The 57,671-nt window shown below is 41.9% G+C and carries 55 protein-coding genes and 1 tRNA gene (1 of these 56 running past the window's edge); 35 read left to right on the top strand and 21 right to left on the bottom strand.

The genetic code is table 11. From position 1 onward, the window contains the following. Positions 1-100 precede the first annotated feature (100 nt). The 6 genes from acpP (at position 101) to V7K62_RS31160 (ending at position 8,522) form a co-directional block, all read left to right on the top strand. Positions 101-355: an acyl carrier protein gene (acpP, locus tag V7K62_RS31185; protein ID WP_334871051.1), complete on the top strand. Its 255-nt coding sequence runs from the start codon at positions 101-103 to the stop codon at positions 353-355. Between the two features lie 333 nt (positions 356-688). Continuing rightward, positions 689-1,939, top strand: coding sequence for a beta-ketoacyl-ACP synthase II (gene fabF / locus V7K62_RS31180; RefSeq protein ID WP_334871049.1), 1,251 nt, complete (start codon positions 689-691; stop codon positions 1,937-1,939). A gap of 364 nt (positions 1,940-2,303) precedes the next feature. After that, complete coding sequence (gene tkt, locus V7K62_RS31175; protein ID WP_334871047.1) at positions 2,304-4,331, top strand: transketolase; 2,028 nt, start codon at positions 2,304-2,306, stop codon at positions 4,329-4,331. Between the two features lie 112 nt (positions 4,332-4,443). Then, positions 4,444-4,719 carry a hypothetical protein gene (locus V7K62_RS31170; protein ID WP_334871045.1) on the top strand — a complete coding sequence of 92 codons (276 nt, stop codon included), beginning with the start codon at positions 4,444-4,446 and terminating at the stop codon, positions 4,717-4,719. A gap of 157 nt (positions 4,720-4,876) precedes the next feature. After that, on the top strand, positions 4,877-5,878 hold the full coding sequence (locus V7K62_RS31165; RefSeq protein ID WP_334871043.1) for an ATP-binding protein: 1,002 nt from the start codon (positions 4,877-4,879) through the stop codon (positions 5,876-5,878). A gap of 28 nt (positions 5,879-5,906) precedes the next feature. After that, complete coding sequence (locus V7K62_RS31160; RefSeq protein WP_334871041.1) at positions 5,907-8,522, top strand: S8 family peptidase; 2,616 nt, start codon at positions 5,907-5,909, stop codon at positions 8,520-8,522. A gap of 440 nt (positions 8,523-8,962) precedes the next feature. Here the strand turns inward: V7K62_RS31160 and V7K62_RS31155 are convergent, their stop codons facing one another. Further along, positions 8,963-10,042 carry a hypothetical protein gene (locus V7K62_RS31155; protein WP_334871039.1) on the bottom strand — a complete coding sequence of 360 codons (1,080 nt, stop codon included), beginning with the start codon at positions 10,040-10,042 and terminating at the stop codon, positions 8,963-8,965. Positions 10,043-10,099: 57 nt separating this feature from the next. Further along, positions 10,100-11,083, bottom strand: coding sequence for a hypothetical protein (locus V7K62_RS31150; protein ID WP_334871037.1), 984 nt, complete (start codon positions 11,081-11,083; stop codon positions 10,100-10,102). 514 nt (positions 11,084-11,597) lie between these two features. Between V7K62_RS31150 and V7K62_RS31145 the strand changes: the two genes are divergently transcribed. The 5 genes from V7K62_RS31145 to V7K62_RS31125 all read left to right on the top strand — a co-directional run bounded on the left by V7K62_RS31145 (position 11,598) and on the right by V7K62_RS31125 (position 17,130). Next, on the top strand, positions 11,598-12,350 hold the full coding sequence (locus V7K62_RS31145) for a response regulator transcription factor (protein ID WP_334871035.1): 753 nt from the start codon (positions 11,598-11,600) through the stop codon (positions 12,348-12,350). A gap of 53 nt (positions 12,351-12,403) precedes the next feature. Beyond that, positions 12,404-13,723, top strand: coding sequence for a sensor histidine kinase (locus tag V7K62_RS31140; RefSeq protein ID WP_334871033.1), 1,320 nt, complete (start codon positions 12,404-12,406; stop codon positions 13,721-13,723). 28 nt (positions 13,724-13,751) lie between these two features. After that, entirely contained in the window at positions 13,752-14,420 is a 669-nt protein-coding gene (gene phoU / locus V7K62_RS31135) for a phosphate signaling complex protein PhoU (protein WP_334871031.1), read from the top strand. 336 nt (positions 14,421-14,756) lie between these two features. Beyond that, entirely contained in the window at positions 14,757-15,347 is a 591-nt protein-coding gene (locus V7K62_RS31130) for a Crp/Fnr family transcriptional regulator (protein ID WP_442937357.1), read from the top strand. 133 nt (positions 15,348-15,480) lie between these two features. Then, on the top strand, positions 15,481-17,130 hold the full coding sequence (locus V7K62_RS31125; protein ID WP_334871027.1) for an iron uptake porin: 1,650 nt from the start codon (positions 15,481-15,483) through the stop codon (positions 17,128-17,130). Positions 17,131-17,211: 81 nt separating this feature from the next. On the opposite strand, the gene V7K62_RS31120 is transcribed toward V7K62_RS31125, so the two are convergent. After that, entirely contained in the window at positions 17,212-17,472 is a 261-nt protein-coding gene (locus tag V7K62_RS31120; protein WP_334871025.1) for a hypothetical protein, read from the bottom strand. A gap of 232 nt (positions 17,473-17,704) precedes the next feature. Here V7K62_RS31120 and V7K62_RS31115 point away from each other — a divergent pair, with 232 nt between their 5' ends. From V7K62_RS31115 to V7K62_RS31105, 3 genes are all read left to right on the top strand, one after another. Further along, entirely contained in the window at positions 17,705-18,307 is a 603-nt protein-coding gene (locus tag V7K62_RS31115; protein ID WP_334871024.1) for a DUF3318 domain-containing protein, read from the top strand. 108 nt (positions 18,308-18,415) lie between these two features. Next, positions 18,416-19,978: a hypothetical protein gene (locus V7K62_RS31110; RefSeq protein ID WP_334871022.1), complete on the top strand. Its 1,563-nt coding sequence runs from the start codon at positions 18,416-18,418 to the stop codon at positions 19,976-19,978. A gap of 472 nt (positions 19,979-20,450) precedes the next feature. Further along, positions 20,451-20,642 carry a hypothetical protein gene (locus V7K62_RS31105; RefSeq protein WP_334871020.1) on the top strand — a complete coding sequence of 64 codons (192 nt, stop codon included), beginning with the start codon at positions 20,451-20,453 and terminating at the stop codon, positions 20,640-20,642. Between the two features lie 191 nt (positions 20,643-20,833). Here V7K62_RS31105 and V7K62_RS31100 read toward each other — a convergent pair whose 3' ends face one another. Beyond that, positions 20,834-21,238, bottom strand: a complete 405-nt coding sequence (locus V7K62_RS31100) for a hypothetical protein (RefSeq protein WP_334871018.1) — start codon at positions 21,236-21,238, stop codon at positions 20,834-20,836. Between the two features lie 782 nt (positions 21,239-22,020). Between V7K62_RS31100 and V7K62_RS31095 the strand changes: the two genes are divergently transcribed. Further along, positions 22,021-22,239 (top strand): HNH endonuclease, encoded by a 219-nt coding sequence (locus V7K62_RS31095; protein ID WP_334871016.1) that lies wholly within the window; start codon positions 22,021-22,023, stop codon positions 22,237-22,239. Between the two features lie 313 nt (positions 22,240-22,552). On the opposite strand, the gene hisA is transcribed toward V7K62_RS31095, so the two are convergent. The 3 genes from hisA to V7K62_RS31080 are packed head-to-tail and all read right to left on the bottom strand — an operon-like array spanning position 22,553 to position 23,986. Continuing rightward, complete coding sequence (gene hisA, locus V7K62_RS31090) at positions 22,553-23,326, bottom strand: 1-(5-phosphoribosyl)-5-[(5-phosphoribosylamino)methylideneamino]imidazole-4-carboxamide isomerase (protein WP_334871014.1); 774 nt, start codon at positions 23,324-23,326, stop codon at positions 22,553-22,555. Between the two features lie 34 nt (positions 23,327-23,360). Continuing rightward, positions 23,361-23,654 carry a DUF3593 domain-containing protein gene (locus V7K62_RS31085; RefSeq protein WP_334871012.1) on the bottom strand — a complete coding sequence of 98 codons (294 nt, stop codon included), beginning with the start codon at positions 23,652-23,654 and terminating at the stop codon, positions 23,361-23,363. After that, positions 23,651-23,986: a DUF2499 domain-containing protein gene (locus V7K62_RS31080; protein ID WP_334871010.1), complete on the bottom strand. Its 336-nt coding sequence runs from the start codon at positions 23,984-23,986 to the stop codon at positions 23,651-23,653. The genes V7K62_RS31085 and V7K62_RS31080 overlap by 4 nt, the downstream gene beginning before the upstream one ends. A gap of 146 nt (positions 23,987-24,132) precedes the next feature. Between V7K62_RS31080 and csaB the strand changes: the two genes are divergently transcribed. Further along, complete coding sequence (csaB, locus tag V7K62_RS31075) at positions 24,133-25,179, top strand: polysaccharide pyruvyl transferase CsaB (protein ID WP_334871008.1); 1,047 nt, start codon at positions 24,133-24,135, stop codon at positions 25,177-25,179. Between the two features lie 154 nt (positions 25,180-25,333). After that, the gene (locus V7K62_RS31070; RefSeq protein WP_334871006.1) at positions 25,334-25,666 is read left to right on the top strand and encodes a hypothetical protein; all 333 of its coding nucleotides are present in this window, start codon (positions 25,334-25,336) and stop codon (positions 25,664-25,666) included. A 132-nt stretch (positions 25,667-25,798) separates the two neighbouring features. Here the strand turns inward: V7K62_RS31070 and pgeF are convergent, their stop codons facing one another. Further along, complete coding sequence (pgeF, locus tag V7K62_RS31065) at positions 25,799-26,584, bottom strand: peptidoglycan editing factor PgeF (protein ID WP_334871004.1); 786 nt, start codon at positions 26,582-26,584, stop codon at positions 25,799-25,801. A gap of 77 nt (positions 26,585-26,661) precedes the next feature. Between pgeF and V7K62_RS31060 the strand changes: the two genes are divergently transcribed. Next, the gene (locus V7K62_RS31060; protein WP_334871002.1) at positions 26,662-27,480 is read left to right on the top strand and encodes a biotin--[acetyl-CoA-carboxylase] ligase; all 819 of its coding nucleotides are present in this window, start codon (positions 26,662-26,664) and stop codon (positions 27,478-27,480) included. A 90-nt stretch (positions 27,481-27,570) separates the two neighbouring features. Further along, on the top strand, positions 27,571-29,142 hold the full coding sequence (locus tag V7K62_RS31055; RefSeq protein WP_334871000.1) for a M23 family metallopeptidase: 1,572 nt from the start codon (positions 27,571-27,573) through the stop codon (positions 29,140-29,142). Positions 29,143-29,204: 62 nt separating this feature from the next. On the opposite strand, the gene V7K62_RS31050 is transcribed toward V7K62_RS31055, so the two are convergent. Next, positions 29,205-29,885: a riboflavin synthase gene (locus tag V7K62_RS31050; protein ID WP_334870998.1), complete on the bottom strand. Its 681-nt coding sequence runs from the start codon at positions 29,883-29,885 to the stop codon at positions 29,205-29,207. A gap of 340 nt (positions 29,886-30,225) precedes the next feature. On the opposite strand from V7K62_RS31050, the gene V7K62_RS31045 reads away from it, so the two are divergent. Then, on the top strand, positions 30,226-30,723 hold the full coding sequence (locus V7K62_RS31045) for a bifunctional nuclease family protein (RefSeq protein WP_094349146.1): 498 nt from the start codon (positions 30,226-30,228) through the stop codon (positions 30,721-30,723). Between the two features lie 105 nt (positions 30,724-30,828). After that, positions 30,829-31,959, top strand: a complete 1,131-nt coding sequence (locus V7K62_RS31040) for an aldo/keto reductase (protein WP_334870996.1) — start codon at positions 30,829-30,831, stop codon at positions 31,957-31,959. 145 nt (positions 31,960-32,104) lie between these two features. Here V7K62_RS31040 and V7K62_RS31035 read toward each other — a convergent pair whose 3' ends face one another. After that, entirely contained in the window at positions 32,105-33,001 is an 897-nt protein-coding gene (locus tag V7K62_RS31035; RefSeq protein WP_334870994.1) for a hypothetical protein, read from the bottom strand. A gap of 479 nt (positions 33,002-33,480) precedes the next feature. On the opposite strand from V7K62_RS31035, the gene V7K62_RS31030 reads away from it, so the two are divergent. From V7K62_RS31030 to V7K62_RS31010, 5 genes are all read left to right on the top strand, one after another. Continuing rightward, complete coding sequence (locus V7K62_RS31030) at positions 33,481-35,289, top strand: ABC transporter ATP-binding protein (RefSeq protein WP_334871153.1); 1,809 nt, start codon at positions 33,481-33,483, stop codon at positions 35,287-35,289. Positions 35,290-35,564: 275 nt separating this feature from the next. After that, positions 35,565-36,476, top strand: coding sequence for an AAA family ATPase (locus V7K62_RS31025; RefSeq protein WP_334870992.1), 912 nt, complete (start codon positions 35,565-35,567; stop codon positions 36,474-36,476). Beyond that, positions 36,463-36,624 (top strand): hypothetical protein, encoded by a 162-nt coding sequence (locus V7K62_RS31020; RefSeq protein ID WP_334870990.1) that lies wholly within the window; start codon positions 36,463-36,465, stop codon positions 36,622-36,624. The genes V7K62_RS31025 and V7K62_RS31020 overlap by 14 nt, the downstream gene beginning before the upstream one ends. Before the next feature lie 121 nt (positions 36,625-36,745). Further along, complete coding sequence (locus V7K62_RS31015) at positions 36,746-37,807, top strand: ParA family protein (RefSeq protein ID WP_334870988.1); 1,062 nt, start codon at positions 36,746-36,748, stop codon at positions 37,805-37,807. Further along, complete coding sequence (locus tag V7K62_RS31010; protein WP_334870985.1) at positions 37,791-38,522, top strand: HEPN domain-containing protein; 732 nt, start codon at positions 37,791-37,793, stop codon at positions 38,520-38,522. Before V7K62_RS31015 ends, V7K62_RS31010 begins: the two co-directional genes overlap by 17 nt. A gap of 186 nt (positions 38,523-38,708) precedes the next feature. Here V7K62_RS31010 and V7K62_RS31705 read toward each other — a convergent pair whose 3' ends face one another. Then, positions 38,709-38,798, bottom strand: a complete 90-nt coding sequence (locus tag V7K62_RS31705) for an element excision factor XisH family protein (RefSeq protein WP_442937356.1) — start codon at positions 38,796-38,798, stop codon at positions 38,709-38,711. 286 nt (positions 38,799-39,084) lie between these two features. On the opposite strand from V7K62_RS31705, the gene V7K62_RS31005 reads away from it, so the two are divergent. Then, positions 39,085-39,642: a hypothetical protein gene (locus V7K62_RS31005; RefSeq protein ID WP_334870983.1), complete on the top strand. Its 558-nt coding sequence runs from the start codon at positions 39,085-39,087 to the stop codon at positions 39,640-39,642. Positions 39,643-39,719: 77 nt separating this feature from the next. Then, on the top strand, positions 39,720-40,364 hold the full coding sequence (locus V7K62_RS31000; protein ID WP_292718449.1) for a DUF3318 domain-containing protein: 645 nt from the start codon (positions 39,720-39,722) through the stop codon (positions 40,362-40,364). A 279-nt stretch (positions 40,365-40,643) separates the two neighbouring features. Here V7K62_RS31000 and V7K62_RS30995 read toward each other — a convergent pair whose 3' ends face one another. Continuing rightward, positions 40,644-41,441 (bottom strand): 7-carboxy-7-deazaguanine synthase QueE, encoded by a 798-nt coding sequence (locus tag V7K62_RS30995; protein WP_334870982.1) that lies wholly within the window; start codon positions 41,439-41,441, stop codon positions 40,644-40,646. A gap of 198 nt (positions 41,442-41,639) precedes the next feature. Between V7K62_RS30995 and V7K62_RS30990 the strand changes: the two genes are divergently transcribed. Continuing rightward, the gene (locus V7K62_RS30990) at positions 41,640-42,689 is read left to right on the top strand and encodes an anti-sigma factor antagonist (RefSeq protein ID WP_334870980.1); all 1,050 of its coding nucleotides are present in this window, start codon (positions 41,640-41,642) and stop codon (positions 42,687-42,689) included. A 313-nt stretch (positions 42,690-43,002) separates the two neighbouring features. Here the strand turns inward: V7K62_RS30990 and V7K62_RS30985 are convergent, their stop codons facing one another. The 6 genes from V7K62_RS30985 to V7K62_RS30960 form a co-directional block, all read right to left on the bottom strand. Continuing rightward, positions 43,003-44,460, bottom strand: a complete 1,458-nt coding sequence (locus tag V7K62_RS30985) for a YcjF family protein (RefSeq protein WP_334870979.1) — start codon at positions 44,458-44,460, stop codon at positions 43,003-43,005. Positions 44,461-44,564: 104 nt separating this feature from the next. Next, positions 44,565-44,641: transfer RNA gene (locus V7K62_RS30980), tRNA-Met, on the bottom strand. A gap of 46 nt (positions 44,642-44,687) precedes the next feature. Then, positions 44,688-45,641, bottom strand: coding sequence for an asparaginase (locus V7K62_RS30975; protein ID WP_334870978.1), 954 nt, complete (start codon positions 45,639-45,641; stop codon positions 44,688-44,690). A gap of 87 nt (positions 45,642-45,728) precedes the next feature. Further along, the gene (locus tag V7K62_RS30970; RefSeq protein WP_334870976.1) at positions 45,729-46,229 is read right to left on the bottom strand and encodes a CGLD27 family protein; all 501 of its coding nucleotides are present in this window, start codon (positions 46,227-46,229) and stop codon (positions 45,729-45,731) included. Then, positions 46,226-46,684, bottom strand: coding sequence for a ribosome silencing factor (gene rsfS / locus V7K62_RS30965; RefSeq protein ID WP_292818512.1), 459 nt, complete (start codon positions 46,682-46,684; stop codon positions 46,226-46,228). Before rsfS ends, V7K62_RS30970 begins: the two co-directional genes overlap by 4 nt. A gap of 635 nt (positions 46,685-47,319) precedes the next feature. Beyond that, positions 47,320-48,594 carry a glycosyltransferase family 4 protein gene (locus tag V7K62_RS30960; RefSeq protein WP_334870973.1) on the bottom strand — a complete coding sequence of 425 codons (1,275 nt, stop codon included), beginning with the start codon at positions 48,592-48,594 and terminating at the stop codon, positions 47,320-47,322. A gap of 376 nt (positions 48,595-48,970) precedes the next feature. Between V7K62_RS30960 and V7K62_RS30955 the strand changes: the two genes are divergently transcribed. The 6 genes from V7K62_RS30955 to V7K62_RS30930 all read left to right on the top strand — a co-directional run bounded on the left by V7K62_RS30955 (position 48,971) and on the right by V7K62_RS30930 (position 55,714). Then, entirely contained in the window at positions 48,971-50,173 is a 1,203-nt protein-coding gene (locus V7K62_RS30955) for a DNA cytosine methyltransferase (protein ID WP_334870971.1), read from the top strand. Positions 50,174-50,319: 146 nt separating this feature from the next. Then, positions 50,320-51,000: a deoxyribose-phosphate aldolase gene (deoC, locus tag V7K62_RS30950; protein ID WP_334870969.1), complete on the top strand. Its 681-nt coding sequence runs from the start codon at positions 50,320-50,322 to the stop codon at positions 50,998-51,000. A 108-nt stretch (positions 51,001-51,108) separates the two neighbouring features. After that, the gene (gene recO / locus V7K62_RS30945; protein ID WP_334870967.1) at positions 51,109-52,002 is read left to right on the top strand and encodes a DNA repair protein RecO; all 894 of its coding nucleotides are present in this window, start codon (positions 51,109-51,111) and stop codon (positions 52,000-52,002) included. Then, positions 51,989-53,641, top strand: a complete 1,653-nt coding sequence (locus V7K62_RS30940; protein WP_334871151.1) for an MFS transporter — start codon at positions 51,989-51,991, stop codon at positions 53,639-53,641. The genes recO and V7K62_RS30940 overlap by 14 nt, the downstream gene beginning before the upstream one ends. Before the next feature lie 357 nt (positions 53,642-53,998). Continuing rightward, positions 53,999-55,147 carry a glycosyltransferase family 4 protein gene (locus V7K62_RS30935; protein ID WP_334870964.1) on the top strand — a complete coding sequence of 383 codons (1,149 nt, stop codon included), beginning with the start codon at positions 53,999-54,001 and terminating at the stop codon, positions 55,145-55,147. Positions 55,148-55,318: 171 nt separating this feature from the next. Then, the gene (locus tag V7K62_RS30930) at positions 55,319-55,714 is read left to right on the top strand and encodes a hypothetical protein (RefSeq protein WP_334870962.1); all 396 of its coding nucleotides are present in this window, start codon (positions 55,319-55,321) and stop codon (positions 55,712-55,714) included. A 587-nt stretch (positions 55,715-56,301) separates the two neighbouring features. Here V7K62_RS30930 and V7K62_RS30925 read toward each other — a convergent pair. From V7K62_RS30925 to gpmI, 3 genes are all read right to left on the bottom strand, one after another. Next, complete coding sequence (locus V7K62_RS30925; protein ID WP_334870960.1) at positions 56,302-57,111, bottom strand: peptidase; 810 nt, start codon at positions 57,109-57,111, stop codon at positions 56,302-56,304. Positions 57,112-57,121: 10 nt separating this feature from the next. After that, the gene (secG, locus tag V7K62_RS30920; RefSeq protein ID WP_334870958.1) at positions 57,122-57,355 is read right to left on the bottom strand and encodes a preprotein translocase subunit SecG; all 234 of its coding nucleotides are present in this window, start codon (positions 57,353-57,355) and stop codon (positions 57,122-57,124) included. 98 nt (positions 57,356-57,453) lie between these two features. Beyond that, positions 57,454-57,671, bottom strand: the 3' end of a protein-coding gene (gene gpmI / locus V7K62_RS30915) for a 2,3-bisphosphoglycerate-independent phosphoglycerate mutase (RefSeq protein ID WP_334870956.1). 1,381 nt of this gene lie beyond the right edge of the window; 218 of the gene's 1,599 nt are visible here — the last part of the coding sequence; the start codon falls outside the window, past its right edge — the gene reads right to left on this strand; it ends in the stop codon at positions 57,454-57,456.

The raw sequence follows: 57,671 nt of genomic DNA, 5'->3' as shown, positions 1-57,671 counted from the left end.
GAAGTATGCGGGCGATCGCGCTTGACGATAAGATGTATATGCTCAAAACAATGTCTCCTCTAAAGAGCAGATCGTAGCAAGTGGTTAAGGACTTTTATTTATGAGCCAAGTGGAACTTTTTGAAAAGGTCAAGAAAATCGTCATCGAACAACTGAGTATTGAATCCCCTGATAAAGTCACACCACAAGCCAAGTTTATGGAAGACCTGGGAGCAGATTCCCTGGATACCGTTGAGTTGGTGATGGCCTTGGAAGAAGAATTTGATATCGAAATTCCCGACGAAGCTGCCGAGCAGATTACATCGGTTCAAGACGCAGTAGATTACATCAATAACAAAGTTACCGCCTCAGCTTAACTGGGGATTGGGATTGGGGATTGGGATTGGGGAGATTTTTCTCTAATATCTGGCCACCCTTCGCGTGACGCTCCTAACGTCGCTAACGCTGACGTTAACGCCAGTCGCTTGAAGTCAGGAAATCCGATGCCAGTCGTTCGTAAAGGAAACCTTTAAGACCGCGCTGGCTCACCAGTACCTAGTCGCTAGCCTCAAATTTTTTGCCTGCTTCGTCTTGAAAAGTTCAGATCGCCGGAAGCCGGCGCTCTCTTGGAAAATTGCCCCTCTTGGGGAGACCCCAAGACCGCATTTTCCGCTCCAACTTTTCACTTTTTCGCCATTTTTAACTGAATCATGACAGATCATACACGTAAACGCGTTGTTGTAACTGGTGTTGGCGCGATTACACCTATAGGTAACACAGCAACAGAATATTGGAATGGATTATTGAGTGGACGCAATGGCATTGACTACATCACATTATTTGATGCGTCTCGCCATGATTGCCGGATTGCTGGTGAAGTGAAAAACTTCGATCCGCATGATTACTTGGAGCGCAAAGAGGCCAAGCGCATGGATCGATTTTCCCAATTTGGGGTTGCGGCAGCAAAACAGGCTCTATCTAACGCGGAGTTAGTGATCAATGACCTGAATGCAGAACAGGTAGGTGTGATGATCGGTTCTGGCGTTGGTGGCATTAAGGTATTAGAAGACCAGCAAACTATCTACCTCAACCGTGGCCCCGATCGCTGTAGTCCATTCATGATCCCGATGATGATCGCCAATATGGCCGCAGGATTAACGGCAATTCACACGGGTGCTAAAGGGCCAAACTCCTGTCCTGTAACTGCCTGCGCTGCTGGTTCCAACGCCATTGGAGATGCTTTTCGTCTCATTCAAGGGGGATATGCCCAGGCAATGATTTGCGGGGGAACGGAGTCAGCTGTCACACCATTGTCGATAGCTGGGTTCGCCGCCTGCAAGGCACTCTCTTTTAACAATGATGACCCGGCTCATGCTTGCCGTCCTTTTGACCGCGATCGCAACGGATTTGTCTTGGGTGAAGGTTCAGGAATTTTAATTCTAGAAGAACTACAACACGCCCTAAGTCGCGGCGCTCACATTTATGCCGAAATGATCGGCTATGGTATGACCTGTGACGCCTACCATATCACCTCCCCTGTACCCGGTGGACTCGGAGCCGCTAGAGCGATCGAACTAGCCCTCAAGGATGCCGGAATAACTCCCGAAGAGATTAGCTATATTAATGCCCACGGCACTAGCACCCCAGCTAATGATTCAACTGAAACCTCAGCAATCAAAAAAGCCTTGGGAGAACACGCCTATAAGGTGGCAATTAGCTCTACCAAATCGATGACAGGTCATTTATTGGGCGGTTCTGGAGGTATTGAAGCAGTGGCAACAGTACTGGCGATCGCTAATGACCAAATTCCACCGACAATCAATCTGGAAAATCCCGATCCAGAGTGTGACTTAGATTACGTGCCTCACTCTAGCCGCGCTCAAAAAGTCGAGGTGGCAATATCCAATTCTTTTGGATTTGGCGGTCATAATGTCACACTGGCCTTTAAAAAATACGTCTAAAAGAAGTCAGGAGGCAGGAGGCAGGAGGCAGGAGGCAGGAGGCAGGAGGCAGAATTCAGTAGTTTGATCCGACTCTGCTCGTTTGCCCCATGACGCCAGTCGCTCATGGGGCAAACCCCCAAGACCGCGCTGGCTCCCCAATGCCCCATGTCCCATACCCAAAGTATCAGAAATATCATTCCGATATAAAGTAAGCGTTCAGCATGACCCAATTATCAGCTTGATTTATCACCAGAAACTCAGGAGATCCCGCTTGTCCATCGACAAGCGGGAGTGGGATGATAAGGATACTGTGGGGAATCTAAAATAACCCCAGCAAGAGAAGCTACGAAGAGTGCTAACCCGTCGTTAAAAACAAGAGATTATGACTGTTGCAACCCAATCCGCCAAAGAATTGTCCGTCGAAGAACTGGCTATTAACTCGATCCGCTTCTTGGCTGTTGATGCCGTAGAAAAGGCCAAATCGGGACACCCAGGACTACCAATGGGTGCGGCTCCGATGGCTTTTGTACTCTGGGATCGCTTTTTGAAGTTTAATCCCAAGAATCCCAAATGGTTTAACCGCGATCGCTTTGTCTTATCTGCCGGTCATGGCTCGATGTTGCAGTACGCCCTACTGTACCTGACAGGCTACGATAGCGTCAGCATTGAAGATATCAAGCAATTCCGTCAATGGGAATCTAAAACCCCCGGACACCCGGAAAACTTCATGACCCCAGGCGTGGAAGTCACCACTGGCCCCTTGGGTCAAGGAATTGCCAATGGAGTTGGTTTAGCGATCGCCGAAGCGCACCTGGCCGCTAAATTTAACAAACCCGATACCAAGATTGTTGACCATTACACCTACGTGATTGTAGGTGACGGTTGCAACATGGAAGGAATTTCTGGTGAAGCTTGTTCTTTTGCAGGACACTTGGGATTAGGCAAACTCATCGCTCTGTACGACGACAACCACATTTCTATCGACGGTTCCACAGATGTGGCATTCACCGAAGATGTTTCCAAGCGCTTTGAAGCTTACGGTTGGCACGTCCAACACGTCGAGGACGGCAACACTGACCTAGAAGCGATCGCCAAAGCAATTGAAGCAGCGAAAGCTGTTACCGATAAGCCTTCTTTCATTAAGGTAACAACCATTATTGGTTACGGTTCCCCCAATAAAGCAAACACCGCTGGTGTTCACGGTGCTGCCCTTGGCGGAGACGAAATCGCATTGACTCGGAAAAATTTGGGTTGGGAATATGAGCCTTTCGTAGTCCCAGAAGAGGCCCTCAACCACACCCGCAAAGCAGTAGAACGTGGCGCAGGTTACGAAGACGAATGGAACAAGACTTTTGCAGACTACAAAGCTAAGTATGCCCAAGAAGCGGCTGACTTTGAGCGCTACATAAGCAGCAAACTACCTGACGGTTGGGATAAAGTACTACCCACCTACACCCCAGAAGACAAAGGACTGCCTACCCGCAAACACTCAGAAAATTGCCTCAACAAACTGGCAGGGGTTTTACCTGAATTGATTGGTGGTTCGGCTGATTTAACCCACTCCAACCTTACCGAAGTCAAGGGCAAAGGCGACTTTCAAAAAGGGCACTACGAAAACCCCAACATCCACTTTGGTGTGCGGGAACATGCTATGGGCGCAATCTGTAATGGTATAGCGCTGCACGCTTCGGGATTAATTCCCTACGGTGCTACCTTCTTAATCTTCACAGATTATATGCGTGCTGCCATCCGCTTATCCGCCCTTTCCCAAGCTGGCACGATTTGGGTGATGACTCACGATTCCATTGGACAAGGTGAAGATGGCCCCACGCACCAACCGATTGAAACTCTGGCTTCCTTGCGAGCCATTCCTAATTTAACGGTGTTTCGCCCCGCAGACGGTAACGAAACCTCTGGCGCTTATAAAATAGCGATCGAAAAGGCGAAGCAAAACGCTCCGTCTCTTTTGGCGTTCACCCGTCAAAATGTCCCGAACTTAGCAGGTACATCGATTGAGGGCGTGGCGAAGGGTGGATACACCGTGGTGGATAGCCAAGGTACACCTGATATCATCCTGATTGGAACTGGTTCAGAACTGAGCCTCGCTGTCGGCGCAGCCGAAAAACTCACGGCTGAAGGCAAGAAAGTCCGTGTTGTCTCCCTACCTTCATGGAATCTGTTTGAAGCACAGGATGCGGCTTATAAAGAATCCATTCTGCCGAAAGCTGTCACCAAGCGTTTGTCTGTAGAAGCTGCTAGCAGTTTCGGTTGGCACAAATATGTGGGTACTGAAGGCGATTGCGTTAGTATCGATCGCTTTGGTGCTTCGGCTCCAGGCAATGTTTGTCTAGAGAAGTTTGGCTTTAGCGTTGATAATGTATTAGCTAAGGCTAAACAATTGTTGGGTTAATAGCAACAGAATATTCTCAAAATAGTATGGGGTGGGCTGAAAGGCCCGCCTTTTTTATGTAAATAAATATTAGTTATAATTGAAGTAATAAGTTACTAATTGGGAGGAAGTTATGCAGGAAGTTCCTGAGGAAAGAGACGTACTTCTAGCCCGGATAACAAAAATTGTAGAACATTTAATGCAAAAGGATAGTAGCTATCAGTATTATCTAGATAAAGATAAAGCAATTAAAATGATATTTAAATACTATTCTGAGAAAGCTTTTATAGAGGAACTAAAAGCTATGTCTGATTTCAGATTAACAGGGTTTGTTGAGGGAGATATGATGACTTTGTTATTGATTGAAGGGGAAGATGATATAGACCTTAAAGCAATGTCTTATGTTTAGATATAGTAAATTCCTAAGCAGAAGAATAATTTTTTGTTATATAAATTAATATAATGATTAGAAACAAGCTGATCGCGTTATGATTTATAACGCACTATACTTATGTAGTACAATAGTACTAATTATTCCAAAATTACTATTTATACTGAGAGGCAGTATGAAAGCAGAGCTTCTCAAGAGATTTTTTAGAGCGATCGCTAGTTCAGATCAAGAGGCGATTGACAAGCTGACATATTTAGTGATTGAGGAAGAACGGACTAAGGGGCATACTCTCTTAGCTGACCAGTTAGAGAATATCACTAAAAAAAGCCAGAAAGAGAAGCCTACTAACATAAGCAAACCTACTTCTTCAATACCAGAAAATTTACAGGCTTTAACTGAATTACCAACCAGTAAACGATTTAATCTTCCTCTGGTAACTATCATACCAAGGGATAAATTGCGACATCACATGGTGTTGCCGGAAAATGTTGAGAAACGTTTCTGCCGAATTGAGCGTGAGTATGCAGCAAGAGATAGGCTTGCTCATCATGGACTGCGTTACAGACAAAAAATACTTTTGTATGGCCCTCCTGGCTGTGGAAAGACGCTAGGAGCAGAGCGTTTAGCTTGGAATACTGGTTTACCACTTTTGAAAGTTCGGTTTGATGCAATGGTGTCGTCTTTTTTAGGCGAAACTGCCAGCAATTTAAGACTTGTATTTGAGGATGCCTCAAAAAGTCCATGCTTATTGTTTCTTGATGAATGTGACTCAATTGCTAAGACACGGGAAGACTCTCAAGAAGTAGGAGAAATTAAGCGAGTAGTAAATACATTTTTGCAAATATTGGATGAATATCAACCGTCTTCTGGGCTTTTGGTAGCAGCAACGAATTTGAATAAATCTCTGGATACTGCTCTTTGGAGAAGATTTGATGATTTGATCGCAGTATCCAAACCCGGAGAACAAGAGCTAGAATTTATACTAAAGGAAACATTATCTGCAATTGAAGTGGGATCTATCAACTGGCCAAGGATCATTGAGCAGATGAGAGATTTTTCTGCCGCTCAAGCTGTGAGGGTTGCACAAGATGCAGCTAAAAGAGCAATCCTTGAGCGAGAGGAGCTAGTGATTCAAGAACACTTAGAAGAAGCGATCGCAGAAATCAAAATTTCCTAGTATTAAATTTTGGTGTCTGGATAAATAAATGGTTGAAAGTTCTCAGGGTTTTCCGCATATCACGCTTAGGTTGACAAGACAAGGAAGCGCTGTACCACCAACAGGAGGAGGAAAAAAGAATCCCATCACAGTTGTTAATCTGGGAAATCGCCAGGGACATGGAAGTAAACTTAAAGGTTCAGTTGAATCCTTAATCTTTGATTGGCAAGATACTCAAGAAAAACGTGAGCAAGAAGGAAAGCCGCTACTTCCTGAAAAATCTAAACCTATCATTTTAAAGATAGATCCTATTGCTTTTGATGTAGAGGATCTGAGAAAGTATGGTATTGAGGTCATTGCTGAATTAGAAGATGGATATATTATTGGGGCTTCTGCCAATGATCCAGAACTTAGTAAACTACAAACAAAGATAGAACAATTTATTAAAGCAGAACGAGGTGGTAATAAAATTGCGGAAATATGGGAAATTTTGAATGGAACTAGAAGACCAGAATACATTTTATCACCAGAATTGCTTAATGAATGGGAACAAATCACTGACGATAACATTTTTATAGTAGATGTGGGAATTTCCTGTATAGGCACTAAGTCTCAATTTTCTGATTATCCAGCAGAACAAAAGCCTAACGAAACTGATGAAAGATATACTAGACGAGTTAGTGAATGGATAAATAAACGTGATTCAACATACCAACAATGGGATGATATCAAGTTAGAAAGAGAAGATGATTTTACAGATTTTGTTCAAGGATATCAAGGAGAAATTTTCAATATTATTGATGGACATATTCCTAATTCTGCTCAACTACCAGATAGCTTTTCTTGCAGAATTGAAATTTCTGGTAAGGGATTAAAAGATTTAGTTTTAAATTTCCCGTATGTTTTTGATGTCAGTTTACCTGATGATATAACTGAATTTGTTAAGTCTGAAACTTTATCAGATGTTGGTAATATCGATTTTCAACTAGAGCCACCAGAATCAAATGCTCCTAATGTATGTGTTATTGATAGTGGTATTCAAGAAAGTCATTTTCTTTTAAAAGCAGCGATTGATTCACAAAGTTCAAGGTCTTGGGTTCCAGGAGAAACTCATACAGCTGCTGACTATTATGGCAACGGTGGACATGGAACTAGAGTAGCTGGTGCGGTTCTTTACCCCAGGACTATACCTCGTAGTGGCAAGGAAAAATCTATTTGCTGGATTCAAAATGCAAGAGTTCTAGATGCTAACTGCGAACTACCTAAACAGCTATTTCCCCCAAATTTTCTATCTGAAATTGTAAAAATTTACTACGAGCAAACAAAAACAAGAATTTTTAATCATTGTATTGCTGGATCTGTTCCCTGCCGAACCCAGTATATGAGTTCTTGGGCAGCAACAATTGATAATTTGACATGGACAAAGGATATCCTCTTTATTGTTGCAGCTGGTAATTTACCTTCAGAAGGCAGAAAAATAGGCTTTACAAGATTATCTGTGAAAGAACATCTAGCAGCCAATCGACCATATCCAGATTATCTGTTGGAGGATTCATGTAGAATTGCTAATCCTGCACAAAGCTTTCAAGCTTTAACAGTTGGTTCAATTGCTCTAAGTTATTACCATCAATTTCCCTATTCTTCTATCTCACAGAAGGATAAGCCTTCAGCCTTTTCATGCTCTGGATTAGGAATTTGGAAGACGATTAAGCCAGAAGTAGTTGAATATGGCGGGGATTTTGTTATAGACGAAGGTACACCACCTAACATTACATATCCTCAAAATGTTTGTCCTGAATTAGTGCGTTCAACATTGAATGGTGGGCCTGCACTTGCTGCTGACAATGTAGGAACATCATTTGCAGCGCCAAAAGTAAGCCATATTGCTGCGCGTCTTGCTGCTGAGTTACCTAATGAAAGTTGCCTTCTTTACCGTGCATTAATAGTGCAATCAGCAAGATGGCCAGAATGGACAAGTGCGGATGATGTTAATAAACTGCATGTTATCCGTCAAATTGGTTATGGTCTTCCTAATGTTGATCGTGCGTTGGGTAATGCTCCCAATCGCATCACTCTGATGACAACAGGAGAACGCCGTATTGTCGCTAAACAAGCTCATGTTTACCAAGTAAAACTTCCAGAACAACTACGTTCTCAAGGCGAATTGCTGGAGATTCTGCTAGAAGTTACTTTGTCATACAAAGCACAACCACGTCGAACCCGTAGAAATCGCCGAAAATATCTTTCAACTTGGCTAGATTGGGAATGTAGTAAGAAAGGTGAAGATCCAGAGAGGTTTCTAGAAAGAATTTTAAAAGAGTATGATGCTCCAGAAGATGCTGAAAGGGGAGATAAAGGTTTCAAATGGACTGTTGGGAAAAGATCAAAAAACCACGGAAAGATTGAGGGTGTTTCTAGAAGTGCAGGAACCCTTCAGAAGGATTGGACAGTTGTAAATTCATTTGAACTTACAGAGGCATTTTCTATTGCGGTAGTTGGACATGAAGGTTGGAATAACGATCCAGAAGCTAGCGTTCCATACTCTTTAGTTGTGAGCTTTGAAGCTATACAAGCTGATATTCCAATTTATACATCTATTGTTGAGGCTCAAGTTGCAACAGAGATTCAACCACTGATAGAAGTTCAATCTATTGTAGGTAGCTGAGGCGATCGCACCCCCGCTGTTAAACATCTCCATAAATTAAATATAGATTATCCAGAACTCTTGTAGAGACTTAGCACTGCTACGTCTCTTTTTCACCAGATACCTATTAAGATTTTTATTTATCCCGTTAAAAGCGAAGATTCCTACAGAGGTAATATTATTTACTAACTAGTTTTAGTTAAACTTAAATTCTCTGTGATATACTTATGTAATCAAGAATACCAGTAATATAGATATTAAAACTTAGTATTATGTCTAGTCAAGAACAAAATTCCAACAAAGCATTGAAGCAAACGCAGGCTAGCCCAACAAAAAAGAAGAAAATACAACCTCCCCCAGACCTCAAAAAACCAAAGAAAACCGAATAAAAAGCATTAGAGTTACTTGTAGAGACTTAAATTCAATTAAGTCTCTGCAATTTTCATCAAAAATAAATTAGCTTATTTATTTTTTGCTTGAGTCTTTGCCTGTTCTAAAGCTATTTCTTTAATTGCCTGATATGAATTAACATTTGAATTACCTTCAATAGCTTTAACTGCCAAATCCTGAACTTGTTTGAGAGCGGATTCAAGTTGTTTAGAAAGATTTTGAATCCGCGTCTCTTGATTAGTAATAGTTTGTTCTAGAGATTGCAGTCTTTGTTCATAGAAACGCTTTTGCCCTTCCACTTCCTTAGAATATAAATCTGATTTTACTTTAGCTTGGTAGTAGGCGATGCCTTTGCCTTCTTCTGTAGCTTTTTTGATAGCTGCTTCTTTATCTTTCGGAAAAGCCTCTACCTTGGCTTTTAACTCTTCAAATTGTTTCTCTCTCTCAGAAATTGCTTTCTCGCGTTCAGCCCACTGCTTTTCTGTTTCTTGTAGTAATTCTTCCAATTGCTTATGTAGCGCTTTCTGCTCTTGCTCGTATTCGTCATTTTGCAGTTGTCGCTGGAGTTCTAAATTATACTTGTACTCTGCTGCATCACGTTGCCGAGTTTTATTCAAGTTTTCATTCCGTTCTTTTATCGCCCGTTGCTGTTCCTCCTGTTCTTTTCCCCAAGTATTCCTTTGCTCTAGTATTTCTTGGAATAACACTTCAGAACGTCGGCTATATTCTTCCTGATAAGCTTTAGTATTATCTTCATAGGCTTGGATGAGAGTATCCAGGATATCATCAGAAACTTCTAAATTGTGCAACTGTGTTAATTGTTGGATTTCTTCTTCTAAAGTTTGCTTTATGTTTTCCAACTTAGAGGCTTTTGTGGTTAGCTGTTCCGATAATTCATTAGCAGCACTGCCAAAACCTAACTGAATCTTTGCCAAGCTTTCAATTGTATTGTTCATCTTTTGTTGGACACTAGAAAGCTGATTAATAGCTGTTTTTTGTTCTAATTTAGGCTGTTCTTTAGTTCCAGACTGGTTTTCTTTGGCCACTTGGTCTAGTTCTGATTTCAGTGCTGCTCTTTCTTTTGCTAACTCCTCATACGCCTGAATAATTTCAAATTTAGTATTCTTATCAGTCGGTTTTTTTACCACCACAACAAACCTCCTCTTCAGGAATTCAAAATGATTAAGATGCTACCTACTAACTCACAACTATTTAGGATTAGAACTACCAAAAGCCCTCATAGCTAAGTCTTGTGCTTGTTTTAATGCAGTTTGCAATTGAGCAGAAATGCCTTCTATTTGCTCGGACTGTTTCTTAATTATTTCTTCCAGAGATTGAATTTTTTGTTCATAACTCTGTTTGTTAGATTCCCATTCTCTTTCAAATAAATCAGCCTCTACTTTAGCTTTTTGGCTTGTTTCTTTAATTGCTTCTTCTCTAGCTTTCTTAACGGCTTCTTCCAGTTCGTTAGGAAATGTAGTTACTTTGTGTTCATAATCTGCAAAGAGTGGTTGGCGTTTAGCAAATATCTTTTCTCGTTCTGCCCAATCTTTCTCTTTCTTTTGAGAATTTTCTTGTATCTCCCTTTGTTGTTGGCGCTTTATCCCTTCGTAACTATCTGTATTGAGTTTACGAGTAGTTTCTAACTTATACAGAGATTCTTCTTGTTCTTGCTGGCGATCTTTGGCTAATAAATCATTATATGCTTGGAGTTTTTCTTCATACTCTGCTTGCTCTTTTTGCCATTCTTTCCCCCTGATTGTAATTTCTTTCTCTAGTGCTTCCCTTTTGCTGATAGTGTCTTGTTCGAGTGTTCTTAATTTTTCTTGGTGTTCTTGACTTAAAATGTCTAGAGTATCTGCTACAACTCTAATTTCTTGAAGCTCTTGTAGGCGTTGAGTTTCAATTTCTATAGCTCGGTTCAATTCATCTAACTTGGAATTTTCTTGAGCTAGTTTTTCAGATAATCCATTGAGAATACTGCCAAACTCCAATTGTAAATCAGCTAAACCTTTGACAATACTATCAACGGTATATGCAGAAGCTGCTTGCAGAATTCCTTGACTTTTTGCCTTTTCTGCTTCCTCTTGTTTGGTTGCTATTTTAGATTCCAGCTTTTTTCTTTGGATAATAATTTGTTGAAATGCTTGCATTAGTTGTTGTTTGCTGTCTTTGACTCCAACTGTAGTCATCTTCCAACTCCCTTCAATAGGCAAATGATTTATTGGGTAGCAAGCCATACCAATGACTACCCTATGCAGACATCAGAGTAGCCTTTGAATCAACATTTTAACCCAGTGTAAATACTGAAATGACCGACAGATGACACTTAGGTGGGTACGAATTTTCCACATATATGTCCTTCTGTTTTTCAGGTATAGTTTTCCTTTTGAGATTTAATAGTATTTTTGTACTAAAATAAATATACCTAACCTAATCTCCTCTTGTCAAGATCATCTTTGATGCAATAATGTTTTTTCATCTTGTGAAGACAGAATCGAAAATTCAAAGTCCTTAATTAAAAAACTATGAGAAGCTTGCAGCCACAGTGATTTATGATTTACGAGACTGCTGTGGTATATGTTAATTTTTGTAAAGAAAATCTAAAAGAATTAACCCTAGTAGAAGCGCGGTTGCACTAAGGCGAGATAATAGACTTAATCATCCTAATTGATACAAGCACAGTCCTAGACTTTTGTGAGATCAATGTATACCAGTGAATCGACCAAATATTCTGCTAGAACGGACATTGGACAAACCAGCCGTATTCTAGTAGTAGAAGATGAAGAATTAATCCAGGAAATGCTAGCTGTAGCTCTGGAAGAAGAAGGTTACGGGGTGATAACTGCCCCCGATGGGCGGTCTGCTATAGAATATCTCAAAAGTTTTGAAACCAATTCAGGGGAACTTCCCTTTGATCTGATCATTCTTGATTTGATGCTGCCGCAAATCAATGGGCTAGATATTTGCCGTTTGCTGCGTCATCAAGGCAACCCAGTACCTATTTTAATGCTCAGTGCTAAGGGTAGTGAAACTGACCGTGTTTTGGGGTTAGAGGTGGGTGCAGATGACTACCTGACCAAACCCTTTAGTATGCGCGAGTTAGTGGCTCGTTGTCGCGCTTTACTCCGCCGCCAACGCCTAAGTAATTTACCACAAATACCAGTATTAAAATTCAAGGATGTCACCTTGAATCCCCAAGAATGTCGCGTGCTGGTTCGTGGTCAAGAAGTGGGTCTTTCCCCCAAAGAGTTCCGGTTGCTGGAACTCTTTATGAGTTACGCCCGTAGGGTATGGTCACGGGAACAATTGCTCGATCAGGTTTGGGGGCCGGATTTCGTCGGCGATAGTAAAACCGTAGACGTTCACATTCGGTGGTTGCGCGAAAAATTAGAGCAAGACCCTAGTCATCCCGAATATATTGTGACTGTAAGAGGTTTTGGCTATAGGTTTGGATAATTAGTTTCGATAGTTGTTAGTTTTTAGTAGTCACCAAAAAACTAACAACTCAAATGCTTTTATTGGGATTTTTTCTGGGTTTAGCGGTAGGCATTGGGTTTTGGATTTGGCAACAGGTTCAACTTAACCGCTACCTGGGGCGCTTACTCCGACCGTTAACCTCCCATTCTGACAAGATGGGACTGATGCTGATTCCTGGGTTGCGGCAGGAAATAGCGATGGTGAAACAGCACCGGCAAGATTTACAGCAGTCGTTGCAAACTTACCAAGACCTACTAGATTTTGCACCAGTGGGATATTTGCAGGTAGATGAGGAAAATCAACTGCTGTGGTGTAATCGACAGGCGCAGGAAATTTTGTATCTGCAAAGGTGGCAACCAAAACAAGTGCGCTTATTACTGGAGTTGGTAAGGTCTTATGAACTCGACCATTTAATTGAGCAAACTCGTGATTGGCAAAAACCACAGATGGGAGAATGGATATTTCATCCATCTTGTGATGATCCGGCAGAGATGGCAACAATAAAATCTCTGGCTTTGCGGGCTTCTAGCTTGCCTTTACCTAATGGACAAGTGGGAGTATTTTTAGAAAATCGTCAACCCCTATTAGATATAAATCAAGTACGCGATCGCTCTTTTTCTGATCTAGCACACGAACTCAGAACGCCGCTAACTTCGATTCGCTTAGTTGTAGAAACTTTACAAAATCGTTTAGAACCGCCTTTAAATCGCTGGGTTAACCGCCTCATGCAAGAAGTTGACCGACTGATTAACTTGGTGCAAAGCTGGTTAGAACTTACCCAAATGGAAGCAAACCCAAATATGCAATTGCAAACCAAAGCTGTAGAATTGCGATCGCTAATTACATCTGTTTGGGAAACACTAGAACCCTTGGCAGGGCGCCAACATCTGTCTTTTTCTTATTCTGGCCCCGAAAATCTTTGGATTAAGGGAGATAAAGCCCGGATTTACCAGGTTTTTCTGAATTTGCTAGACAATAGTATTAAGTACAGTCCTCCTGGTACAAGTATTCATGTTGAAGCGAAAATCTTATCAACAAAGGATAACGATCCTGCTTCCTCAATCCTGGAAATAAATCTTATTGATTCTGGAGTCGGGTTTTCTGAGGCAGATTTACCCCACGTTTTTGAGCGATTTTATCGAGGAGATAAAGCGCGAACCCATTCCCCCCAAGATAGTAACTCCATAGGGGCGATCGTTGGTAATGGGTTAGGATTAGCGATCGTTGAGCAAATTCTGATCGCCCACGCTGGTTCAATCAAAGCCATGAACCATCCAGAAACTGGCGGTGCGTGGATGCAACTCCAATTTCCTGAAGTTATGGCAAACTCCCTAAGCCAAGACTATAGTTAGTAATATCTTCACCTTTGAGAAAACAAGTGTGAAAGCCGTCGATTATACTCCCAATCCTCAAAGACCACAACTCGCACGCGCTATTAGGCGCTTAGAACGGGATGTATTACGCATGGGTGCCTTGGTAGAACAATCATTTCGCCTCAGCCACCAAGCGTTATTTGCTCGTAACTTAACAGCAGCTGAAGAACTCCCCCGATTAGATAAAAAGATCGATCGCTTTTATCGTCAAATCGAATCAGACTGTACGGCAATTATGACGCTGCAAGCGCCTACACCTCAAGATTTGCGCTGTTTAAGTGCCTTTATGCAGTTGGTGCGAGACTTAGAGCGCATTGGCGATTATGCTGAGGATTTAGCTGAGATTGCGATTAAAATTTTTCCTTATGCGCCTCATACGTCAATGCCAGAAATTGAAGCTATGTCCCTTCACGCGCAGGCGATGCTAGCAACTAGCTTAAGGGCTTTGGGAGATTTCGATGAAGCTGGTGGACGCCGTTTAAAGCACCTAGATGATACTGTTGACGATGCCTACGATCGCGTTTATGAGACTTTAGCCCAACAACGGGATGTGCCTGGTGTAGTCGAGCCAATTATATTGCTAGCACTGGCAATTCGTTGTCTGGAACGCATGGCGGATCATGCTACTAATATCGGTCAAAGGGTAGCATATATTGTCACCGGTCAACGCTCTTAATTGACGTGCTGCCCAGATCCCCGACTTCTACCCTCTGGGAAGCCACTCTAAGGGAGTCTACAAGAAGTCGGGGATCTAAATCCAGCGATTTAGTAAGCGCCATTTCACCCTAATCTTCACAATTATCTGCGCCTACATACTTACTTAGTCTTCAGAAAATACTAAATAATTAAAAATAAGTTAACTAAATATTTTACTAAAAGCTTACCTATTCTTAAACTTGCACAATTAAAGTAACGGATAAACAACTAAAAAATTTCGGGTCTATCTCACCGAATAGATACCTTAAATCAGAAGTTGTTGCCATCAGAAAGTCCTACTTCAAACTCTTCTGCCGTGTCAAATAGCTCTGCTTTTAGCGGACAATTACCCCATCATATATTTACCCGTCGGGAAGTAATTCCACTTCAAAATGACGTACTTTGGCGCATTGAGCATGGTGCAGTTCGTACCTTAACGTGGAGTGAAGATGGAACATTCATCACTCTCGGTTATTGGGGACTAGGTGATCTGATTGGCTATCCTTTGTCTAAGGTGAAGCCTTACCAGATTGAATGTCTCACAGGCGTAGAAGTAAGCATTGTGCCACCTCATTTGTGGCATCAAGATATTAATGCTTTGTTGTCTCACATTCAACAGGCAGAGGATCTACTAAGCATTGTGCATCGAAAACCAATTTCGCTACGTTTATGGCAATTTTTAGTCTGGTTAAGTGAAAAATTTGGACGTGACGTAGATAAGGGCAAGTTAATCGATCTCAATGTTACCCATCAAGATATTGCTGAAGTGTTAAATACTACGCGAGTAACAATTACCCGACTCCTACAGCAGTTAGAGAAAGAAGGAACAGTTTTACGTCACAAACGCCGCATTATTTTGCGCTTCCCAAATAAATTAATTAAAAATTATAGTTCAGCAGTATGCTAACTGAACTTGCTTGTAATAATCACAAGATAAAGGTATAATCGGGGCTGTGATTGTGTGTGAAATCCACGAAAGAGAAGTGTTTAAAGCATTTTATCATGACTGGATTATTGTAGGTGTGAGTGAGAATAAAAACATGACAAAACGATTCTGGAATCTCTTTAAGGTTAGTCCGGTTGTATTAGCTGCGACATTTTTCATTGCTAATAGTGCCTTAGCTGCTGAAGTCAACGAACAGGTAACAAATGTTGGGCAGTTATCTGAAGCTCAAGAGTCTAACGACATGAGTCAGGTAACATCAGTTTCTCAGTTTTCGGATGTACAGCCTACAGATTGGGCATTCCAAGCTTTACAATCTCTAGTTGAGCGCTATGGCTGTATTGCAGGTTATCCTAACAGTACCTATCGTGGGAATCGTGCTTTAACTCGTTATGAATTTGCCGCAGGTTTGAATGCCTGTTTAGATCGGGTTAATGAACTGATTGCTACAGCTACTGCCGATTTGGTTAGCAAACAAGATTTAGCTACTTTACAGCGCTTACAAGAAGAATATTCTGCTGAATTAGCAACTCTGCGCGGCCGTGTTGATGGACTAGAAGCCCGCACTTCTGAATTGGAAGCTAATCAGTTCTCCACTACCACCAAGTTGGTTGGAGAAGCAATTTTCGCCGTATCTGATGTTTTTGGTGACACTAGAGCCGCTCGTGGTGGCGATCCTACTCAAGACTTAAATTCTAATACTACTTTTAGCGATCGCGTTCGTTTAAACTTATACAGCAGTTTCACTGGTAAAGACCAGTTGCAAATCCGGCTGAATGCTAATAACACCATCTCCAATCGTGGTAATGATGCATTAGGTACTGGTACTGGTACCAACATGAGCCGCTTGGGTTTTGATGGAGACAACGGCAACTCTGTTGTAATCGATAAAATCAACTATGCTTTCAATTTGACTGACGCAGTGCGTGTAAAAGTTGATGCTACTGGTGGTGAGTTATACGAAAACGTTAATAACTTCAACTCTGACTTTGCAAGCTCTGGTAAAGGTGCGCTCTCACGCTATGGACGTTTCAGCCCCATATATCGCCAAGGTCAAGGTGGCTCTGGTGTAACTGTTACCTTCAATCCTAAAGGCGCCATCAGCTTGAGTGGTGCTTATCTAGCTAGGACTGCTAACGACCCCACCCTTAATAATGGGCTGTTGAATGGTGATAATGCCATCTTTGGTCAGTTATCTTTCCAACCCACCAAAGCCTTTAATATTGGTTTAACTTACGCTCGCACTTATCAAAGTGATGGTGCTGCCAATAGCCTTTTCCAAGGTACAGGTAGTATTTTTGCCAACACTCCTTTTGGGGCTAACACTCGTACCGAATCCAACAACTACGGTGTAGAAGCTAGCTTCCAATTTAGTTCTAAGTTGGCTATTAGTGGTTGGGGAGGTTATACAACTGCTGATGCTATTACTGGTGCTAATGCGGGTGCAGACGCAGATATTTGGTACTGGGCTGGAGCGCTTGCTTTGAAAGACTTTGGTGGCGAAGGCAACGTTTTAGGTATTATCTTTGGTCAATCACCCAAAGTTACTGGTGGTAGCATCAAAAATGTTGCTGGCAATACTACCTTCGACGACAGTACTTCTTATCACTTAGAGGGTCTTTACAAGTACAAGATTTCCGATAATATTCTGGTAACACCTGGTTTGTTGGTAATCTTCAATCCAGAACACAACGACGCTAATGACACTGAATACGTAGGTACCCTGCGTACTACTTTCTCCTTCTAAAATCGGGGATGAAATATAAAGCTCAGAATTAGATAAACAAAACCCCACCTAAAAGTGGGGTTTTGTTTAGAAAAAAATTAGCTATGTAGGATTGTAATCTGGCTGATTGGATATATCTTTTGGGGGGCGATCGCTACTCCAAGCCCACCACACAGAACCACAGTGACAGTAGTAGAACTCTTGCCATTTGCGACGACGGTCTTCTGTAAGTACAGGCGATCGCCGATTTAGCCAAACTTTTTCAGCTTCTAGGCTACTTGAGTGGCAGTTAGGACAGCAAAACTCATAAGCGTGTGTTGCCTGATTCGTCCATTCAGGCTGGAAAGGAGCAAAAGCATCCATGTAGTTACAAATATAATCTTAATGGCGATCCAAAACTTTGAGGTTTTGAATTTGGCGGCAAACGAATATTATAAAATCCCGCCACACTATCAAACTGCTGAATCAATATTCTTATGGCTTGATCTGAATTTATTCAAGGCTGCCAGAGCATCTCACAAATCAAAGGTTAACACGAAAAGTTTATTTTTTAAACCCCTAGTTAGTATGCACATTATGACTAATAATTAAATTTATGGAGCCAAATGTTGAAATTCGCCGTTTGTTAGATGTGATGCCTGCTTCTGGTCGGATGACGACAAAAATCGTTAGTAAGCCAGAGCAAGCAAAAGTGATTGGCGCCTCCTTTCCCCAACCCTGGAACCAAGCGCGACCGATATATATTAATTTTGATTTGTGGCGTCGCTTGACAAAGCCGCAACGAGACTTGCTGCTGTTACAGATGGTTAGCTGGTTAACTGGGGTGAAGTGGTTTAAACCCGACATTTATCAAGGTGTGGTGTTGGCCGGGCTGTTAGGCGGATTCTTGGAAGCAGCACAGTCAGATGTAGTGGGTGTAGCCGTAGCTGGGGGATTAAGTGCGATCGCTGCTTTTCGGATCTGGCGCACTAATAAATCTCAAGAGTCAGAGTTAAATGCCGATGCCGCCGCAATTAAAATAGCACAGCGGCGTGGTTATTCAGAAGCTGAAGCAGCACAGCATCTTTTATCTGCAATTGAAGCGGTAGCCAAAATTGAAGGGCGTTCCAGTTTCAATTTTACTGAGTTGATTCGTTGCCAAAACTTAAGAGCGATCGCAGGTTTATCACCAGTCGGTATACCAGAAAGTTATAAGTAAAAATGAGTAATAATTCCGAAGTCAGAATTCATCTGTCTGAATAGTTAAAGAATCAGAAGAATATCTGATGATGATAGCATTTACAGCAATCTTGATGATCCAAATAAATTGGATTCTGAACTAACAATGTTAAGCAAGAAAATTAGCAAATATACTTCAAAATTACCTTTTAATTCTCCTTGGTTTATTATCATTCTTTTTTCTTTTCTTGGTTTAATAGGTATTCTTAACCATTCCATGTGGCGAGATGAACTAAATCCGTGGCTGATTGTCAGAGATAGTAGCTCTTTGGGGGATTTAATTGCAAATATTCATTATGAAGGTCATCCTGTTCTATGGTATTTTTCTCTGGCAATTCTGAGAAAAATAGTCGATGATCCTATTATTATGCAAATCTTCCATTTGGCAATTACTGTTGTTTCAGTTACACTTTTTTGCCTGTATAGCCCTTTTAACTATCAACAAAAATTTCTATTTTCCTTTGGGTTCTTTCCTTTTTACGAATATCTTTTAATTTCTCGAAACTATGCCTTTAGTATGTTATTTGTTTTTGCATTCTGTACAGTTTTTGCATCTAGGAAAATAACTTATGCTTATTTGGCAATTTTATTGGGTTTACTAGCAAATAGTAGTGCTTATGGTTTACTAGTATCATTTTCTTTATTATTAACTTTGCTGGCTGAATTTTGTTTTGATCGTGAACATCGGCAGCAGTATTTTAGTCAAACCCAAAAGTACGACTTATTTTTAAGTATTTTAATTATCACATTATCTTTTATTTTATCGATTTATATTATTACTCCTCCGACAGATAGTTATCTTCACGGTGGGTTAAATAATGGTTGGCTAATAGAATTAGATATCCGTCATCTGTTGAGAAGCGTCGGCAGAGTATTTGGTAGTTATTTATTAATTATTCCTGCACATAAAAGATGGCTGGATTTAATTGTTTGTGCGACAATTGCTTTGTTTATTGTAGTTTTAACTTTAATAAAATTATCTGAAAAGCCAGTTATTTTATTTTTCTACATGATAGGCAATTGTATATTATTTGCCTTTACATACTTGAGATTTATAGGTATGCCACGGCATTTTGGACATTTCTATTTAGTTTTAATAGCGGCTTTATGGCTGGGAAGTTATTATCAAAAGTCTATAGTTTTACTTAATAAAATTTCTATTCTTCCACGTTCAATTACATTTATTCACAAATGGCATTATATCGCTTTGATGCTCATTCTTTATGTCCAGTTTGGGGGAGGAATTTATAGTTTTTCAAGAGATTTAGTTATACCATTTTCTGCTAGTCGCGAAACAGCCCAATATATTCACAAATCTGGATTAGATAATGAGTTTATTGTTGCCAGTCGAGATGCGAATATGGCTCCTTTATCGGGTTATCTCAATCGAAAGTTTTACTATCCAGAGGTGGAAAAAATGGGAAGCTTTACTTTATTTAAAAAAGGTCGTCAAGAAGTGGAACAAGCTGAGATATTAAGCCAGATTAATTCTCTACTTGAAAATCAAGATGAGCGAAAGAAAGTTTTGCTGATTTTAAATAAAAAACTGAATGTCAACCGCAATAATTTGAAAATTGTTCCGATAAAATATTTTCAGAGAGGCTGGGTGGATAGTGAAAGATATTATCTTTATTGGGTAGATGAAGTATAATGATAATGCGCCACAGAACTTTCTAGTTTAATATACTATAGACTTTATTGTACTAGAGGATCAGCATTTACATTTGAATGTGTCGCCATAAATACTTGTTTTATCCAGTGGCTATCGATAAAAAAAATATTTCATTAAAGCTACAGCAAGGAACTAATCCTGCTTTCTTAGCCATTTTACAGAGATGTTCTGTCTTAAAAACTAAGGGCTTAATTGTTATACAAGCAAAATGTGTTGCCAAAACACCTCAAAAATAAGGCTTTTGCATTCTTTTACTAGCTTGCCACCGCTAATAACTGGCTGCAATCCATAAGGCTACTCTACACTGGAATAAGAGAATGTGTGTTTAACTGACTTAGATATCAAAAACTGGGGATTTTTGTCATACCTTCTCGGTGTTGCTTATGAGGTGATTACCTCGTGTGGTAAAACTTAACTTAAATTCTGTCAGTTACGAACGGAGTTGATGGGAATGAGTACCTTAATTTTTATTGGTTTGATAGCGGTTTACGGAGGCGGCGCTTGGAAGTTTTGGAATGGCTTTGGACGGACTAATTTTAATCCAACTTTGACCAATCGGATTGGTTTAGCTTTGCTATGGCCAGCTTTGTTTATTACAAATCAATCTTATCGTCGCAACTTTAGAAAGGCGTTGAAGGGCTAGAGCTTACTATTAAGTCTAAGTCATCCGATCCTGACGGTGGCATATATCTCAAATAAATCTAACCTAACCTAACCTCGCTTTCCTACTAGAAAGCGAGGTTAGGTTTGCTCCTTTTAGGAAGCAGAGGAATTAGGGAGGGATAAGTTCGTTAATCGTTGGAAAATATTTCAGCTGATGAATGAATTTACGAATTATTTACCATTGGTTAATAAATGGATTGCTGCACCTACAGCCGCACCATCAACAGCATTACCAAGGGTATCTCTGCCATCGCCAGTAACTACGCCAGTTACTGCGCTAGTCCCCGCACCGACTCCGACATCTTGACCAATGTTCCGGTGACGGCGATTGCGAGTGTTTCTCAGACCATTTGCACCATTGACGGCTGCACCAGTCACACCACCCTTAGCAGCATTGCCTAATACATTACCATTTCCCCTAACAGCTCCGGTTACAACATTGGTAACAGCCCCAATACCTACATCTCTTAGTACTTGGTCATCAGCAGCAGCGGGTTTGGCGGGAACTAAGGTGACACCAGCTAAACTTGCAGCCATCAGGCTGGGTAGAAGTGCGCGTTTTAGGATTTTATTCATTGTGCTACCTTCTCAAAACATCAAACAATTAGTCTAAAAACCAAAGTTACTAGAACCTGATAAAATATGATTTTTTATCTGAACAACAGTAACTATTTATTATTTGAGAACATCTATATTATTGCATTTGCAAAGTCATAACTGCATCTACTGAAAGCATGAATATAGATTCAGTCTACAGAAGGCCTTGCTGATTTACTAGGCAATGCTGGGGATTACATATTGACAAAATAAATTAAATATGCGGTGTAGATTTTTTCCTTACTAGCAAGGGATTTCTAATGAGAAATTGCGTAGTGTTTACCCTATCTATCTAAAGGTAGTTGCCAAAATAATTAAACTAACTGATCGGGGTTAAGATTTAATTCTCTTAGTTTAGCAGCCAAGCGTTGCTGAATGCAGGGATGAAAATGATTTTGCGTGATTGCAAAACCTTTATAAAGACGTTGCATTGCAATGTCTCTACACCAAGATTTATACATTTAATCAGCAACGCCGAACACAACTCCTCTCTACAAATAGACTACATTTGCGAACTTAGCTGTTACGCCGTAAGCCTCCCACTGTAACGGTACTCCGTACCCTGCGGGAACGCTCCGCGAACAGTGGCGAGATATAAGGCGGTTAAAAACAATGCGACCTGTGAGCAATTTAAGCCTCATTGCTTAACAGTTTATAGGTCAGCATTGTTTTGAACAATTTCTGTCTTTGGCAATCTATCAACCCAGTCCTCAACTATCTGTGTGACTGTTTTATCCTTTGTTGCTGCATAGTCCCGTAGCTTGTTTAATCTGCGAATAGACACTCTACTTAAGCGGCAAAAAGGGAAATGCGCTCACTGTGATAACTACTTCAAAGATGGAGATTCGATAGAAGTTGACCATACCATCCCTAAATCGAAAGGTGGAAAGGACTCATATAATAATTGGCAACTACTCCATCGACATTGCCACGACAAAAAGACTGCCTCTGACGGTAGTCTCGGTAACAAATGTAGCTGAAATATTGCTAAACCTAAGCCACCTGTAAGAACCAGACTTTTCAGCCTGGGAAAAACAATATGTTGGTAATGACGTACTGATGACAACAGCCGTTTTACTGAGGAGCGGAATGATGGGAAACTATCACGTTCCGTTTTGGAGAGCAGTGGAGGGGGCAACTCCTTCACTGACTTTAATTATTTTGAATAGAGCCGATGGTCACGCGGTTCTTAAAGCTCAACGCCTCCTAAGCAATAGCCGGATTGGTTGAGAAGCCCACACTGTACCTGTACTCAGGTCAGTGTGTGGAGTGTGTCACCAAAGACAGAAAATGTCAAGCAAAAGTAGAAAAACCTAAATTCGGTGGAATATCTTGAATCCGCCCAGGCCCGATCGCTCGTAATGCTTCTTTGAGTAAAATATCCCCAGTATACAACGCACGTCCGACAATCACGCCAGTCACGCCTTGAGGTTCTAACGTCAACAAACTCAACAAGTCGGTGACAGAACTTACCCCGCCAGAAGCAATTATCGGGATGGAAATTGCTGCTGCAAGTTCTCGCAAAGCTTCTAAATTGGGGCCTGTAAGTGTACCATCCCGGTGGATATCTGTGTAAATTATGGCGGCGGCGCCCAATTCTTGCATTTGTACAGCCAGTTGAGTTGCTAAAACTTCCGAGGTTTCTAACCAGCCGCGAGTTGCTACTCGGCCATTACGGGCATCAATACCGATAATAATCTGTTCGGGAAATTCTTGGCAGAGTTCTTGCACTAACTGAGGTTGTTCTACGGCGATAGTGCCGAGAATTGCCCACTGTATGCCCAGATTGAATACTTGTTGGACGCTAGTGCGATCGCGCAATCCTCCACCAATTTCAATGGGTACTGACACCGCATGAGCGATCGCTTCAATTGCCCCCAGGTTTACTACTTTACCTGCTTTGGCACCATCTAAATCAACTATATGCAATCTAGTAGCACCTTGATCTACCCACTGTTTGGCAACATCAGCAGGATTTTCGCTAAAAACTTGCGAGCGATCGTAGTCTCCTTGATACAGTCGCACACAGCGACCTTCTAGTAAATCAATTGCTGGAATTACGTCCATTTAACTCTTCCTCATAATTCAATGCAATTAAACACTAGTTTTTCATTTTTAATTGCCTTACAGCTTGCCCAAAACCCAGCACAAGCAAGATATTAGAAAGCGTCAAAAATAGTTCTGCACCACCGTGCAACCAATCTACATTGGCCAAAGACTCGCCATAATGCAATTGGGCGTAAATTCCGGCTGGGATGGTGATAGCAACAAAGACGAGCGTGCCGTAAAATCCATACAGCGCTAAACGCGGCATTTGCGGACTGCGGCTGATAAACCACAAGAAACCCAAATAGGGAAACAGTGAAAGTGCAAACAGGGTTTCTTTAGAAATCATTGCTCTGATTTTATAGGTTTTGGTTCAACAGTGTTAACAGACTTGGTAGAACGCCAAATCAAAAACGCCGCTGCCCAAAGCGTAAAATTACCAACTAAAGTCATGGTAGCTTGAAGCGTTACCATCCATTCCAGAGATTCGGCGTTGTCAAAATAATGCCAGGTACAGGCACACATAGCGCTGACTAAAGCTGGTAACATGGCAAGGGATAATCCCCACCAATTACGGTTATTAGTGAGTTCGCCGTAAGTCCAGATTAACCAAATGGCGACAATCCACTCAATAACGCTAGAAATATGAATAATCCAGGTGGGAATCGAAAGGGTGTGCATACAGTGGGGAGTTAGGAGTTAGGAGTTGTTTCTATCTTCCTCTGTTACGAACTTTGAAAATAGAGCTTGTGAATGAGTCTAATATCTGTATCAACGACAGATATTCTGTATAAAAAAAATTGTAAATCCAAATTCCAAAATCTAAAATGGTCAAGATGCGGGCATTATTGTCTGGGTATTACGGTAAAGGTAATGGTGGTGACGAAGCTTTGTTGGCAACGCTTTTGCAAATGTTACCATCTCACGTAACACCTGTGGTGCTTTCTGGTAATCCAGAGGAAACGCGCGATCGCTACAATGTAGAAACATGCGATCGCATGGCTCCTTTACCTGTACTACAAGCTTTACGCTCTTGTGATGCTTTGATTTGGGGCGGCGGGAGTCTGATTCAAGATGTTACCAGTACTATCAGCCCATTTTATTATGGGGGGCTGATGGCATTAGCGCAGAAAATGGGTTTGAAAACTGTTGCTTGGGCGCAGGGTATTGGCCCGTTAGTGCGTCCGCAAACTCGTTGGCTGGCAAAGCAAACCTTTAGTAATTGTACCAAAGTTAGTGTCCGCGATCGCGCCAGTGCAGCTTTATTATCTGATTGGCAAATTCCTTGTATTATAGCTCCTGACCCGGTTTGGGCGTTGGAATCTCAACCAGTACCAGGACTTTGGGATTTACCTGCGCCGAGAGTTGCGGTAACGTTGCGATCGCATCCCCAACTTACAGAAACACGTCTGGCAAATTTAACTCGTGCTTTGGTTGACTTTCAAAAAGCTACGCAGGCTTTTATTTTATTATTGCCGTTTCAAAAAAGTGAAGATTTAAGTATTGCCGAGGCCATTCAACCACATCTTAAAGATGTCAGCAAAATTTTATGTTTGGAAGATCCGCAACTTTTAAAAGGTGTGTTTCGCGGCGTTGAAATGGCAATTGGAATGCGTTTGCACAGTTTAATTATGGCTGCATCTGTTGGTTGTCGCTGCTTTGCTCTTAGTTATGACCCCAAGGTAAATCATCTCATGGAAGACTTGGAAATGCCTGGTTGGGATTTAGCAAGTTTACCCGATGATCCCAATTTGATTGGTCTGACTTGGATGGAGCATTACGCCAATGGCGATCCTTTATCATCAGAGAAAATCCAATCTTTGGTGGATGGTGCTTTACTGCACTGCGAGTTGTTGAGTGAAGCTTTGAGTTAAGTTTTTGTCTAATCTAAATATCAACAGGGAATGATATGACACACATATCCCAACCAAGACGCACCCGTATTTTACCAGCATCAACCTTAGTACCTGAAGAAATACACCAGCGTCAGGAACAACGTGATGCTCTTGCTATGCGGTGTGGTCATTGATGACCGCACAGATTGAAATGCGGACAGCACGAGGGGAAGCACGATTCGATATCTATGAAGGCAAACTTATGCAAACTTATTATAGCGGTTCTCGCTTAAGTGAGGTACAAGAACCCCACCCCCAACCCCCTCCCCGCAAGCGAGGAGGGGACTATGATGTACCTCATGTGATTAGGAAACGCTATATTGATGGAACTGAAGTTATAATTCCCGTCCATGTTGAAGATGACATTCCTGATACCATAATAGGTTCGTTGTGGCTAGACATTATGCAGTTGGTCGTTAACAAACCAAAAGGAATATTAACCCTTGAAATGGTGAATAGCAATTAACTTACTTACACAAACTCCGTCAAAACTTAGGAAAAATTTTCCATTTTATAAGCTTAAAACACCAACAAAAATTCAGAATTAGACTGATCCCGAATCCTGAACATCCTAACTATCCCGTGATGAGAATATAGGCTAGGAACTCGTTTTGCCGCTAACAATCCCTGACCATTGTACTTTTTTCTCTTTCTCGCGGCGGTAAGAAAAGAAATACTCTGGAGTTTGGAAAGTACAATAAGGTGCGATCGCAATTTGTTCTGCACTAATCCCCATATTTTCCAGCTGTAAGGTATTGACTCGCCGCACATCCAGCCTTACCTTTCCTGGATTTGGATCTTTTAATAAAGGTGAATTTGGTAGCTCATGTAATGCAGTTATAATTTTTTCTTCGTCATTATGTGGTATAATGGTAGCCCCAATTTCCGCAGCCACTTCAAGAGAGACTTGGTAAACCTCACCAGCGATCGCCGGGCCCATTGCAATGCGTAAATCGTCAAGTTTGCTGCCTTGAGATTGTAATCGAGCGATCGCTAAGGGCACAATCTTCTTCGCAGTCCCCCGCCAACCAGCGTGTAATGCTGCTACTTGTCCAGTTTTCACATCTCCAATTAGCACGGGTGTACAATCTGCACTAGCTACCCAAACAGCTTGTAGAGGCTGTTCGCTCATTAAACCATCTGCCGATGCGAAATCCTCCCCAACAGTGCTTAAGAAGCTTTCAACTTCTTGGGGGGTAAGAACAGTATTGCCATGAACCTGCTTTAAGCGATAGACTGATGCCTCTGGTTGCAATACTTCTGTGATAACTTGTGGCGATCGCGGCCAAAACTGCTGGGTAAAAAAGCCGTGATGCCAATGTTCCAGAATACTACAAGTTAGATAGGGCAGTCCTTCCCAATTGCGCCAGTGCCAAGTGTGCATCTTCAACCAAACCTAAACAGAAATCACTCATCAGCCAATCAATGCTAACTTGAACAACGGAATTTGGGTTAACTGCTGTGGGATTTAATCTGCAAAACTTGGAAGCAGCCTTGCAAGCAGGGCGTAAGTATACATATTTACCATTTTCTCTTCACTTTTTTGAAAGCGTCTCCTCAACTAACCAAACCCTCTGGAACTTACTCAACCAAGGGGCTATTTCTGGAACAGTAGTAATCGCAACTCAACAATCTGCTGGGCGGGGACAATGGGGACGCCAGTGGATTTCACCTGTTGGGGGATTATATATTTCCGTGGCGATTTCTTTCGACCACAAAATAGAGGCTACTGACAGCTACCAGCTAACTTTCGCTACGGCTTGGGGAATTGCGTCGCAATTGCGCCAATGTGGTATAGATGTTGGGATAAAATGGCCCAACGATTTAGTTTTAAATGGTCGCAAACTCGGCGGCATTTTGACAGAAACCAAAGTAAACCAAGGACAAATTACCCAAGCAGTAATTGGTGTTGGTATTAACTGGACAAACCCAGTGCCAGAAACTGGAATCAATCTGGAATCGTGGCAAGCTTCCCAAGATTTCAGACCAATTTCGTGTCTGGAAATGCTCACCTCTACAGTCTTGCTAGGAATAGAATCCGGTATGGAGTGCCTTTTTCAAGAAGGAATAAGCATACTCTTGTCTCGCTATCTAGATTTGCTTACAAACATGGGCGATCGGGTCTACGTCAATAATCTTTCAGGTACAGTAGTTGGAGTGACTCCTCAAGGAAATTTACGAGTTGATTTAGAAACATACGATACAAAGGAACTAATTACACCGGAAATTTATATTGAACCCGGTACAATCAGTTTGGGGTACCATAAATCTTCCGTTTAAATTTGAGGTTTGTTCAAAATTTCGCTCTTTGGGCAAGACAAACCACTAGCATCATCTCTTTAGGCTAATTACACACAACTGAGAGAACAAATGACGCAGCGCAATAATTCTGCCCATCATCGTTTGCATTTATGGCAGCAAGGTCTAACAAAAAAACGTTTTGCCTCAACACTACCAGCCCAGAGCCTCTGTTGGCTGAGTAGCGTTAGCCTCCTTAGCGGTGGCTTCGTGTTTGCCCAAACGGAAACACAACAAATAGACAACATCGTTCCCACTGTTGAAAGTTCTCAACCAACAGCAGTTACAAATCCAGTTAAAGCCTCGACTCCTAAAAAACAGGCTGTTGCGCCGGATGCCCCTCAAGCTCAACCGGAATTTTCCCAACGGCGAGCCAGACTCAGACAGAGACTAGGTAAGCCAGAGGTTGCTCAATCAAAAGAGCCAGTTAGGCAGTCTACACCCAAAATCGAAGCTGCCCAACCTGTTGTGATTATCAGACAGTCAAAGCCCAAGGTAGAAGCTTCCCAGGTTACTCCTGTAAGAGTGAGACAGGAAAAACCCAATACCCCTGTCCGCTCTTTACCTGAAAAACTAAGAGAAGTTGCTCAACCATCAAATAACTCGAACAGCCCTGTCAGTACAACTGCGGGGAAAACCAAGGATTATAATAACGCCTATATTGATCCTAATAGTTATGACAGTGGTGCTACAGGTACTTATCAAGCACCAAACTCCGTAATTCTCACAGAACGCTCCAGTGGCTGCCGAGCCATTTTGCCTTCAGGACAAAGCGTATTAGGCGGTGTTTGCGCCAAAGTACCCCAAAGAAGTGTAGCTGATTCTAATGGTAAAGCAGCACCTACTTGGCTCAGAAGAAGTGAAAACGCCCAATTACCAGTAGTTTCACCCGTGCGGCAGATTGCAACTACTGGCAACACCAGCAGATGGCGTGCTGCTCAAAGTGGTTCTAGCGGTGACAGCAAGAGCGCATTTCGCCCGAATCGGTTTATTCCGAGTCCCAGCGAGTTCAGCCCCACAACAGTGAATGCAACTGCCATCGCACCGAGTGGCGGGACTTTACCTCCACCAATGGCAGATGGTAATATTGCACCCCGCCCCAGCAACGTAGCTTATGACTTCTCACTGGCATCAGTATTACCGCAAATCCCCTACACGGGGAGAGTCGCCTATAGTGGTACGGGAATGATGTATCCACTATCTATTCCCGCTCCCATTACTTCTTTGTTTGGTTGGCGAGTTCATCCAATCACAGGTAATCAACGCTTCCATGCTGGTACAGACTTGGGTGCGCCTACGGGAACACCAGTTTTGGCAGCTGCTGCTGGTCAAGTGGAAACTGCTAACTGGATGGGTGGTTATGGTTTGACCGTTATCCTAAATCACAAATCTGCTGAACAAACACTTTACGGTCACATGTCAGAAATCCTTGTTCAACCCGGTCAGTGGGTACAACCTGGAACTGTCATCGGGCGAGTTGGCAGCACCGGGGCTTCCACAGGCCCTCACCTGCACTTTGAAGTCCGTCACTTAACACAAGATGGGTGGGTTGCTACTGACTCAGGCGTGGAATTACAAAATGCCCTTAGCCAGTTAGTGCGAGGCTTACAAACTGCTCAGGTAAGCCAGCAACCAGGCAGTTAAATTGGAAATTTTGGATTTTGGATTTTAAATTAATCTAAAATCCAAAATCTAAAATCTAAAATTCACAGATACCCGTGTTCTGCTAAGAATGCGGGTGTAATGCCATCTATACTATTGTCATCAGTGGCTGTGGCGTGTGGGTTGCCAGAGTAAAGGAATTTTTCGACGTATTTGCCGAGAATATCCCCTTCTAGATTCACCAAACTGCCAGAAACCAAATAGCGAAGATTTGTCTCGCTGTATGTAAGGGGAATTACCGCCACCTTGAATTGGGAGAGTTCTGACTCATAAGCGGCGACTGTGAGGCTGATGCCATTGACGGCAATGCTACCTTTGGGGACAATGTACCGGGCGATCGCAACGGAAGCAATAAAGGTCATTTCCCAAGAGCTAGCCGTTTGTTCTGCCACTAGCAATCGACCGATACCGTCTACATGACCCATCACAAAATGACCGCCAACTTTGCTGCCTACCCTTAACGACGCTTCTAAATTGACATATCTCTGTTGTGTTTGCTCGCCTCCCAGAGTGGTACGGCGTAGCGTTTCCGGTGAAGCAGTCGCAATAAACCCGTCTTTTAAAACTTTTTCCACTGTCAGGCAAACACCATCTACAGCAACACTGTCACCATAAGCCAAATCTTGCATAATTACTTCACCCGACTGGCTTACACAAGTAATTTGCCAAGAATCGCCCCCTAAGGGTTCCATCGTTCCTAATGCTTGGATTAATCCTGTAAACACGGCTTTTTTGTCAAACTAACTCTATTTATTACCTAATTTTGACTTAAATCAATTGGTAATTGTCACAGAAATCTCGAACATCCAAGTATATTTTTTGACTTTTTTTCGGATAGGAATATTAACACATTAGCATCCTTCACAAGGCATACTTGGTTAAGAAGGTTATTGTTTAAGAAGACCAATTTGACTTACTCTGGTTTTCACCACAAGTTCGGAGTTTAATAGAAGCAATTATAGAGAACGAATGCTTATGTTTATTACTCTCGCCAAACCGCCCAAAAAAGGGTACTATTTGTTACACAGCATCCAAGGTTCTCAAAGCATTGTAGAGGCCTAGCCAATGATTGAAATGAAAGTCGCTGGCATAGCTTTAGATGCCATAACTCGCAGCCCGATCGTACTTTTGAAAGATTCTTCAGATCGGCGGGCTTTGCCAATTTATATTGGTCAGGAACAGGCTAGGGCCATTATGGGCGCACTGGAGAATCAGAAACCTCCCAGACCCTTAACTCACGACCTGATTGTGAATATTCTAGAGACTTGGAACATGACTCTAGAAAAGGTAATTATTCATTCCCTGCAAAAGGATACATTTTATGCAGCTTTAATTGTCCAACAAGGCGAGGTCAAAAAAGAAATTGACGCGCGTCCTAGCGATGCGATCGCCATTGCCCTCCGTACAAATACTCCCATCTGGGTAATGGAAGAAGTCATTGCCGATGCTTCTATCCCTGTTGATCGCGATGCAGATGAAGCCGAACAGCAAGCCTTCCGTGAATTTATTTCCAATCTCCGTCCTGAAGATTTGATCAAGCGCTTTGGTAATGGCGACAGCTAGGCAATTTTAGATTTTGAATTTTGGATTTTGGATTGAAGGAAAAATCTAAAATCTAAAATCTAAAATCTAAAATCTAAAATTGAATGACTCCTAACTTTGTTAAAGATGCAATACCGACGCTTTGGGAAAACGAATCTGCGCCTCTCGGTTTTTTCCTTGGGAACAATGCGCTACCTGGCTTCTTTTGAAAATGCTCACCAGACCATCGAACAAGCCTTAGCGCTAGGAATTAATCATCTAGAAACCGCCAGAGGTTATGGCAAAAGTGAGGAGTATCTTGGTAGGGCGCTAAAAGCTGGGTTGTCAGTACCCCGAACGAGGCTTCACGTCACTACCAAAATCTCAGCCACAGCAGATGCTGACACCATGCGTCGGTGCATCGACGAGTCACTTGAACGATTACAGCTAGATTATTTAGATTGCTTAGGCGTTCATGGTTTGAACACTTGGCAACATTTGGAGTGGGTGCAAGCCAAAAATGGCTGTATGCAAGCTGTAGAGGAAGCTGTTGCCGATGGTCGAGTGCGACACGTTGGTTTTTCCAGCCACGGGCCATTAGAGGTAATTCAGGCAGCAATCAATACAGATTTATTTGAATTTGTCAATCTGCATTATTACTATTTTTTTCAACGGCACGCACCAGTGATTCAACTAGCTGCCGAAAAGGATATGGGCATTTTTATTATTTCTCCTGCTGACAAGGGAGGACGCCTCTACACGCCACCCCAAACCCTAAAAGACTTGTGTCACCCGTATTCACCCTTAGAATTAAATTATCGATTTTTACTTGCCGATAACCGTATTACTACTTTGAGTATAGGGCCAGCAAACCCTGATGAATTAAGGCAACCTTTGCGAGTAGCTGACGATGATGGAGAGCTAAAATCAGCAGAATTTTCTGCTTTCTGGCGGTTAGAAAATCACCAAAAAGTTGCTTTGGAAACTGATAAGTGTAGTCAGTGTTATGCTTGTTTGCCCTGTCCAGAAAACATCAATATTCCAGAGGTATTGCGGTTACGTAATCTCGCAGTGGCATACGATATGACTGATTATGGGCAATATCGTTACGGAATGTTTGAAAATGCCGGTCACTGGTTCCCTGGAATGAAAGCCAGTCGCTGTACAGAATGCGGTGACTGTTTGCCTCGGTGTCCAGAAAAATTAGATATTCCAGCTTTGTTGGAAGATACTCACCAAAAATTAAGTGGGAAAGCAGGTCGGAGATTGTGGGGTTGACACTCTCCGGTCTAAAGACTTACTGTGTAGACACAAGTCGGAAAACCTCATCCACATTGGCTTGAATCTGGTAGGGTGCGTTATGGACTTATATGTATAACGACGTATAACGCCCCCTACAAGATCGACGATTGCACTAATATTTTCAAGTATTTTTACTAGGCTCAACCCTGACTAAACCACGGACTTTGCTGAGGTTGCCCATTGGCGAAGATGGAGCTCCCTTCCGTTGCACTCTGCCCTTGATCATATCCTCATCGACCTTCGTTTGCATAATCTCCCAGCTCTTGAGCAGCCAGTAGATGGAGAATGCCCAGATGCCTATCCACTCCACCCACAAGACTGTGTAATCTGTCTTTGTAAGAAAACACACTACTGAAACAAGCAGCAGCGAGAGCGGCATAACCCACCTAGCCCAGTTAAAGATGTTTCTCCAAAACGTCTGTTTCTTTTTATCTTCTATGACATCAACGCTGTCCATCGCTGTCAAGATGCTGACCGAGATGAGCATCAGGAAGAAGATAAAAGCTGCTATGAAATGGAGCCTAATATCCTGCCCCCACAACTTAATCTCAAGGTTCAGTAATTTACTACCGACGAAAACCTCGTTTCCGCACTTTGACAGCATCTGCTCTTCGGGCCACCCCATCGGGAAGAAGGCAACACAAGCAAGACTTATGCCGGAAACGTTGAGCAACCAGTTCTCCAATTTGCTGAAACCCGTGTAGATAAGCAGGCAAAGGCTGAGCGCGACAAGAATACCCACAAAGAGATTTCGGTAGACTCCAGCAAACGCTGTACACATGGTCTCGGCATTAACTCCGGCATGATAATAAGCGCTAAGGGAGTGCTGCATTTCTAGCGGAGATGAAAGCCAAAATAACTTGACAAGCCCACCGACCACGAGCAGCAATGGAAATATAAAGCTAAGAATACCCATACACCAGCGGAGCATAGAGTAAGAGCTTAGGATATGCTTGTCCAGTTCTGGGGGATCAGTGATTTGTTTGACGGTTCGTTTGATGGTTTGTATTTTTACCATAAATTCTTAAAAGACCTCATAATTCTAGATGCGTGCCAGGAAATTACTTTATGCCCGTCATTTCAGGAGGATCTTGATAATCCTCAGTGCATCTTTGCTTGATTGAACTATCTAGAACATTTGTCTAAGTAGGTAGGCACAATTAAACCGAACTGTGTAAACTAACCACGATGATTTACACCCATGTACTTAATAGAGGTAGTAAAGCTGTTCGTAGTCCGCTTGATTAGAACTACTGGCATATATTATATATTTTGCATGAATTTTGAACACCTAAAATGCTACAAACTTAACACCATAGTGCGTTAGCCTACGGAATAACACACCCTAAAAAACTAGTTTTTAGGTTTCAACTTCGGGGTTTTCAGCCAACATTCTGATAAAAATGTAAAATTAATAAAGATTTAATAGAGTTAGGTAGATCCGCCCAAGCTGGGGTATCTCGCGGCAATAAAGATGAAGATTAAAAAAAAAGAAATATCCTACGCCAATCACTGACGGTTTTCCGTTACAGTGGACGGGCTGTAAGCTTAGTATGGACTACTAGCCGATCGCTGACGATTTTTCTGGCTAGTTTAACAATAGTTGCTGGTCTCTTACCGGCGGCGATATCCTACATCAGTAAATTAATTGTTGATGCAGTGGTATTTGCCTCTCAAGCTAACTCACAAAGCAATGGTTTTGTCAATATTTATCCCTCCCTATTTTATGTAGGATTAGAAGCGATCGCTGTAATTTTACTAGCAGGCAGTCAGCGGGGCATCATCATTTGTCAATCGTTATTGCGGGCGCTAATGGGTCAGCGAGTGAATGTACTGATCTTAGAAAAGGCGCTGACACTGGATCTTAGGCAGTTTGAAGACTCAGAATTTTATGACAAATTAACCAATGCCCGACGAGAAGCATCAGTTCGTCCCCTTTCTTTAGTAAACCGCACCTTTGGGTTGGTGCAAAATGCCCTTTCCCTCTTCACCTACGGGATTTTGCTAGTAAATTTCTCCGGTTGGGCGGTGGTGGTGCTGATTTTGGCAGCTATGCCTGTATTTATTGCCGAAACGAAGTTTGCTGGAGAAGGCTTTCGCTTGTTTAGTTGGCGTGCAGCAGAAACTCGTCAACAGCACTACTTAGAAAATCTGCTGGCAAGAGAAGATTTTGTCACAGAAGTCAAACTCTACCAGCTGGGAGATATGTTGCTAGGACGTTACCGCAGCCTGTTTGATCAACTCTATGGCGAAGACCGCGATTTGACTCTCCGGCGAGGATTTTGGGGATATCTCCTGGGTTTAGTCAGTACTGGTGCTTTTTATCTAGCTTACGCTTGGATTGTGCTGGAAACAGTGCTAGGTAAGATTTCCTTGGGAGATATGACAATGTATCTCACTGTGTTTCGCCAAGGACAATCTACTTTCTCCAATGCCCTCACTTCTATTGGAGGGATGTATGAGGACAACCTATATCTATCAAATCTCTATGATTTTCTGGAAGAAGAAGTACCAAAATCTTGGGGTAAGGCAACCATTGGTTTAAATTCCCAAGATGGTATCCGTTTTGAAAACGTATCATTTACTTATCCAGGAAGTTCCAAACCAGCGTTGACAAACATTTCGCTGCATCTGAAACCTAGAGAGAAACTGGCAATTGTGGGTGAAAATGGTTCTGGAAAGACGACCTTAATCAAACTACTTACCCGACTCTACACCCCTGACTCTGGGCGAATTTTCTTAGATGGCTTGGACTTGCAAGAATGGGATGTGGATGTGCTGCGGCGTCGTATTGGTGTGATTTTTCAGAACTTTGTCCGCTACCAGTTCACTGTCGGGGAGAATATTGGCGTGGGCGATGTAGAACATCTCGAAAATAAAACTCGTTGGAAAACTGCTGCTGAAAAAGGCATGGCCCAATCTTTTATTGACCAATTACCTCAAAGCTTTCACACTCAACTTGGTCGTTGGTTTAAGGAAGGACAAGAACTTTCTGGGGGACAGTGGCAGAAGATTGCTTTGTCTCGTGCTTTTATGCGATCGCAAGCAGATATCTTGGTGTTAGATGAACCAACATCGGCAATAGATGCCCAAGCTGAGTTTGAGATTTTCAATCATTTTCGCGCTATTACTCAAAATCAGATGGTACTTTTGATTTCCCATCGCTTCTCGACAGTACGGATGGCTGACAAAATCGTAGTAATAGAAAACGGGGAAGTTATAGAACAGGGAACTCACGAAGAATTGTTACAGCTAGGAGGACGTTATGCCAAATTGTTTTTGTTACAAGCAGCTGGTTATCAATAGGAAATAGGGCTAGTAGTTACTTTTCAATTGAGATAGCGATGCCTACGCTCACTTTGTACAAAGCACATAACATCTCTATCTAACCACGTTAAACTGTTTAGTAAAGATGGGTCACTAGATAGACACTCCGTATCGTTAAACATTGCTATCTGATAAAATTATGCAAATAACAAAACAGCGATACTATACCCCAGAGGAATATTTAGAGCTAGAAGAAGCTGCTGATTATTCAACTTTTATGTTCACGGACTAATCTTGAGCCACTTGCTGAGGTTATGACTAACCGAGGTGAATATTTTTGGAATGATAATCAAAGAAAAAATCGTGAGCTTGATATTTGTCATCTTTTTTACGGACATGAAATTCAACCAGATAGCAAACTTTGTATATCAGGTATGAATGGCGAAACTAAAGAGACAATTACTGTTAGTATAGGAGCGCGTTACTTTCACCTTGATGATGATTTGGGAAGAGAATTAAATGAAAAATCTAGCAGTTTAAATGAATCTTCAATTTTAATAAAAGGTCTTAATTTTGGGATCAACTGGACTAATGGAGAGGAAACAGAAATTTTGAACTTTCCCTTATCAAATAATAATGGTTTAGATTTAGATTATATTCAGCAATTCCGTCGAGATGGTAAAAATCCAGCACCAAAAATACAATTTATAACATCATCTTCTCTAGGAACTGAGAAGATGATTGAACTATTTGATCAGATAGTACTAACGTCTGAGGAAAAACTTGTAGAGCAGGCACTACAGAGGATAGACTCTAAAATTCAACGGATTGCTCCAATTAGTTCTCAAAAATCAAGGTATTCCTTAGATTCGCGGGGTGGTTTCCGTGTGCTACTTTCTGACAGAAATCAGCCTGTACCAATTGGCAGTATGGGTGATGGTATTTGGCGGATATTAGGACTTGTACTGGCTATAGTATGTGCTAAAGATGGATACTTATTTGTTGATGAGATTGATACTGGACTCCATTTTACAGCTATGTCTGATATGTGGAAAATGATTTGGGAAACAGCCAAAAGATTAAATGTGCAAGTTTTCGCAACTACTCACAATAGTGATTGTTGGACAAGTTTAGCCAGTATTGCAGAGCAGCAAGATGCCACTGAGGATGGTATTAGAATTCACAGAATTGAAAAAGGTTTGGATTTTATATATGGAAGAATCTAAAGAGGATAAGGCGATATCTCTGATGCGCTACGCCTACGCACTTGTAACCGTAACATTTGAGATTTCCCTACAGGATTTATACAACAAGGTAAAGTTTGAGCTTGTTGAGTCGGAAGGGGAAAGTGTTGATGTTGAGGGATTGGGGTAAGGGTGCGTTAAATAACTTGCTATTCTGTAACCTTTTTAGAAGCTATATTTAAGTCATACAGGTTCTAAAATGAATAATACCTGTATTCAAAAAATTTCAGAAGTATCAAAAGCAAAATAAGATGGTTCACAAGATTGCCTTGTTCAATCACAAAGGTGGTGTCAGTAAGACCACAACGACTTTTAACTTAGGTTGGATGCTTGCTTCAAAGGGTAAGAGAGTTATCCTTGTAGATACTGATCCTCAATGTAATCTAACAGGAATAGCTCTAAAAGAAGAAACTGAAGATGATGAAGCAAGAATAGAAAACATTTACAATACACATTCAAATATAAAAACTGGCTTGGCTCCTGCTTTTGAGTCACAGCCACGGGCTATTAAAGCTGTAGATTGTATTCCGATAGAAGGACAAGAAGGTTTATTTTTATTACCTGGTCATGTAGGCTTTGCTGAATACGAAGTAACATTAGGTATCGCGCAGGAACTCAGTGGCTCAATTCAGACACTCAAAAACTTGCCAGGTGCTATTTCTGATCTTTTAGAAAAAACTGCTAATAAATTTAATGCTGACTATATTCTGATTGATATGAGTCCAAGTTTAGGAGCAATCAATCAGAACTTACTAATGACAAGTGACTTTTTCTTAGTGCCTACAAATGCTGATTTTATCTCTGTGATGGCAATTGATTCTCTGTCTAGAATTTTATCAAAGTGGTGTGCTTGGGCAAGGATAGCAAGTGCAAACCCTATATTAAAGGAAGCTGTTTATCCATTTCCAGAATTTACCTTGAAATTTTTAGGAACTATAGTTCAAAACTATAGAATTATTATGGACAAAGAAACAGTAGCCTTTCAAACATGGATAGAAAAAATAGAGAATACAGTTACTCATAAACTAGTACCAGTTCTAGAAAAAAATAATCTGTTATTACCAAAGCAAATCTATACCGAGCAGGATATAAATGATAGTTTTACCCTGACAAAAATTCCTTATTCTAACAGCTTAATTGCTCTATCACAGGGACACAGTACACCAGTTTATGCTCTAACATCTGAGCAATTAGACCAGAAAGGCGTAGTATTAGAAGCTAATCAAAGAAAGCAAAATGAATTTAGAGAAACTTTTTCTGACTTAGCAGATAAAATTATTGCACTATCATCCAGTTATGCAGTCAGCTCTTGACCAATTTCGCATTAGTATCCAGCGTGTTCGGGATCTGATTGCTCTTTATACTTCCGTTAAGGCTCAAGCTACTGCTGGTCTGGATCTTTCAGACATTTTACGAGCTGCCCTAGTTCTAACTGTTAGTGCCTTGGATTATTATATCCATGAGGTTGTCACATTGGGTATGTTGGAAATTCATCGAGGACAACGTGCTGAACCAGCATCTTCAGCCTTTTCCCGTTTTCAAGTTTCCTTGGGAAGCGCTCGTGAGGATAGAAGAATCGCCATAGATATCGCCTCTTGGATAGAGAGTGACATCCAGCAGGTTTATGGAGCTAACTTTTTACAGCAGTCTCATACTATTTCTGGTTTAATTCCAACTATATCAAATAGTATTTTGAACAGATTAAATAATACTTCATGGTTAGAAGATGAGATTAGAAAAGGTTTAAGTTATAAAAGCTTTCAGCAGCCTGATAGAATAGCTGATGCAATTAGGCAAATTTCGGATAAACAATTGTGGAATGAGGTTGCTAGTAAAATGAGTAAACCTCCTGAAGATATTAAGCAACAACTTACTTTAATTGTAGATCGCAGAAATAAAATTGCTCATGAAGCAGATATAAATCCCACCCTCAACATAGGTAATCGCTGGTATATCGACCAATCAATGGTTGGTGATACAGTTGATTTTATTGAGCAGGTTGTAGAGAGTATTCATCAAATTTTATAGCTTTAGGTAGATATTGTTAACTAATTGAGCAAGATAGGCAGGCAATCGTTGTGGAGAGATAAAGACTGTGATCGCACCCTCCCCTGCAAACATTAGATATAAATCACTATGGTACTAGTTAACCCTTCCTAAATCTGATGAAAAGCGATCGCTCACCTTGTACAAAGCATATAACAAGGTTCCCGCCTAGAGAGCATAAATATCATGAGTGATTAACCAACCTTTTTTCTCAAGTGCGGTTTTGACAACTCTATGAAAAGGATCTTTAGCAGACATAGGTTGAATTCCAATTTATAGTGGTACTTGATTTAAAATTTTCCATTTCAATAATAGAAAGCGATTCTCGCTTCTTTAATAATGAGCAAGAGTCATTCAAAAAATATCATTCACAGCGCCGAATGATCATCTATTTTTCTTATCTTCAATGCCCCATGCCCAATGCCCCATGCCCTAATTGCATACTTCTACACGATCAGAAGTATCCACACCAACCCAAAGAACTATCCCTAGCAGGTTAAACTAGGTCTGTTAACAGCTGCTCCACGTTCCTTATGAGGCTTTTATGGGAGCTAACCTCAAACAGATTGCCAACTATTTAGATAACCTTGGTTGGGACTACCGTTTTGATGATGAAGAAGACCGTATTATAACAGGTGTGGAGGCTGATAACCTAGAAGATTTTCTAATAGTTGTCCAGCTGGATGAAGAGGGAAAATTTTTCCGGGTATTTGCCCCGCAACTTCTGGCAGGAATCCAAGACCATCCTCACAAGGCAGCTATTCTACAGACAATGCTTGCCATTTCCTGGGAAACCAAAATGTTGCAATGGGAGTATGACCCATCCGATGGCGAAATCCGTGCCATTATTGAGTTTCCTTTAGAAGACTCGATTCTCACAGAAAGACAATTTCACCGTTGTCTGAGTGGGTTAATTCAGATTGTGGATGGCATCGCAATACCTCGTCTGAAAGAAGTGATGGCAACAGGTCTTGATCCGGGGAATATAGAAATTGGGGAAAGACTATTACTCAGTATCCAAGAAGAAGCTCCAGGATTGTTAGATTTACTGGAAAAAGCAATGGAAGCGCGAAAAAAACGAGGAAGTTTTCCTAGCGAGTGAGACGGATCATCACTTAAATAGCTATACTCCAAAGTGATACCCTCACTATATACTGAAATTTTCTGGGGCTGGATATTATGACATCCTATGCAACCTCCTCTGCCAAAGCGGAAATGAGTGAACTCCGGCGGTTGAAAGGCTTACTACCGCCAGAATTGCAAAGCTGGGTCACGGTTGAAGGCACAACTGAGGTCAATCCACCCCTGGTCCGCTGCGAAGAAATTGGTAAAGACCAGGTAGAAATTCAAATTGACTTGGTAAAATGGGATGCCCTCGCAATGGATCAGCGTAATCTGCTGTTCTGGCATGAAGTTGCCCGCGTTCAAAATGACACAATTCCCAAAGATGGTTGGGAAATGGCAGCACTCGCCATCGGTTTAGGTGGTGCTGTAGGCGAATTGTGGGTACAAGATGGATTGCTGCTGGTGTTAGCTTTGTCGCTTTGTGGCGTGTCAGGCTGGCGACTGTACCAAAAGAATAGTGGGGAAAAGCAACTAAAAGAATTGCTCAATGCTGATGAGAAAGCGATCGCTTTGGCAACTCGTTTCGGTTATAGCCTCCCCAATGCCTACAAGAGTCTCGGTAGCGCCTTAAAAACCCTGATTGATAATACTCCTAGTAAGCGCCAAAGGTCGAAATACGAAGCAAGACTCTCTGCCCTCAAACGCAGTGCTAATAAGGCAAAAGCTAAATCCAAAACTCCAGATGAGGGCGCACTGTAAAAACCAGAAATTAGGTTGGGTGGGTATTGCCCACCCCACACAATACCTAAATCAACGTGAGTTTGATGAACCTCTCCCTGTCTTGAACTTTAGTTCCAGTTTCTCTCTGACAGGGAGAGGGAAGGTTTTACTTAGTAAAAGCTCTTAGTGGTTTTTTGATTGAGCTAATTAGACTGCCTACTAAGGGGGCTTCTGCCTCCCTAATTAACAGCAGCAGCCCAATTACCATTTCACAAAATCTTACTTTTTTCTTGACTACATCTTTATCAAACTCAAATTTTACAACTGGTTCAGCATTTTATGCGTCTGGGGGATCACACGCACGTGCTTGACAAACCCCTTCATCAAAGCCTGCCACGTCAAAACTTGATCGCTAGAAGGCGCAAGCAACGGTATTGGGGAAAATTGTTCTGATACTGCCAAAGGCGTAACAGGTTGTAAAAATACTGAGATATCTGGACTAACCTCTGCCACCAACGAAGCTGAACGTTCCAACTCGGCGGGATCTGTGTTTTGAGACACAATTATCTTGACAAAAACATTTAAATATGAGTCATGACATAATTGGAGAAATTTAGCATGTTCTTGCCAATGACTTTCGCCGCTAACACTGGGCAATTTGAAATCCATACCTACAGAGTCTAAGTAGGGGAGAATCATTGCTAGTTGTTCTGGGCGATGTCCGCCAGTTTCTAAATATATAGGTAGACCAGTTATCGCTCGCACTTGGGGTAGAAACTGCGTTAGAAATGGGGCATGAAGAAGTGGTTCGCCTCCAGTTAAGCTAATGCTATCGTGTAGACAAGGTAGATTTTGTCGTTCCACCCATTCGATTAATATGGGTAATGGGACAGGGTTAGAGTGGATTTCAAAGTCGCGCAATCCAGGCGATCGCTCTATCCGACAAGTAGCAGGTGCATTCCAAGTGTGGGCACTATCACAAAAGTGACAGCGCAAATCACACAAAGCAAAACGAATAAATATTTGACGTGTCCCTACATTCAGTCCTTCCCCTTGAATGGCAGAAAAGACCTCAATCAGGCGTGCGGTAGGTGTAACCGTATTTTTAGCAATCATTTGATGAGAGCAACGCGATCGCGCTGCGTCGGCACAACAGCAAGGATGTTTTTTGGCTTCTTGTTCTATTGTGAATCGTCGCTAGCGATCTCCAATCTCAGCCCCGGTAAATAGAAATTAGTCCTGATTACTACTGATTCCGATATTAGGTTAAGTAATTGTGTAGGACAAAATAATGTTTGGCAGATTACATTATACATGGCAACGAAAGTGCAGAGCTTCATGACTAGCCAACCGACAGAGGTCGATTTTCCAGTTAATTCCCTAAACGACACGGCTATAGTGCAGGTGCCGACGCGGTTGAGCGTGCTGGAGGCTTTAGGCTTTAAGCAAACCTGCCAAGGCTTAATCCAGCCCAATTCACATCCCAAGCAAATCATCATTGACTTTCACCAAACTACTTTTATGGATAGTAGTGGTTTAGGTGCCCTGGTAAGTAATTTTAAATATGCTCAGGCAAGAGGGATTACACTAACACTGCGGAATGTAACACCTCAAGTAATGGCAGTCCTAAAACTCACAGGGTTAGATCAGGTTTTTCCCCTAGAACTTGTGGGCGATGGGTCGTTAATAGAACAAGATGACGTAGTAGATAATCGGAAGACAACTTCCCGTAAAGTAGAGCAGTTACCCACTACTCACCCTTCTGTGGCATCTTGGATGAAACGGTTCTTAGATATTATCGGGTCAGTGATTGGTTTATTAATTACAGGAGTTTTGTTTATTCCGATTGCGATCGCTATTCAAATTAATGATCCTGGGCCCATTTTCTTTAGTCAAACCCGTTGTGGCTGGATGGGGAAGCGGTTTGAGATTTGGAAATTCCGTTCCATGTGTGTGGATGCGGAAGCGAAAAAATCCCAAGTCAAAAACGAAGTGCAAGGTGCTTTTTTCAAGAATGAGAATGACCCCAGAATTATCAAGGTAGGGCGCTTTTTACGGCGAACTAGTCTTGATGAACTACCCCAATTTTGGAACGTCCTCAAAGGAGAGATGAGTCTAGTAGGTACTCGACCACCTACACCCGATGAAGTTGAACGCTATGAAGTACCAGAGTGGCAACGTTTAGATGTCAAACCCGGTATGACTGGCGAATGGCAAGTAAATGGACGTTCTACAGTTCGTAGTTTTGAAGATGTAATTCGTCTGGATTTGCAGTATCAAAAAAATTGGAGTTTAGTGTACGATTTAAAGCTAATTTTCAAAACTATAGCTATTCTGTTTAATAGAAACAGTGGTGCTGTTTAGCTAATTATCCTTATTCACAATTTTTTGAGAACTCGCAACTCTCACGATATTCTTAAATACACCCAAGCCCAAAATAGGCTTGGGTAAATTTTAGGTTTACTTACAGCACCACGCAAGTGTCAGTTTATTTTAAATTTTAGATTTTAGACTGATCCCATGATCCCACGGATGAATCCTCTTGATTAAAACAAAGATGTTTATGTATTTTTTATCCACTATTAAAATCAGGGTTTCAAACAAATTTTGGATTTTGAATCATTCAATCCAAAATCCAAAATTTAAAATCTAAAATTTGATAATCCTGTGTATGAGATTATCCCATCGCCTTCTGAACACTAACTACTTCAACAGGCTGCACTTCTGGCAACAAACGTTTCACGCCTTGCTTAACAAACCCCTGCAAAAAACCAATCTGCTGATTTTGCCCAAATACCTTTTGCAAAGTTTGCCGCAAATTCTCCAAATTCAAACCAGTCCCAGAATCTATGGCTATTTCCTGCTGTTGGAAATACTCAACTAGACTTAACCCCGCGACTCTAGTCAGATAAGCTGCACTTACTCCCTGCACTACGCCACCAGCAACAAAGGTAACGGCATTACTTTTCAGAACAGTACTAATCGCCTTTGTAGAAAGTTCAACTAAACCCAATTTCAGCATCAAACTTCCCATTGTTCCAGCTACGGTTTGCGCCTGTTCTAGGGAAAACTTTTGCTGATAGATGTTACCCAAATCCATGACCATTTGAGCATTAATTGCCGCAGTCGCCAGAATATCAAGGGCTGGTACTGGGTTAGCAAAGGCAGCAGCGGCAGCTATCCATTGATATTGTTCAATAATTGGGGTGGCGCGATCGCGTCTGGTTGCATTCAGCCAGTTTTTCGCCTCAGCTTTCAACAACCCAGCTTTCCTCATGGTAGTTACTAAAACCAGGCGTTGTCCTTGCTGTGCTAAAACTTCACCCAACTGCTGGGTCAACTGCTGGATATCTGCTGCTGGTTTTTCCATCCACTCTTGCACAGAACCATCAGCCTCATGCTTTCGGACTTTGATGGCAATAGGAGAGGCCGCAGTTGCTACTACATTTCCCTGCATTCGTTGTTTCAATGACAGCAAGATACTGGCGCTTTCATCGGCTAAATACTGATCTTGTTTGTTAAAAACCAGCATAGTAGGCTGATTTGCTGCCTTTAGCTGCTGTAAGGTTTGAAATTCTGAGTCTGTCAAATCACTGTTTGTTAGCAATAGAACAAAATCAGATTTTGCTACTTCTGCCAAAATAGCCGCATCTGAATTTTCACCTATTTCTCTAAACAAAGGTGCTGTCTCTTGTAGAGACACGAAATTTTCTGTCTCTAGATTTTGCTCTAGCACTTGAATTAAAGTGCTTTTCCCCACGGATTTACCGCCAGTCACAGCTACTTTAATTTGTTGTCTGTCTAATTCCAGCAACAATTGGGCAACTTGTTCTCTGAGTGTCTCTAAGGCAGGATGGTTTTCTGCTTCTTGTGCTAGTTGGTTAATTACAGTTTCAGTTTTAGCGATCGCACTTTCCACAGTCGCCCGATCCACGAGCATAGCATTTAGCTGCTCTAAACTGTCTTTCGGGCGATTTCGCTGGAATAACCACAAACCACCGCCTACAGCTAAGGCACTCAACAAACCAAACTCACCCACCTGCACTATAGAATCGTGCCAACTGTTCAACATCCACAGAGAAAAGGAAAGTCCCAATCCTCCCACTAAAATTGGTCGCTGCAACTTCACAACCATGATTCTCCGCGCCTTTTAGATGGCTATTTCTTCCAGAATAGATCAAAATAAAACAAAACCCTGCAATCTTTAACTGATTGTAGGGTTTTGTTTTATCTTTTATTTGGTGGCGGGAAGTGGATTTGAACCACTGACCTTCGGGTTATGAGCCCGACGAGCTACCAGGCTGCTCTATCCCGCGTCGCTCTTGACTTTTTTATCATAACCCATAGTCAAGAGTTTGGCAACTACAAAAATGATAATTCTCCAATTACTTCTAAACGCTTGTATTTTCCCAAGGTGACAAACTTTTCTGAGAGGCTTTCGGCGGCGCTGGGACTAATCCACCCCATTTGCTGGAGTAAGTGAATAGCAACAGCATATTTTGCCCGTTTTGCTCCATCCATGACTTTGATTGCCAATCCCAAGCCTTCACCGAGTCTACCAATGCACTGCACTCCTTCAGCACCAGTTTTACTGACCAGTTCCCCTGGAGTTAAGCGCATCAGTTCGGTATCAAATTCTCCATCTCCTGCGACCATAGCCGGGTGATGAGTCATAGCCCGAACGATGCGCTCCATATCCAAGTTGGTACTAGAGGCCAACAGTGCATACAAAGATGCCATGTGACCGAGTTGCATCAGATAAGTTGGTGCGCCACAGTCATCATGAGCGCTGATAAACTCCGCTGCTGGCATTCGCAGCAACTCTGCTACTTTGCCCAAAATCAACTGCTGTATTGGGTGCTTGCGATCCAAGTAGTTATTCAAGGGCCAATGGCGTTGCTGACAAACAGCTAACATTCCCGCATGTTTTCCAGAGCAATTGTATTCCAGAGGGCTGCGTTTGCCTTCAGGAATTGGACACTGGAGTATAGTCGGGTCAAGATCGGCCCGCCAAAGGATATTAAATACCTGCCGGACTTGCTCTGTTCTTCCTTTGTGGGAACTTGTGATAATTGCTAAGTCGCGATCGCTGAGTTGATAGCGTTCGAGTGTACCTGTTGTGGTGACAGCGAGTGCCTGAAATGGTTTGAGCGCTGAACGGATAAATGCAGCAGTTTCAGAATTTCCGGCAACGGTTAGAACCCGTCCTCGTTCGTCGCAGACAACAGCTTGGACTATATGCCTGGATTCAATAATACCTTCCCGCAGCAACCGGACTTCCAGTGCTGTGGCTTGAGTTCGTTTTCCCATTGTCATGGGTTTATATTTATCACCTTTTTTAATTAATTAGTCATTGGTCATTAGTCATTAGTCCTTAGCTAATGACTAATGACAAATAACTCTTTAAAACAAATGCCAAACTATAGTACCAGTAACGTACATTCCCGCCAAGCCAGCGAAGGTAAATTGTAACCGCCGCAGAATGGGTTTGATTTCGTATGCAACAATTAAGCGATCGCGGTTAAGAACTTCCTGTGGCTTTGTCCAAGTTTGGCCGTCGTACCAGCCTGACTCTTCATAAAATACTGTGGGACTGCAAAGGCGATCGCACACGTAGAACCAGCCTAAGTACAACCTTACCAGTATCAGCACTAACCCGACACTCGCTGCTGCTGCACCACAGAGAATAAAATGTGCAATATACTTATGAGGGGGAAAACTTGCCGCAGCTATCGGCCCTGCGAAGAGCCAAGATAAACCCCAAATCCAAACAAGTTTCGTGATATACCCGCGCAAATCTAAAGTAGTATCACGAAACAGCCAGGAAGTTTTTAACTCTTGGTATTCATTCAGCGGTTGTTGGTCTGTAGGAACTGGGCAATTAGAAACCGAAGACCTAATCATGTTGGCTTACCCTCACCCTCATCAGATTCTGGAAGGGAAATACGTTCTGCATGAATCCAGAACGCTTCTAAATTATAAAACTCGCGTTCCTTGGGCATCATGATGTGAACGATCACATCACCGTAGTCTTGTAGTACCCAACTCCCCTCGACTTTTCCTTCTGTCCTTAAGGGACGGCGTTGCAACTCAGTTTCGACTTTTCCTTCAATTGCTTGAGCGATCGCCCTGACCTGTACTCTAGAATAGCCAGTCATCATCACAAAGTAATCAGCCAGGTAAGATACCTCTGCTACTTTGAGCAATAAAATCTCACCCGCTTTGCGGTCTGATGCTGCAACAGCGATCGTTGCAGCTAATTTTTCGCTCGCCTCTTCGGTTTGTCCGTGGCTTATTACCGCACTCTTCGTCAGTGGGACAGATTGCAATGGGAAATTTCCTTGGAAATAATCAGTCATTAAACCTCAGGTGCTTTCTTCCTTTTGAAACAATTGTTGACATTTACTTACAAACAACAAACAATTGATCTGACAAATGTGTCAATAGGTTTTTTTGAATACTAACAAAAAAACAGGTGTCTATGGGCATAGTTTGATAATTGGCTGTTTATATTTCGACATCCGCAACTGCTGATTCCTGATGGTTATTGTGCAGCGATAAATCAATCAATAGCTTTCTAGTAAGAATTGACAGCGAAAATAATCGCAGATTCATCAAACAGCATAATATGTAATGTAAAGCTAGTAATTCGCAGGTAACGCCACATCTAGGTTTTGGACTGTCTACGAAAAACTACGATACAACACAGCAGACTCATGACTGATCTACCAAACGTGCGAACAAAATATGCGTGTCAATTAGGTATTATGAGATACTAGAGCATCCCGACTGTATGGGTAAAAAATTCCTGTGCCCACGGATTGAATGAAGTGAAGCCGTGGGATTTTTAGTTCAACAATGCACCTGAAAACCTGCTTGTTTATTGCTGTATGTTTCCTACTAATAGAATTAGCTACCCTCAAAATCTCCTGCTACTTACATTTGAGGGCATAATTGCAATTTCTACAGATGCAATCTAACTTTGCTGCGGAGATTAAACTTCTTGTTTGGTGACTATGCCTCTAGACTGAATTGCTCTACGTTCTGCTGTCAATGAGTAACACAAGGACTCATACTGATTTAAAGCTTGCTCAAAAGCATATTGCTCAACGGCATATTGGCGACTTTTGTAACCCAGAGTTTTGACTTTTTCGGGGTTTTGGTACAAATCTAAAATTGCCATCGCTAAAGCTTGGGGATCTTCTGGAGGAACGATAACTCCGCCGCCACTTTGCCTGATGGCTCTTGCTGCGGTACCATTGTCAGGGACAGAGGCAACTAAGGCCCCTCCACTAGCAAGTAGAACTTGAATTTTTGACGGCATATTGAAGGATACAACATTTTTCTTTTGCACCACTAAACCCACATCCGCAGCTGCCAACATTTGTGGCAAATCTTTGCGGGGTTGAAATGGCAGTAGCAACACATTATCTGCGCCGCAGTCTAGACATTCCTGTTGCAATCGCTGTAAACCTTTTGCCTCTCCAACGATCACAAAGACAATATCTGGGATATGGCGCAACACTGAAGCAGCTTTGACGACGCTTTCTAAGCCTTGGGTTAGGGCAATGTTACCAGAATAAAGTACTACAAATTTGCCATTCAGATTATGTGCTGCGCGGAAAGGGTTATTTTCTTTAGGCAAAGGGCGGATAAAATTTACATCAACCCAGTTGGGAATTTGGACAATTTTGTCAGCTTCTACGCCCTTAGATCGCAAATTCTCTACAAACCCATCAGCGATGACGCTAATTTTACTAGCACTGCGGTAGGCAAATTTTTCCAATAATGTAAACAACTGGATGAGTAATTTATTTTTCAGCAGACCAACGTGGACGGCTGCTTCTGGTAATATATCTTGTAGATTTAAGATTACAGGACAAGCACGTAACCATCCTAAAAGAGCAACTGGTACACAGCTTGGCAAGGATGGCGATGTTGAGAGGATCACATCTGGACGCCAACCGATGAGGGCGGGTACAAAACTAGTGACGACGAAACTAGCATCTAGTAACACCCGATCTAATAGGTTGGGTTGTGGACGAATCCAAACGTAACTGCGTTGAATTTGAACGCCATTTTTGTATTCGTTGAGATACCACTTGCCCCGATATTCCTGGTAAATTTGCCGCTCAGGGTAGTTGGGCATAGCAGTGACTACGCGCACTTCATGCCCACGTTTCACTAGTCCCTCTGCTAATTCAGTCATCAGTGGGGCAATACCAATTGGCTCTGGATAGTAGTTGTAGGAGTAAATTAAAATCCGCATAAAAATTTAGTCCGAAGTACCCCGGTTTTTTATTTAATGACAAATATTTGTCTGAAACATCATTTGGAGCTTGGAAACTCCTATATTTCAATTGTGACTCCAGACTCTTTCTCTGTCAGGGATTTTCCTTAAAGATTGAGTAAACTTTGATATAAAATACTTAGGGAAACTGTGAAATTTTTTTACTATTTAAGCAGCCTTAATATTGTTCGTTTTTGATTGGTACTTACGTAGAAACCCTAAGTAGATTAGGGTTTGCCAACCCTTAAGACCAAATTGGGATAGTTAGTATTAATTCTCCCTATCAGTTACGGGCATAACCCATTTTCCGAAAATTTGAATATTAATAAGACTTTTTTCTGATACTAGTCATTCAATGAGCGATCGCCCTTGTATTTTCTCTTTTTTTGCTGGCTCAGGTTTCCTCGATTTAGGTTTTGAAACCAGTGGTTTTAATATTGTTTATGTCAATGAAATCTTCGCCCCATTCATCGCCGCCTATCGCCATTCACGGGAAGTTCTGAAAATGCGATCGCCTGAATATGGATATCATCATGGTGAAGCAGCAGATGTAACAAAACTTATTGTCGGGAAAGAAGCACAACACCTTCAAGAATTAGTCAAAGACTGCCGCAAATCTCATAATATAATTGGTTTCATTGGTGGCCCTCCCTGTCCTGATTTTTCTATTGGTGGAAAAAATAGAGGGCGTTTAGGAGATAATGGCAAGCTTTCCGCTTTTTACGTTGAATTAATTTGCCACAATCTTCCAGATTTCTTTTTATTTGAGAACGTTAAGGGGTTGTGGAGAACGACAAAGCACCGTTTATTTTTTGAATCGCTCAAGCAACAATTACAAGAAGCAGGTTATATATTAACAGAGCGGTTAATTAATGCTATTGAATATGGTGTACCACAAGATAGAGAAAGAATTATTCTAATTGGTTTCCACAATAATTTTATTAAGGATATAGGAATAAAATTCGGTACTGAAAAGTTACTAACTGAGAGGTATTTACCTTGGAAAAATTATATTTTATATCCTCAAGAAAAAGTTTTTACTTACCCCTGGTGTCAGTGTGAACCATTCAAAGAAAATTCTCTAATACCTTGTCCTGATGGCATACCCGAAGAACTAACAGTTGAATACTGGTTTAGAAAAAATAGTGTTCTGGAGCATCCCAATGCTGAACACTATTTTCAACCAAGGGCTGGGATCACAAAATTTGCTGCTGTTCAGGAAGGAGATAATTCCAGGAAGTCTTTCAAACGTCTGCATAGATGGCGTTACTCTCCAACAGCTTGCTATGGAAATAATGAAGTACATTTACATCCTTATAAAGTTCGGCGAATTTCTGTAGCAGAAGCTTTAGCTATTCAATCTTTGCCTGCAAACTTTGTACTTCCAGAGAATATGTCTCTCACGAATATGTTTAAGACTATTGGTAACGGTGTACCATATTTGGCATCAAAGGCGTTAGCTCAAACTATTCTTAACTTCTTAAAAAGTGGTGTGAAAAACACTGTTGATATTCCTAGCATTACTACCACTTCACGTCAACTTAAATACCTACAGTAGTTCCGGGATATCTGTAAAGCCGATATTCAAGACAAGTCAGCAGCTTGTTTTCAGGATAAACTCGTAATAAATGTGGTTTAATATATATATAAGAAATGTTTTAATTTTTTATAAAGTTTAATAATCAATCACTGGCAGAAGACACGATGGCAGCAGACTATCCAAACATTGATATTGCGCCATTTATCGATCACTCCCTGTTAACGTCAACGGCTACTCCAGAGCAGGTTGAGCAATGGTGTGAAGAAGCATATAGATTCAACTTTGCAGCAGTTTGTCTGTTCCCCGCTCATGTCAAGCAAGCAGTAGAACTCCTCCACGGTAAAAACCCCAAAGTCTGTACGGTGATTGGCTTTCCTTCTGGTGCAACGACTTCAGCCGTGAAACTGTATGAAGCTCAAGAGGCGGCGGATAGTGGGGCCACTGAGTTGGATGTGGTGATGAACTTGGGCTGGTTAAAAGCTGGTAAAACTGAAGAAGTCCACCGGGAGATTGCCGAAATTTGTGAAGAGACTGGGCAAACAGTCAAGGTAATTTTGGAAACTAACCTGTTGACAGATGCGGAGAAAAAAATAGCTGCTGAAATAGCTATGGAGGCGGGAGCAGCATTCTTAAAAACTAGTACAGGTTGGAATGGTGGTGCAACAGTGGCAGATGTGCGACTTTTGCAGGAATTGGCAAAAGAAAGGGTGGGAATTAAAGCTTCAGGTGGTATCCACACTATCAATCAAGCCCTAGACTTAATCGTAGCAGGTGCTACTAGATTAGGCACATCTCGCGGTATGGATTTGCTCCGCCAGCGCGATAACCTGGGAAAGGGTGAATAGTCATTTGTTTCTCGTCCTACCCCTGCGGGAAACCGGGGGCGCGTCTATGTCATTTGTCCTAACCTAATGACTAATGACCAATAACTAATGACTAATGACTAATGACTAATGAGTAGAACCTACAAAGCAACTGGTATTAATCTTAAAACCCAGGTGCTGGGAGAATCGGATAAAATAGTGACGATTTTGACACGTGAATTCGGTCTGATTCGAGCAGTAGCTCCAGGGGCACGTAAACATAACTCCAGCTTGGGCGGTAGGAGTGGGATGTTCGTTGTGAATGAACTATTGATTGCCAAAGGGCGATCGCTTGATAAAATTACTCAAGCACAGACGTTAAAAACTTATCCTGGTTTAGCTAAAGATTTGGGAAAATTGGCTGCCAGTCAATATTTAGCAGAAATAGTTCTGTGTGAAGCTTTGAGCGAACAACCCCAAGAAGAACTATATGATTTGTTCAATGAACATCTCCATCGCTTAGAGGCGGTGTCTAGTGCAAATCCATCTGGTGTTTTGGCTCATCTGGCTCATGGTGTATTTCACCTTTTAGCCTTAGCAGGACTGACGCCACAAGTGCAAATCTGTTGCCTATCTGGGCGCCCCCTCAAGCCAGACTTTTCAGACCCCAACTGGCAGGTAGGATTTAGTATACCTGCGGGTGGAACCGTTTCTTTAGAAGCTAGGGAACGTTTACGAAGAGAGGGGGACAGGGAGATGAGGGAGATGAGGAGAGACCAATACCCAATACCCAATGCCCAAACAGTTGTTGTGCATCGGCAAGACATACCTGTGATTTCTAGTCGTTTGGGTGCTATGGAACTAGCTTTGCTTCAACATCTGTCACAACCAGAGATAATGCAAATTGATGGTGCTAGAGATCATGACTGGTTATCTGTTGAGCAGATTTTGCGCCAGTATGCTCAGTATCAATTAGGTCGCCCTATTCGCTCTGCTACCTTGATCGACTCTTATTTTGCTGCCAACCATGATGCAACCGTCTGATTTGGATAAGAAAATCCTGCCTTTGTCACCAAGCCTCGCCAAAAAACAGAATAGGGTATCAGATCCTACAGTCAAGAATCACTTGAGTGGCGTTCCCAAGTGTACACCTAGTCAAATAAATGGCCAAGAAATCTCCCCAAAGGACGTTTCTAAAAACGATCAAAATTGGACAGCGGAGATTCCAAAAAGTGATGTACCAAGCCAATCGGAAACACAATCTGAGGACAAATTAACCGTTGCTGAGGTAGATAGCAATGGCACTCGCAACGGGCAGAATTTGCCAGTAGCCACTATCCCAGAAAAAGAACCACCGAAATTAGATGGATCTGGTTCAGGCGGGGAAGCTATCGCAGGGAATGTAAAACAGCAAGGATTTTTACCTGTATTAAAAAACCCTAATTTCTTGGCTCTTTGGGGCGGTCAAGTTTTCTCCCAATTAGCAGATAAAGTTTATTTGGTGCTGATGATTGCTTTGATTAATACTCAGTTTCAAGGAAGCAATCAGAGTATTAGTGGTTGGGTATCAGTCTTGATGATGGCTTTTACTATTCCAGCCGTATTGTTTGGTTCCGTTGCTGGTGTGTTTGTCGATCGCTGGTCGAAAAAGGCTGTGCTGGTGGCCACGAATATTTGGCGCGGCATCCTGGTTTTGTCAATTCCCTTCTTGCTGTGGTTGACTCATGACTGGAAACCCATAGGAGTGCTGCCAGTGGGTTTTTTGATCATTCTGGGTGTGACTTTTTTAGTTTCCACGCTGACGCAGTTTTTTGCACCGGCGGAACAGGCGGCAATTCCCTTAATGGTAGAAGAACAGGATTTACTCTCGGCAAATTCGCTTTATACGACAACGATGATGGCATCGGTAATTATTGGGTTTGCCGTTGGGGAACCGTTGTTAGCGATCGCCGATGGACTTTGGCTGCAAATTGGTGGTAGTGGTAGTTTGGGTAAGGAACTTTTGGTAGGTGGCAGTTATGCGATCGCTGGACTAATTTTGTTCCTCCTGACAACTAACGAAAAACACCACCACCCCGATACAGAATTCCCTCACGTATTCTCTGACTTGCGGGATGGTTTTGCCTATCTCAAAGCAAATCATCGTGTCCGCAATGCTTTGCTTCAACTGATTATCTTGTTTTCTGTCTTTGCAGCATTAACTGTTCTAGCCGTTCGCATGGCAGAAATAATTCCCAATATGAAAGCCTCCCAGTTCGGCTTTTTACTAGCAGCTGGCGGTGTTGGCATTGCGGCTGGAGCAACAATTCTCGGTCAATTTGGTCAACGCTTCTCCTATACTCAGTTAAGTCTGTACGGTTGTATGGGTATGGCAGCATCGCTGATTGGTCTGTCAATATTTACAACTCAACTGTGGCTAGTCTTGTTACTGGTGGCGCTATTAGGTATCTTTGGGGCACTAGTGGGAATTCCCATGCAAACCGCAATCCAAACAGAAACGCCTCCAGAAATGCGTGGTAAAGTTTTTGGCTTGCAGAACAATGTAATTAATATTGCCCTCTCCTTACCTTTGGCATTAGCTGGTGTCGCAGAAACCTTTCTGGGATTACAGGTAGTTTTTTTGGGATTAGCTGCGATCGTCTTTTCAGGAGGTATATTAACCTGGTATAACTCACACAAGTAGTTATCAGCTAACAGGAGTTGTTATTCATTACCTTGACGTAATTAATAATTTACTTAAAGCTTTTGTGTTCATGGTAAACTGTCTCCAGTGAAAATTTATCACATACTTGCCGGATATGAATCTGACTTTAGTCAGAATAAGTTGTTTAAATATCAGAAATTAACAACTTATAAGTAGAATAAATAAAGCCATAAATCCACTGGTTTAATCAGCTTAAAACAAGCTTTCTAAACTAGGAGAAAGTTGTGGAAAATTTTAATAAATAAAAAAACCAGCAAGTATAGCTAGATAAAATAAAAATCACAAAGAACACACAAGTAATAGATCAAACCCGCTTTTCTTATAGCTAAATAAAGAATGCGTATAGCCTGGATTGGAAAAAAATCACCGTTTTGCGGCAATGTCACCTACAGTCGAGAAATTACAAATGCCTTGCTAGATAGGGGACATCAAGTTAGCTTTCTTCACTTCGCCCAGGAAGAGTCTGAACCTGACAATTGGCCAAATCTTAGAGAGGTTTCCCTGCCTTTCATTTACAAGTCCCAGGTTTACACAATTCCTACCTTTAAAGCGACCAAAGTTTTAACCGATTCGCTGCGGAAAATCAAGCCAGATATAGTCCATGCTTCCTTGACGCTATCTCCTCTAGACTTTTTTCTACCGGAAATCTGTGAGGAACTGAGGTTGCCTCTAATTGCCACTTTTCACACACCATTTGCTGGCAAGGGGGCAAAGCTGATATCGGGAACACAACTTTTGGCTTATCAGCTCTACGCACCTTTTTTAGTTAACTACGATCGCGTGATTGTATTTTCCCAAATTCAGCGAGAATTATTGGCAGGGATGGGTGTGAGGAAAGAAAATATTGCCGTAATTCCCAACGGTGTTGATACCGCTAAGTATTCTCCAGGACTTTCTCAAATCAAAACAGAATTTAAAGCCGAACGCTTGTTTGTCTATCAAGGTCGCATAGCCCCAGAGAAAAATGTTGAAGCTCTCCTCCGGGCTTGGAAGCAGTCTGCAATGGAACCTGGTACTAAGTTATTGATTGTTGGCGACGGCCCTTTGAAGTCTTCATTAGAGCCGTTTTTTGGTTCAGAATACGGCATTATCTGGTTGGGATTTGTCGCTGATGAAGACCGACGCATCGAAATTTTGCGGGGCGCAGATGTATTTGTTTTGCCTTCATTAGTAGAGGGTTTGTCCCTGTCTTTGTTAGAAGGAATGGCGTGTGGGTTGGCTTGTTTAGCAACAGATGTGGGTGCAGATGGAGAAGTATTAGAAAAGGGCGCAGGTGTAGTTATTAGTACCAAAACAGCGCGATCGCAATTAAAAACCCTCTTGCCAGTATTACAAGACCATCCTGAGTTAACAACCCTACTAGGGCAAAAAGCTAGACAGCGTGTATTAGACCGCTATACCCTTAGTAAAAATATTACTCTGCTGGAAGAACTTTATAAAGGAGTTTTAGCACAGCGACCTCTACCGCTAATTCGCAGAGCGTAGAGAAAGTGAAGAAGTGCGTAGGCGTAGCCCATCGGAGATATCGCACTGTAAATTCTAAGATGGCAATGAGTGAGATCGAGCAACAATGTTAGGCAGCATTGGCTAGTATTCTAGTCATGAAATTATTTGTGATTTATGAATACAGATACCTGACTAAAGAAAGTTAACGAAATGAAGTATGACGCAAGTCAGATAAAGTTGAGAAATATCCCTGACTTAGAGCAGCTAGAACATGGAAAGTGCTGCCGAACATACGTCTATTGCTTCACAAATCCGTTGCCTGAACAAAACGTTATTGACCAAATTGCAAATAGTTTGGAGAAGAAATTCATCTTTTCAAAGGAAGTATATGAGATTCCTGAAGATGTTGAAATTTGTGCATCTATTTTCATGGAGCGTTTAGAAGATCACGAAGCCAGAGTTCGTGTTTTGGCAGATCAACCAGAAGAAGTTTGCGTTTACATGTTTGGGATAAGCACTCTGCCACGCAAAATTGAAGAAAGGTTTGGAATTGTACAGTCGATTCAGGGGGAACAGCGAGAGACTTGGATTACTGACAGACAGTAGGGTAGAACTTTTGGTTGGTTGTTCTTCTGGGAGTCGCTGGATGTCTTCTGACTTAACTTATGGGTGCTGTGTAAGTAGTCGGACAGAATTAATTACACAATGTCATTGCGAATGGAGCGTTCGCGCTTGCGTCTCGTAGCAATACGGTTTGGTTAAGAATCGATCCCCCCAACCCCCCTTTTTAAGGGGGGCTAAGAATGTCTCTATTTCCCCCTTTTTAAGGGGGACTAAGGGGGATCAATTAAGGACTGTGCAACCTTAACCGAAAAGTATTGCGTCTCGTAGAGAAGCGTAATGAAGCAATTCGCTTGCGGTTGGGATTGCTTCTCTACGAGACGCTCCGCGAACACTTCGTTCGCAATGACTGTAAATATTTTTGTTCAGCTACTTACAGCAGTTTTTTATCAAACCCGCCACAAAAATTAATTCTAAAATAAAGCCCAGCATTGGTTTTAGTACTTTTATCCGTGGTGCGTTTGATTGCGATTTGCTGTAAGTTGGTCATGGGATTTCTCCTACTATTTGCAAGAATTCTTGGGTGAAACTACCCTCAGTCCAAATTTTTGTATAGTCTACCTATCAATCAATCAATTAATCTTTAAATTATCCACTAAAGACCATCCTAAAGTAGTTGGCTGTTCATAAACCCGCTTTAAAGTATTTACATCTCTGGGAGAAATAGGCGACGGGTTACGAACTTGGGAAAAGTATAAAGCATCAGTTTGTAGCGGACTATGACCCCAAATTCCCAGTGCATGACCGAATTCGTGGCGGGTAGCTGCAATGAGATACTCACCTGTTTGACTGGGGCTTAATAAGATGGTGAAGCGGTGGGATAAAATATTGTTGCTGGTGTATAACTCGTAAGTAGTTTGTGCCGATCGCGCACGGGGTATATTACTACCAGGGGAAATTTGTAGAGGTGGCGCTTTTCGTAGAATCGTAATATCAGCAACTTCTGGCTGTTCAACTATTGTTAAAGGTAAATAAGTACTCCACTCCTGTACACCCTGCAAGACACCATTAACCCATACTTGAGCTTGTTTTTCGTTAACGGCTTTTGGTGGTTCTACGTAAACTCGAATGGGAAATTGTGACCAGACTAAATAACCTACCTGAGTTGTTGTGACTTGGGAAAAGTAGTCACCACTATTAGTGCTATCTTGCCACTGTGCCAGCGTGGGCGGTAAGGGATGAGGTTTTGGGGAAGTGGAGACAGAGATTATTAAATCTGAATATACATATTTTGGTATTATTGTAAACCCATCATTTGACTCGATATTAGTAAAAATAGTTAACAGCCCTGTGCCAAGAAAGAAGGCAAGAGCTGTAATTAACCGTTGTGAAATTAAATTTATTAGGGTGTTAACTATCGGGTGTTCGGTTCTTCTCCCCATTTACCTATCCTTATTTAGGCAGCCAACCAGCACTTAAAACTACTGTTAAACCGAGAAAAATTACTGTCAATGCCCAAGTAATTCGGTTTAAGGTGTTTTCTGCACTTTTGGTGCTGCTAAATAGCTGCGCTTGTCCGCCAATGGCCCCAACACCATCACCTTTAGGGCTATGCAGCAAAACTAAGATAATCAAACCAGTGGCGGAAAACGCCCAAATACCTTGCACGATATTATTAATTGTCATCGTAGGAATCTCATTTATAAAAAGTTTCAAAAAACAGAATTCAGAATTCAGGAGTTAGGAGTTCACTGAAAACTCCTAACTCAGGACTTAGAACTCTTTTACAGCCCCACTTGTACGGGGGTACGAGTGCGTTGCAGCTCATATTCTGCTGTTTTCAGCAGCGATCGCCCGGTCATTTCTGGTGGCTGAGGCAGCTGTAAAATCTCTAGAATTGTGGGGGCAATGTCGGATAGCTTGCCATCGCTTCGCAGTTCCACATTTGTACCATATCCAGGGATTTTGACTTTCTCTCCTTCTACCAAGATGAAGGGGACTG

This window comes from Nostoc sp. (assembly GCF_036917935.1).
Taxonomy (GTDB): Bacteria; Cyanobacteriota; Cyanobacteriia; order Cyanobacteriales; family Nostocaceae; genus Nostoc.
The sequence above is the reverse complement of the archived record's forward strand: the minus strand, read 5'-3'. Positions and strand labels throughout refer to the sequence as shown.

Coding starts and splice junctions, on each gene's coding strand:
- acpP (WP_334871051.1), top strand. CDS start 101: ATGAGCCAAGTGGAACTTTTTGAAAAGGTCAAGAAAATCGTCATCGAA.
- fabF (WP_334871049.1), top strand. CDS start 689: ATGACAGATCATACACGTAAACGCGTTGTTGTAACTGGTGTTGGCGCG.
- tkt (WP_334871047.1), top strand. CDS start 2,304: ATGACTGTTGCAACCCAATCCGCCAAAGAATTGTCCGTCGAAGAACTG.
- V7K62_RS31170 (WP_334871045.1), top strand. CDS start 4,444: ATGCAGGAAGTTCCTGAGGAAAGAGACGTACTTCTAGCCCGGATAACA.
- V7K62_RS31165 (WP_334871043.1), top strand. CDS start 4,877: ATGAAAGCAGAGCTTCTCAAGAGATTTTTTAGAGCGATCGCTAGTTCA.
- V7K62_RS31160 (WP_334871041.1), top strand. CDS start 5,907: ATGGTTGAAAGTTCTCAGGGTTTTCCGCATATCACGCTTAGGTTGACA.
- V7K62_RS31150 (WP_334871037.1), bottom strand. CDS start 11,083: ATGACTACAGTTGGAGTCAAAGACAGCAAACAACAACTAATGCAAGCA.
- V7K62_RS31145 (WP_334871035.1), top strand. CDS start 11,598: ATGTATACCAGTGAATCGACCAAATATTCTGCTAGAACGGACATTGGA.
- V7K62_RS31140 (WP_334871033.1), top strand. CDS start 12,404: ATGCTTTTATTGGGATTTTTTCTGGGTTTAGCGGTAGGCATTGGGTTT.
- V7K62_RS31125 (WP_334871027.1), top strand. CDS start 15,481: ATGACAAAACGATTCTGGAATCTCTTTAAGGTTAGTCCGGTTGTATTA.
- V7K62_RS31120 (WP_334871025.1), bottom strand. CDS start 17,472: ATGGATGCTTTTGCTCCTTTCCAGCCTGAATGGACGAATCAGGCAACA.
- V7K62_RS31115 (WP_334871024.1), top strand. CDS start 17,705: ATGGAGCCAAATGTTGAAATTCGCCGTTTGTTAGATGTGATGCCTGCT.
- V7K62_RS31105 (WP_334871020.1), top strand. CDS start 20,451: ATGAGTACCTTAATTTTTATTGGTTTGATAGCGGTTTACGGAGGCGGC.
- V7K62_RS31100 (WP_334871018.1), bottom strand. CDS start 21,238: ATGAATAAAATCCTAAAACGCGCACTTCTACCCAGCCTGATGGCTGCA.
- hisA (WP_334871014.1), bottom strand. CDS start 23,326: ATGGACGTAATTCCAGCAATTGATTTACTAGAAGGTCGCTGTGTGCGA.
- V7K62_RS31085 (WP_334871012.1), bottom strand. CDS start 23,654: ATGATTTCTAAAGAAACCCTGTTTGCACTTTCACTGTTTCCCTATTTG.
- V7K62_RS31080 (WP_334871010.1), bottom strand. CDS start 23,986: ATGCACACCCTTTCGATTCCCACCTGGATTATTCATATTTCTAGCGTT.
- csaB (WP_334871008.1), top strand. CDS start 24,133: ATGGTCAAGATGCGGGCATTATTGTCTGGGTATTACGGTAAAGGTAAT.
- V7K62_RS31070 (WP_334871006.1), top strand. CDS start 25,334: ATGACCGCACAGATTGAAATGCGGACAGCACGAGGGGAAGCACGATTC.
- pgeF (WP_334871004.1), bottom strand. CDS start 26,584: ATGCACACTTGGCACTGGCGCAATTGGGAAGGACTGCCCTATCTAACT.
- V7K62_RS31055 (WP_334871000.1), top strand. CDS start 27,571: ATGACGCAGCGCAATAATTCTGCCCATCATCGTTTGCATTTATGGCAG.
- V7K62_RS31045 (WP_094349146.1), top strand. CDS start 30,226: ATGATTGAAATGAAAGTCGCTGGCATAGCTTTAGATGCCATAACTCGC.
- V7K62_RS31040 (WP_334870996.1), top strand. CDS start 30,829: ATGCAATACCGACGCTTTGGGAAAACGAATCTGCGCCTCTCGGTTTTT.
- V7K62_RS31035 (WP_334870994.1), bottom strand. CDS start 33,001: ATGGTAAAAATACAAACCATCAAACGAACCGTCAAACAAATCACTGAT.
- V7K62_RS31025 (WP_334870992.1), top strand. CDS start 35,565: ATGACTAACCGAGGTGAATATTTTTGGAATGATAATCAAAGAAAAAAT.
- V7K62_RS31020 (WP_334870990.1), top strand. CDS start 36,463: ATGGAAGAATCTAAAGAGGATAAGGCGATATCTCTGATGCGCTACGCC.
- V7K62_RS31015 (WP_334870988.1), top strand. CDS start 36,746: ATGGTTCACAAGATTGCCTTGTTCAATCACAAAGGTGGTGTCAGTAAG.
- V7K62_RS31010 (WP_334870985.1), top strand. CDS start 37,791: ATGCAGTCAGCTCTTGACCAATTTCGCATTAGTATCCAGCGTGTTCGG.
- V7K62_RS31705 (WP_442937356.1), bottom strand. CDS start 38,798: ATGTCTGCTAAAGATCCTTTTCATAGAGTTGTCAAAACCGCACTTGAG.
- V7K62_RS31005 (WP_334870983.1), top strand. CDS start 39,085: ATGGGAGCTAACCTCAAACAGATTGCCAACTATTTAGATAACCTTGGT.
- V7K62_RS31000 (WP_292718449.1), top strand. CDS start 39,720: ATGACATCCTATGCAACCTCCTCTGCCAAAGCGGAAATGAGTGAACTC.
- V7K62_RS30995 (WP_334870982.1), bottom strand. CDS start 41,441: ATGATTGCTAAAAATACGGTTACACCTACCGCACGCCTGATTGAGGTC.
- V7K62_RS30990 (WP_334870980.1), top strand. CDS start 41,640: ATGGCAACGAAAGTGCAGAGCTTCATGACTAGCCAACCGACAGAGGTC.
- V7K62_RS30985 (WP_334870979.1), bottom strand. CDS start 44,460: ATGGTTGTGAAGTTGCAGCGACCAATTTTAGTGGGAGGATTGGGACTT.
- V7K62_RS30975 (WP_334870978.1), bottom strand. CDS start 45,641: ATGACAATGGGAAAACGAACTCAAGCCACAGCACTGGAAGTCCGGTTG.
- V7K62_RS30970 (WP_334870976.1), bottom strand. CDS start 46,229: ATGATTAGGTCTTCGGTTTCTAATTGCCCAGTTCCTACAGACCAACAA.
- rsfS (WP_292818512.1), bottom strand. CDS start 46,684: ATGACTGATTATTTCCAAGGAAATTTCCCATTGCAATCTGTCCCACTG.
- V7K62_RS30960 (WP_334870973.1), bottom strand. CDS start 48,594: ATGCGGATTTTAATTTACTCCTACAACTACTATCCAGAGCCAATTGGT.
- V7K62_RS30955 (WP_334870971.1), top strand. CDS start 48,971: ATGAGCGATCGCCCTTGTATTTTCTCTTTTTTTGCTGGCTCAGGTTTC.
- deoC (WP_334870969.1), top strand. CDS start 50,320: ATGGCAGCAGACTATCCAAACATTGATATTGCGCCATTTATCGATCAC.
- recO (WP_334870967.1), top strand. CDS start 51,109: ATGAGTAGAACCTACAAAGCAACTGGTATTAATCTTAAAACCCAGGTG.
- V7K62_RS30940 (WP_334871151.1), top strand. CDS start 51,989: ATGCAACCGTCTGATTTGGATAAGAAAATCCTGCCTTTGTCACCAAGC.
- V7K62_RS30935 (WP_334870964.1), top strand. CDS start 53,999: ATGCGTATAGCCTGGATTGGAAAAAAATCACCGTTTTGCGGCAATGTC.
- V7K62_RS30930 (WP_334870962.1), top strand. CDS start 55,319: ATGAAGTATGACGCAAGTCAGATAAAGTTGAGAAATATCCCTGACTTA.
- V7K62_RS30925 (WP_334870960.1), bottom strand. CDS start 57,111: ATGGGGAGAAGAACCGAACACCCGATAGTTAACACCCTAATAAATTTA.
- secG (WP_334870958.1), bottom strand. CDS start 57,355: ATGACAATTAATAATATCGTGCAAGGTATTTGGGCGTTTTCCGCCACT.